Raw genomic sequence first — 55,961 nt, forward strand, 5'->3', positions numbered from 1 at the left:
CCCAGATGGTGGCATGTCACCGTCTCGCCGCTGATGGATGAGAGCGGCGCGGTCGGCCGCATTCTGGTGGTCTCGCGCGATCACACCGCCATGCGCGATGCGCATGAGCATCAGGCCATGCTCAATGGCGAATTGAGCCATCGGCTGAAGAATTTGCTTTCGCTGGTGCAGTCGATCGTCAGCCAGACCTTGCGCCATGCCGCGGGGCTGGAGGATGCCTCGGCCAAGATCGCCTCGCGCATGCTGGCGCTGGCTCAGGCGACCGACGGCCTGACCAGCAGCGCCTGGAAAGAGGGCAGCCTGAGCGAGACCATCGGCGCGGGCCTCTGCTGCGTTTCGGCCTATGGCGAGCGGATCGCGCTGAGCGGCCCGGATCTGCGCATCGGTGCCCAGGTGGCCTTGGCCCTGACGCTGACGGTGCATGAGCTGGCGACCAATGCCGTCAAATATGGTGCGCTGAGCCATGAGGGCGGCCGCATCACCCTGTGCTGGGCGGTGGAAGAGCGGGCCTTGGCATATGGTGGGGTGCAGCAGCATTTTCTGCTGGACTGGCAGGAGCATGGCGGGCCGCTGGTCCACCCTCCGCAGCATCGCGGCTTTGGCAGCCGTATGATCGAGCGGGTCCTGCTGGCGCATATGACCGGGCGGCTGCATGTGGATTATGCGCCCGAGGGGCTGCATTTCAGCGTGGATACGCCGCTGGCCGATCTGGCCGGTCCTTCGGCTTTGCCGCAGGGCTGAGGAGCGTCGCGGCTTCAGGCGGGCGGGGCGATCAGCACGGTGTCGAACATCTCGCAGACCACCTGAAGGTCATCATCCACGACTTGGCCCGTTCCTGCCAGCGTGCGGGTCCAGAAGGCCCGATGTGCTGCGCGCCATGAGGCCAGCGAGCGGTCGCCTTCGCCTTCCAGCCAGGCAAAACGGGCCGAGACATCCCCGAAGCGGCAGAGGGTAACGGTGTGTGTGCGGATGATGGCTTTGGCTTCACCGGCCCAGCTGGTGATGATCACCAGATGACCGGCTTGTGGCAGCGCTTCTTGGGCGATGCGATAGGCGACGAGAGCCGAGGATGTTGCTTGCTTGATCCCTTGCACCACCAGCTGCGCGCATTGGTCGGCCTCGGCCTGATTGTCGCAGAAATGTTCGACAGGTGGGAGGCCGGGTGGGGCATCGGGATGCAACTGCCGATAGTGCTGCCAAAGGGCTGAAACGGAGGGATGCATCATGCGCCCTTGTAGGGAAAAGGCTGCTGCAGCGCAGCATAAGGCGGGGGCAGAAGAGGGGTGGCGCTCGGCAAATCCGGAAGCGGTGGCCATGCGGAACAGCCGAAGCGCCGATACGGACTTTTCCAGCAAAATGGTTTATTTTGCCTTAAGTATACGTGTAAAATCGTATCTTATATCGCAGTGCAGCGTATGACGAGCGGGCTACGGATCAAGTGTGGACGGGGCAAGCCACGGAATCCACATATAAATTGAGCGCCTGAGCCGCGTTACCAAGCTCAGGCGCTCAAAATGATGCTCGGCATGGCCCGTAAGGACATCTTAACCTTTTGGGTCGGGATGTCTTCGGGCAAGCCGCAGCGTCTTGATTTGCTCAACGGTCTTGTTTGAAGGTGGTTCCCGCAACTGCGAAATTTTTGTCGAAAAAATACGACTTGGGAATTTGTTCCATCCGCGCGTGAAAAATTTGTCTTTTCCATCAAGCGGGTCCTGCGCGGGGTGGAAGGAAGGACTCGCAAGGAACATCGTAATGCGATATGTATTTCATCAGCATCAGGCGAAAACCGACACCACAGATCGGCACGCCGGAGAGGATGCTTGAAAAGAGGTTGCTATGGGTATGATCTCGATCTTTGCCGATGGTGCGGCGCTGATGATCGGCAGTCTGCTGGTTTCGGTGCTGCTGTGCTCGCTGGCCTGGATGGCCGCTGACCGGCTTCACCGGCCCTGGGCGGCGCTGGTGATGCTGGCGGTTGTGGTCTGCGGCCTGCTGGTCAGCCCGCTGGAGCAGAGCCTGTTTGTGCGGATGGTCTCGGTCTTTACCGTGGTGGGGGCGCTGCTGCTGTCTTTCGTGGTGCTGGACCGTTCGGTGAAGCAGGAAACGGCGGAGATCACGCGTGCGCGCATGCCCCGCCATCCCCGCGTGAACCGGCGGCATTGAGCAGGCGCCCGGATCATGGGTGACGCCTTCGCGCTGGATCGCTTCGTCGAGGCGCAGGAGGTGACCTATGATCAGGCCCTTGCCGAGATCCGGCAGGGCGCCAAGCGCAGCCATTGGATGTGGTTTATCTTTCCGCAATTGGCCGGTCTGGGGCATAGCGCCATGGCGCTGCGCTATGCCATCACCTCGCTGCAGGAGGCACGGGCCTATCTGGAGCATCCCGTGCTGGGCGCGCGCTATCGCATGTGTGTGGCGGCGCTTCAGGCCTTGGCCCACAAGGATGCCGAAGCAGTGTTCGGCCATGTGGATGCACTCAAGTTGCGCTCGTCGCTGACGCTGTTTGCCAGGGCGGGGGGGGATCCCCGGATCAGCGCCGCGCTGGCCGACTGGTTCGGCCATGAAGATCTGGCCACGCTGGCCCTGCTGGAGCAGGCGCCGGCGCGGCCCTGAATCTTACCACAGCACTCCGGCCTCATCCGGCGTGACCGGCGCTGGCGCGGCATCGCCCAGACCTTGCGTCAGATCGATCTCGATGGTGCGGCACATGGCCTCCAGCGGCAGATCGTGGATCGTGTTGGCGAAGGGGTCGACCAGATCGTCGCCGATGGCCAGCACGGCCAGAAACATCGTGCCCGCCACGGTCGAGCCCAGCGGCGTCGCCACGCCCAGCGCCTCGACCAGACCGAAGGGCAGCAGCAGGCAGAACAGATGGGTGAACAGCTTGGGAAACACCCGGAACTGCGCGGGCAGGGGGGTGTTCTTCAGCCGTTCCATCCCGCCCTGCGCATTGGCCATATCGACCAGAATGCCTTCCATATGGGTCTGCTGAATGGTGTCGATCAGCCCCTGCTGCTTCGCCTCGGCGATCAGCCGACCGGTGCCATCCAGCACGGCATTGGCGACATTGGCGCGGGTCAGCGCGGTCTCGGCCTCGCCGGGGGAGAGATCGGGCAGCAGCGCCTTTTCCAGCGGCAGGCGGCGCAACTGGCAGCGCAAGGCGTTCACATAGGCGATCTGGCGCAGCACGATGGCGCGGCGCAGGCTGGTCGCGCCGCTGTCAGGCAGGAAATTGGCGGCGGCGCGTGCCAGATTGCGGTTGGCGTTGATCATCAGCCCCCACAGTCCGCGCCCTTCCCACCAGCGCTGATAGGCCGATGTGCTGCGAAACCCCAAAATCAGCGCCAGAACGCTGCCGAACAGGGTCAGCGGCAGGCCCGGCGCCTGAAAGGGAAAGTGGTAATAGGTGACGGTGACGATCACATCCCACACGAACAGCAGCAGCAAAGGCCCTTTGATGCCGCCGACGATGGTCTGGTAGCTCGATTTGGAAATCACGATCATGGGTCGGCAAACTGTCCTGCAAAGATCTGGAAAGCAAGGGTGCGTTGCGGATCAGGGATGGCTTGCCGGTTTGACCGCCTGCTGCCCTTTGCTGTCTGCGGGCTTGCCGCCCATCGCATGCGAAAGCGCCAGCGAGGTGCCGGTGGCCGGGCGGATATGGAACCACTGGGGCCGGTCGATGGCGACGAGAAAGGCCAGAATGGCCAGGCCCACGCCCAGCAGCGCCATCGTGCCTTTCAGCCGGAGACTGGCTTCGTTCGAGGCCTGTTGGCGCGGATCAGGGCGGGCGGCCTGAAAGGTGCGAGGGCGGGTCATGGCGAATCTCCTGTGATGATTGCGCGGGGGGCTGCGCGTTCGATCCCAATGTGAAGGTAAGACGTTTCCGCAGAATTCTGGTTTCGTAACAAAGAATTTCTGCGCTGCAGCGTGTCGTTGTGCGGTGCGGTATGGGCGGCGGGCTGTGCCTGCCGCGGCAGATAAGCCGCTCTTTCCGGCTGGGGATGGCGGGCCATCATGCCTTGTTCGGCGCGTTGCTTTGCCGCTATGCCGCCTGATCCATCATGATGAGCGCAGGCTTCGGACCCTCGCGCCGCACACCGTGAGAGAAAGCTGCTATGGCCTCTGCCGAACCCGCCGTCCTGCCCAGAACCCTGTCCTGGCCTCATCTGCTGGCGCTGGGGGTCGGCTCGATCGTGGGCACCGGCATTCTCACGCTGATCGGCGTCGGCGCTGACCGGGCGGGCCCGGCGGTGCTGCTGTCTTTTGCCATTGCCGGGGCGATCTGCGCCTGCGCGGCGCTGGCCTATGCCGAACTCTCCGCGATGATGCCCATGGCGGGCAGCGCCTACAGCTACAGCCACAAGGTGCTGGGGCGGACCGTTGGCTGGATCGTGGGCTGGAGCCTGATCCTGGAATATTCGCTGGTGGTCTCCACCGTGGCGGTGGGCTGGTCGGGCTATGCCGCGCCGCTGCTTCAGGCGGTGGGCTTTCCCAAGGCGCTGACGATCGGGCCGGAACTGGGCGGCATCGTCAATCTGCCCGCCATCTTCATCATCGCCGTGGTGGCCGGTCTGCTGGCCTTCGGCACGAAGGAAAGCGCGCGCATCAACACCATTCTGGTGGTGATCAAGATCCTGACGCTCAGCCTCTTTGTGGCCGTGGCGCTGCCCGCCTTCGATGCGGCGCATCTCACGCCCTTCATGCCCTATGGCTTCAGCAAGCATATGAGCCCCGATGGCATCGAGCGCGGGGTGATGGCCGCCGCCGCCATCATCTTCTTCGCCTTCTACGGTTTTGACGCCATCTCCACCGCGGCTGAGGAAACCCGCAATCCGGGCCGCGATCTGGTGATCGGCATTGTCGGTTCGCTGGTGATCTGCACGCTGGTCTATGTGCTGGTGGCCGCCGCCGCGATTGGCGCCATGCCCTTCACCAGCTTTGCCGAAAGCCCCGAGCCTCTCGCGCTGATCCTGCGCCAGATGGGGCAGGCCTCCATCGCGCGGATCGTGGCCATTGCGGCGGTGATCGCGCTGCCCACCGTGCTGCTGGGCTTCCTCTACGGCCAGAGCCGCATCTTCCTGGCCATGGCGCGCGACGGCTTTCTGCCGACCTCGCTGGCCAGGCTCTCCTCGCGCGGGACGCCGGTGCGGGTGACGACGATGACCGCCGTGATCGTCGCCATTCTGGCGGGCATCCTGCCGATTTCCGAGATCGCCGCGCTGGCCAATGCCGGGACGCTGATCGCCTTTGCCGCCGTGGGCCTCTGCCTGATCGTGCTGAGGCGCCGCGCGCCCGATATGCCGCGCCCGTTCCGCGTTCCGGCAGGCATCGTGGTGGGGGCAGGGGCGGTGGCCGGGTGCCTCTATCTCTTCATCAGTCTGCCGACCAAGACTCTGGTTGCCTGCCTGTGCTGGAACCTGCTGGGCGGGGCGATTCACCTGCTGCGCGGGCGGCAGAAGGCCTGATTTTATCGCAATGCAGCATGGCGGTGGCCGGTTTGAGAAAGGCCTGTAGCTCTGTGCGATAAGTCTCTGATGGATCAGCCATAGGGCCTTGTCGCGCTTGCGAGAGACATGCGGTCATCCACAGCTCATCGCACCATTCGTCGCAGATCGGTTGTGCAGACGCGACGGATCGAGCATAGGGAGGGAATGAACAGTGAACAAGGCCATCTCATTCTCTCGGTCGTGCAGCGTCTGCCTCAGTGGATTCGCCATGATCTGGCCGGCAAGGATGACAATGCCCGCCTGCGCGCGGAAGAAAGCCTCGCAGCCATCATCGCCGATGCTCTGGTGAAGAACGAGGCCGAATAAATCGCGCCTCACACCCCGATTATAGGGTTATTTGCGGAGTGGTACTGACCGTCATCGGTACAATCTGCCTGTGTTATCCCTGCCGACGTTTGGTTTTTTGATCCGGCTTTCATGGACGATGATGGCCGGATTTCCATGTCAGATGGCAGAGGCAAGATGGCGTATATCAACCAGAGCGTCTTCACGCAGGCGGAAGGTGTCGCAGCGCAAGCGGCGCCCCCGCCCGCACCATCCTTCCGAGTCAATCTCCCGCTTTACGGGGACCCGCATCCGGTCACCAGCGCCACCCATGGCGGGGTGGGCGTGCTGGCCGATACGGCGGATTACAGCTTTGCCGCCCATGCCCCGCTGATCCCATTGGCCGCCGACGAGTTCGAGCGGGCGGGGATGGATTACCCCATCGTCTTCATCGGCGCGGCGCGGCAGCCCTATGCTGTCACGGGGCTCGATCCGCAGCGCAATCTGTTTATCCGCAACGGGTTCTACCGCGCGGATGCCTATGTTCCCGCCTATCTGCGCCGCTATCCCTTTGCCTTTGTGCGGGCGCAGGGGATGGCGGGGCCGTTGCTCTATCTTGATCACAGCTCGCGCCGGGTGGCGCCGCTGGGGACTCCGGGCGCCGTGCCGCTGTTCCATGGGGGTGTACCCACCGAGCTGACCCGACAGGCGCTGGGCTTTTGCGACAGCTATCAGGCGGGGCAGGACCGCAGCATTCTGGTGCTTGAGATGCTGGCGGCCTACAATCTGCTGGAGCCCAAAACAGCGGCGCGCACTCCGCCGGGCGCCAGCGCGCCGCAACTGCTACTGGAGTATTTCTCCATCTCCGCAGAGCGGCTCGAAGCGCTTCCCGATGCGGACTTTCTGATGCTGCGTAAGGCGGGCGTGCTGCCTGCGCTGCACGCCCAGGTCGCCTCTCAGGAGCGCTGGGCGGCTTTGGCGGCGGTGGCCCGCGCAACCGCCTGATGCAGCGCTGCCGGGCGTGGCGATCACACCCGGCAGGCCAGACTTCAGTAAGCGGCGGTGAAGCGCGCGCGGCTGTGCTTGTGCTGCTCCAGCTCATCGACCATGGCGATGGCGTAATCGGCGAAGCTGATCTTGCTGTCGCCTTGGGCATCGGCCACCAGCTCATCCTTGCCGGGGCGATAGGCGCCGGTGCGCGGGCCTTCGAAGATCAGCGCGGCGGGGGAGAAGAAGGTCCAGTCGATCTCGCTCTCGCCCTTCAGCGTCTCAAGGAAGGTGATGCCGCCTTGAGCGGGGACTTTCCATTCTTCCGGAAAGCTGGGCGAGTCGATCACGCGGCTGCCATCGGGCAGGAGCAGGCTGGCCGCGCCGCCCGTCACCAGCAGCCGGGGCACGCCCGCCTGCTTGAGAGCGCCCAGCAAGGTTGCCGCTGACACATCGAAATGCAGCGCGCTGATCACGGCGTCACTGCCCGCGATCAGCCCGGCCAGAGCGGCCGGATTGCTGGCGTCGCCTTGCTTTGCCGTCACGCCTTCCGCTGCGGGAATCGCTTCGGGCTTGCGGGCGATGGCGGTAACCTGATGGCCGCGGCTGGCCAGCTCTTTGGTGATTTCGGAACCGGCGCGGCCGCTGGCGCCCAGAACTGCTACCTTCATAAAGACCTCCTGTGGTTTCTTCTGGTAACCAGGTGTGCTATGGAAACGATCCATGCAAGACGGCACTTTTTTCTCACCTGGTTACCCGGACGAAACCGCCAGCCTTTCCGGGGATGCCCTCCGGCGTGGCAATGTTTTCGCGCGTGACTGCCCGACGCGCAAATTGCTCGACCGTATCGGCGACACATGGAGCGTGCTGATCCTGCGTCTGCTGGGCGATGGCCCGCAGCGTTTCAGCGTGTTGAAACGCGCGGTGGACGGCATCTCGCAAAAGATGCTGAGCCAGACCCTGCGCTCGCTGGAAAGGGATGGTCTGGTCACCCGCCATGCCGAGCCCACTGTGCCTGTCAGCGTGACCTATACGCTGACGCCGCTGGGGCGCGAATTGCTCGATGCGCTGGGCTTTCTGATCGATTGGGCCGAAACGCGTATGGGCAGCGTCAGCGCCAATCAGCAGCGCTATGATGCAAGGCGGCTGGAGGAAATTTAGGCGGGCAGCGGATCGGCGGCCCCGCGCGGGCCGACCGTCAGCGACAAGGCCGCGACCAGCGCGCCGCAGGCCATGATTGCGGCCACCAGCGGCAGGGTGAAACCCGCCTGAAACAGCAGCCCGCCGATCACCGGGCCCAGCGCCGCGCCGCCGCGTCCCACGCCGATCACAAAGCCGGTGCCGCCCGCGCGCGTCGCCGTGGGGAAGGAGGAGGCGACCAGCGCGTAAAGCCCCACCACGCCCGCATTGGTGCAGAAGCCGCCGATGGCCGCTGCCCATGCCAGCGCGTGCAGCCCGTCATGCGGCTGGCCGAACCATGTCACCGTCACGACCGAGGCGAGCATGGCGCTCACGATCAGCTTGCGCAGCGGCAGGGCGCTGCTGAGCGCGGCAAAGACCAGCCCGCCGACCAGCCCGCCGACATTGGCCCACACCAGCACGCCGCCCGCTGCCGAAGGGGTGAAACCCATATCCGCCACCACCTTGGGCACCCATTTCAGGATGAAATAGAAGGTGAGGATATGCATGAAATAGGCGATGGTCAGCATCACCGTCAGGCGGCGCAGATCGGGCGCGAAGAGATCGGCCAGCGTGGTTTTGCGCGGGGCTTCGGTCTGGGGCGGCAGGGCTGAAACAGCGCCATGCCCCAGCTTGCGCAGCGAATGGTTGAGGCGCCCCAGCGTGCCCGCATCGCGGCGCAGCAGCACGGCGCTGACCGGTTCGGGCAGGAAGATCGCCACGAAGGGCAGCAGCACCACCGTCATGCCCATGCCCAGCAGGAAGACATCGCGCCAGCCATGCGTGGCCAGCATCGCGCTGGCGATCGAGCCGCCCGCAATGGCGCCCATCGGATAGCCCGCTGCCATCACGGTGACGGCGGCGCTGCGCCAGCGATCATTGGCATATTCGGCCACCAGCGCGTTGGTCACGGCCAGCATGCCGCCGATGCCAAGGCCGGTGGCGACGCGGGTCAGCCCCAGCTCCGGGATCGAGGTCACGAAAGAGGTGGCCCCCATGCCCAGCGCCATCGTCACCAGGCAGCCCAGCACGGTGGTGCGGCGCCCGATCCTGTCGGCCACCTGGCCCAGCAGGATCGAGCCCAGCGCCATGCCGACCAGCTCGAAAGAGAGCACCGGGCCGAGCATGGCACGGTTGACCGACCATTCCTTGGCGATCCCCGGCGAGGCAAAGCTGATCGAAAGCACATCGAAACCGTCGAGAGCATTGAGCGCGACGCAGATCGCAATGGCCAGAATTTGCTGCCAGCGCATGGGCTGCCGGGCCATCATCTGGCGCGGATCGGCGCCATTCTGCTCATTCATCATGCTCTCTCCGGTCTTATGGACTACCCGTTACGTTCGCTCTAGCCGATCAGCATCAGCGCATCCAGTGCCAACAGGCCTTCGCCCTTGGGTCGCAGGATAACCGGGTTGAGATCCAGCTCCAACAGGCGCGGATTGGCGACCAGCACGGCGGCCACCTGACGGATCAACCCGGCCAGCGCCTGAACGTCGAGCGCCGGAGCGCTGCGCCATCCGGCGAGCAGAGGCGCGTTCTTCAGCCCCATCAGCGCGGCGATGATCTGCTCCTCGCCAAGGTCTGGCGTGATGAGGGCAACATCCTTGAGGATTTCCGCCGTCACGCCGCCGAAACCGGCCAGCACCACCGGGCCCCAATCGGGATCGTTCCTGGCGCCGACGATCATTTCCAGCCCGCGTGCGCCCATGGTTTCGATCAGCACGCCGTCCAGCGCGATGCCCGCATCATAGGCGGCGACATTGGCGTGAATGCGGTCCCATGCGGCGCGCACGGCGGCATCGTCGGGCAGGTTCAGGATCACGCCGCCCGCATCGCTCTTGTGGCTGAGCGCGGCGGCCTGCGCCTTCATCGCCACCGGATAGCCGGCAGCCTGAGCCGCTGTGACAGCTTCATCGGCACTGGCGGCAAAACCGCCGCGCGGGAAGGCCAGACCCAAAGGCGCCAGCAGCGCCTTGGAGCGGTATTCAGGGATCACCCCTGCTTCATCGTCAAGCGAAGGAATCGCGAATGGTGCGGGCGTGTGGTCGGTCAGATCGCGGGTGGCGGCCAGACCGATGCGCGTGAGCGCACGCAAAGCGCGCTCGGTGCTGGGGAAATAGGTGGCCCCGGCAGCGCGCAGATCGGCGATATAATGCGCGGGAATATCGGCGCCTTCATCCAGACCAGCGAAGATCACCGGCTTGGTGGCGCCCTCCAGCGCGGGCAGGATGGCGGGCACCTTGATCCGGGCGGTGACGGGATCGCCCTGAATGATTCCCGCGATCACCGCGCCGATCCGGTCATCGCTGAGCAGCGCCTTGAGAATCTCGGTGTAGATCGAAGGCTGCGACAGGCCCTGCGCCGTGATGTCCAGCGGGTTGGACACCGGCACGAAGACGGGCAAAGCGGCGCGCAGGGCCGGGCTGTCCTCATCATGCAGCGGGGCGAGCGGCAGGCCCAGCTCCTCGGCCAGATCGAGGGTCAGCGCCTTGAAGGCGCCGCTCTCGCCCAGCACGGCGACCTCGCGGGCGGCCAGCGCCGGGCTGCGCAGCAGCACTTCGGCAATGTCGCCCAGCTCTTCGAGCGTTTCGGCGAAGATCACACCGGCGCGCTCCACCTTGGCGCGCATCAGCTGGTAATCGCCCGCCATGGCACCGGTGTGGGTGGCGGCGGATTCACGCGCCGCGCTGGACTTGCCGGGGTGCAGCAGCACGATGCGCTTGCCGGCGGCATGCAGCGCCCGGGCGGCGGCAAGGAAAGCCTGCGGATTGCGGAACTGTTCCACGATCATCGCCACGACCTGCGTGTGCGGGTCCTCCACCAGCCAGTCGATGTAGTGTTCCACCCCGCTGGCGGCCTCATTGCCGGTGGAGACCGAATAGGCCACCGGCACCTGGCGGGCCAGCATGGTGGTGCACAGCACCGCCGCCATCGCGCCCGATTGCGAGATCACCGCCAGCGCCTTGCCCGCAGGCGGCGTGACATGGGTTTCCACGAAGGTCAGCGCGGCATTGCCCACATAGTTGACCAGGCCGAGGCAGTTGGGCCCCTCGATCACCATGCCGCTTTCGCGGCCGATGCGGGCGATCTCGGCCTGCTGGGCAAGGCCTTCAGCGCCGCCCTCGGCAAAGCCTGCCGAGAAGATGATCGCCGCGCCGACCTTGCGTGCTGCCAGCCCGCGCACCGTATCCAGCACAAAGGCCTGAGGGATGGCCAGCACGGCCACATCCACGCCCTCGGGCAGGGCATCGACGGAGGGGAGGCAGGGCAGATCGCCGATCTTGTCGCGATTGGGGTTCACCGGGTAGATCTTGCCCGCAAAACCATTGCGCAGCAGATTGCCCAGCACACTGGCGCCCAGCGCGCCCGGCTTGTCGCTGGCGCCTACTACGGCCACGCTGGCCGGGCGCAGAAGGCGGGCGATATGCTCCCGATCGGGATAGTTGGTCATTCCTGCTCTCCCATGGCCGCCTTCCCGAGCATTCTGATGGCACGGTGAAGTCTCGTGTCGCTCCGGCGAGGCGGCGCAAATCATGAAAACCCGCGCGCATCGCAAAGGTCGATGCGCGCGGGGTCCTGGCTTTATTCGCCGCGCGTCTTGTTCAGATCGTAGGCGCCAAGACCGGGCTTGAAGGTCTTGTCGTCGATGAACTGGCGGGTGGCTTCCTTGCGGCCTTCGCTGTCGAAGTAATTGGCCGCTTCCTGAGCGCGGATCAGATAATCCTCGGCATTGTCATAGGTCATTTCGCGCACGCGGCGGATGGCCCATTTGGTGGCGCGCAGGGCATGCGGGTTCTTGCCCAGCAGCACATTGGCCATCTCGGTGACGCGGGCCTTGAGCTGCTCGGCAGGCACGGCCTCATTGACCAGACCCCATTCGGCAGCCTTCTTGCCATCGACATTCTCGCCCATCATGGCGTGATACATGGCGTTGCGGAAACCGGTCAGCTCCACGATCACCTTGCTGGCGCCGCCGCCGGGCAGAATGCCCCAGTTGATTTCCGAAAGGCCGAACTGCGCGTCCTCGGCAGCCACGGCCAGATCGCAGGCGAAAAGCGGACCATAGGCGCCGCCAAAGCACCAGCCATTGACCATGGCGATGGTGGGCTTTTCCAGCCAGCGCAGGCGGTCCCACCAGCCATAGGCCTCGCGCTGGGCGGCGCGGGTGGCGCCGAGGCCCTTTTCCTCGTTTTCGCGGAAATATTCCTTCAGATCCATGCCTGCCGAGAAGGCCGAGCCTTCGCCCGTCAGCACCACCACGCCCACGTCGTCGCGGAATTCAACGCTTTCGAGCACGCGCAGCATCTGGCGGTTGAGCTTGGGGCTCATGCAGTTGCGCTTTTCGGGGCGGTTGTAGGAGACCCAGGCGATGCGGTTTTCAACCACCAGCGAGACGGTCTCTTCTTCGGTGCGTTCAGTCATGGATGCTCTCCGGGATGCTTATGAATGCTATGATTGATATCAATCATCATGCTATAGTCAATAGCGATATTGGACGGCTTACCGCACCACGAACACATCGATCCGCACCTCATGCGGCAGGCGGATGCCGCGCGCGACAAAGGCGTGGCGGGTCAGCCAGTCATGCGGGCCGGGCTTGACGGTAAAGCGCGGCGTGGTGCGGAAATAATAGGCGGAAGGATCGACCTCTTCACCCCGCGCCAGCCTCTCGCTGACCTCCGGGCTGGCGACGCGCACCCCCGGATTGCTGATCTCGATCACCGTGCCGTCCGCAGCTTTCAGAGCATAATGCGCCTCGACATGGGTGAGGCCATCGGGTTCGATGCTCTGCCAGTCGCCGCCGCCGGGCAGCACGGTGCCCTGCAGCATCGGCCCGGTGATGGTGCCGCCGGTGATGCCGATATAGCGGCGCCGCGCGCCATCGACCGAGCCCATCTCCAGCGGCGGATCAAGCGTGATCTGCGCGCTGAAAGCATACTCAAGCTGCGGGGCAGGAGGCGGCACGGGCTCCCCCGCCGCAGCGGAGGAGGCCAGCAGGGCGGCGGCCATGGAAAGGCTGTTGCTCATGCGCTTGACCCTTTAGCTCAGATCGGGACGTGGCCGGGCTGGGTTTCCATGGTGATCCAGCGGGTTTCGGTGAAGCTGTCGATGCCCTGCATGCCGCCGAACTTGCCATAGCCGCTGTCGCCCACGCCGCCGAAGGGCATCTGCGCCTCGTCATGCACGGTGGGGCCGTTGATATGGCAGATGCCCGCCTTGATCTGGCGCGCCACGCGGATGCCCCGTGCGCCGTCGCCAGTGAAGACCGCGCTGGAGAGGCCATAGGCGCTGTCATTGGCGATGCGGATGGCATCCTCTTCGTCCTTGGCTCGGATCATTGCCACGACAGGCCCGAAGCTTTCGTCGCGATAGAGGTTCATCGCCTCGGTCACGCCATCGACCACCGTGGCTTGCATCAGCACGCTCTCGGCGGGGCCTCCGGTGAGCAGGGTCGCGCCCTTGGCGGTGGCATCGCCGATCAACGCGTTGACGTGGTTGACGGTCTTGATGTCCACCACAGCACCGAGCGGCGTGGTGCCCTCACGCGGGTCGCCGGTGGCCATGGAGGCGACTTTCGCGGCGAACTTCTCGGCAAAGGCATCGGCGATGGCCTCGACGACGATGATCCGCTCGGTGGACATGCAGATCTGGCCCTGGTTCATGAATGCGCCGAAAGCGGCGGCCTTCACGGCCTCGTCCAGATCGGCGTCATCCAGCACCAACAGCGGCGCCTTGCCGCCCAGTTCGAGCAGGCAGGGTTTCAACTGCTCGGCGGCGCGTTTGGCGATGATGCGGCCCACGGTGGTGCTGCCGGTGAAGTTGATGCGCTTCACCGCAGGCGCATCGATCAGCGCGCCGACGATCTCTCCGGCGTCGGCAGGCGCGTTGGTGACGACATTGACCACGCCCTCGGGGAAGCCGGCCTCGGCAAAGGCCTCGATGATCAGTGCATGGGTGCGCGGGCAGATCTCGCTGGCCTTCAGGATCACCGCATTGCCACAAGCCAGCGGCGTGGCGATGGCGCGCACGCCCAGAATGATCGGCGCATTCCACGGCGCGATGCCGAGGATCGTGCCCACGGGTTCCTTCAGCGCCATGGCGAGGCAGCCGGGCTTGTCGCTGGGGATCACCTCGCCGCGGATCTGGGTGGTGAGGGCCGCTGCCTCGCGCACCATGCTGGCGGCCAGCGTCAGGTTGAACATCGCCCAGCCTGCGGTGGCGCCGATTTCGCCCATCATCGCCTCGACAAAGGCATCCTTGCGGGCCAGCAGAGCGTCGGCGGCCTTGGCCAGCACGGCGCGGCGGGCGTTAGGGCCCATCTGGCCCCATGCGGGCTGTGCGGCGCCAGCCTTGGCGGCAATGGCGGCGGCATCAGCGGGGGTCATCGCCGTGGCGGTGGAGGCGACAGCCCCTGTCAGCGGATCAAGGCGCGTGAATTCCATCTCGACTCTCCCAGAGTTCATTTAGCTATGATTGATAGCGTAATTTGAGGCCGCGCCTAGCCCCTTTTTGTGGAAGAGGTTTCAGCCTTGCGGTGGGCTGGCTTCTGCGGGCCTGTCGCGCTCCATGCGGGGGCGGTGGCCGGTCATGCGCAGGTAGAAGCGCGAGAAATAGGAGGGGTCGCCAAAGCCCAGTTCCTGCGCCACCTGCTCGACGCTGGCGCTGGTGTAGCGCAGCAAGCGCTGGGCTTCCAAGGCCAGCCTGCGGTTGATCAGATCGAGCGGGCTGCAATCCAGCCGCGCCCGGCACAGGCGGCTGAGCGTGCGCGGGGTGCAACCGATGCTGGCGGTGTAGAACTCCAGCGGGTGATGGTCGCGCAGATGGGTTTCGATCAGATGGCGGAATTGGGTGAGGCGGCGGTCGTCGCGGCCATGCGGGTCGGCCTGTTCGGGTGCGGGGAGGCTGCGCACCAGCGCCTCGGCCAGAGCGTGGATCAGCGCGGGCTGGGTTTGCCAGTCCTGCATCAGCACCAGCATTTCACCTGCCAGCATGGCGATGCGGGCCATGGCGGGCGCGGGCAGGGTGCTATGGCCACCGGTGGTCAGCCAGCGGCGTAGTGGGTCCTCCGGGCCATGAGCGCGGGCGAGGAAATCGGGCGAGAGCGTCATGATATGGCCCACCGTATCGGGGCGGAAGCGGAAGCCATGCACGCTGCCCACCGGCACGGTGACGAAACCGGGGGGCGAGAGTGCGAATTGCTCGCCATCCAGCGTCACATCGGCATGGCCTTCCTTGACGATAAGCACCTGAATTCCGTGATCATGCCGGTGCGGTTTGATCTCCCAGTCATGCAGGCTGGAGCGGATCGCAATCGTTTCGATATGCACGAAACCGGCGCTGCTCTGCGCTTCTCCATCGCTGTAGAGGCCGTAAGTGGGGATGGGGAGGGGCTTTGGTCGCATGTCTCAAAAGTACCATACCATTGTCCAGCTCATCCCTTCTGCCTGCGGCCTTGCGGTGTCAAGTTTTGGGCAAGCGCTGCCTGAAAGTTGAAACTGACAGGGCGGCATTTCGGGAGACAGGATATGAAGACCCAGGTCGCCATCATTGGCGCGGGGCCGGCAGGTTTGCTGCTGGGACACTTGCTCAAGGCCGAGGGCGTCGATTGCGTCGTGCTGGAACGCCAGAGCGGCGATTACGTGCTGGGCCGCATCCGTGCTGGCGTGCTGGAAGAGATCACCGTCAGCCTGATGGAGCGGCTGGGGCTGGATCAGCGGCTGAAGGCTGAAGGTCTGGTGGAAGACGGCTTCAACCTTGCCGATGGCGAGCGGCTGATCCGCATCGATATCGCCAATCTGACCGGCAAGCATGTCACCGTCTATGGCCAGACCGAGATCACCCGCGACCTGATGGAGGCCGCTCCCTCACGCGGGCTGGAGGTGATCTATCAGGCGGGCGATGTGGCGCTGCATGAGATCGACAGCGATGCGCCCTATGTCACCTTCACGGCAGACGGCGTGGAAAAACGCCTCGATGCGCGCTTTATCGTTGGCTGCGACGGCTATCACGGCCCCAGCCGCAAGGCCATTCCGGTAGGCGCGGCGCAGGAGTTCGAGCGGGTCTATCCCTTCGGCTGGCTGGGCATTCTGGCCGATGTGAAGCCCTGCTATCACGAGCTGATCTATGCCAACCACCAGCGCGGTTTCGCTCTGGCCAGCATGCGCAGCCCGACGCGCAGCCGCTATTACGTCGATGTGCCGTTGACCGAAAAGGTCGAGGACTGGTCGGACGAACGCATCTGGGATGAGCTGGCCACCCGCCTCGGCCCTCAGGCCGCTGCGGGGATGACGCGTGGGCCGAGCATCGAGAAGTCGATCGCGCCGCTGCGCTCCTATGTCTTCGGACTGATGCGCCATGGCAGCCTGCTGCTCTGCGGAGACGCCGCGCATATTGTGCCGCCGACCGGGGCCAAGGGTCTCAATCTGGCCGCCAGCGATGTGCATTACGCTGCCGAGGCGCTCACCGCCTTCTTCCGCAAGCAGGATGGCGAGGGCGTGGGCAATTACTCCGCCAAGGCGCTGGCCCGTGTGTGGAACGCCGAGCGTTTCAGTTGGTCGCTCACCAAGCTGATGCACCGCTTCCCCGAGGATGGCCCCTTTGAGCGCGCCATGCAGGTGGCCGAGCTGGATTACATCTCCACCAGCAAGGCGGCGCAGACCTCGATTGCGGAAAATTACGTCGGCCTGCCCGTCTGATCGTCAAACGGGGCCGCGCTGAAACGCGGCCCCCCATCATCACCATTTGAAATCGGCGCGGCCATAGTAATAGCCGCCATCCAGCCCGAACGGGGCATAGGAATTGTACGGCGCCACCGCCGTCGCCGAGATGAACTGCAAGGCCTGCGCCGCCGAAGACAGTCGGTCTGGCCGCTTGTTGAACACATTGTTGCCGCCCACGGTGAAGCGGATCTGCGGCGTCAGATCATAGCTCAGGCTGGCGTCGGTGGTGAAGGCGGGCGACTGGTGCTGGTCCAGCGCCGCCGTGGTGCCCAGATAGGTGGTGGAACTCCAATGGGTTTGCTTCACCCAGGCGTTCAGCTTGCCCACCTCCCAGCGCAGCGCCAGCGATGTGATGTTCTTGGGGTAATAGCTGGTGAACTGGCCCTGCAGCACCCGCAAGGTGCCCGCGCTGGCCGTGCCCAGCACGGCGGGCAGCGGCGAATAATTCTTCACCGTCGTCACATTCTCATTGCTGGCCAGCGTCCAGTGCAGCGTGCCGGCCTTGCCCAGATCGTCGCTGTGTTCCAGCCGCAGGTCGAAGCCCTTGGTGAAGGTATGCGCGCCGTTCAGATTGAAGGCGATGCTGGTGACATTGTAGATGCCCTGATTGATCAGCAGATTGTAGAGCGCTGACCCATTCGTCACATTGGCCGTGGCGGAGACGATGCGGTTGCGGATGTCGATCAGATAGCCGTCCAGCGTCAGCGTGGTATGCGCGAAGGGCTTGATCACAAGGCCCGCGCTGGCGTTGATGCTGTGTTCGGGCTTCAGCTGCTGGATGCCGGTTGCCTTGCCGGTCGCCTGATAGGCGTTGGTGGTGACAGTGTATTGCTGGATATACTGCCCATAGGTGGCGTTCTGCGGATTGCTGTCCACCGAATAGGAGCCTGCCTGCGTCGCATTATGCTCCTGCAGCAGCGTCGGCGCCGAGAAGCCATTGCCGAAGCTGCCGCGAATGGCGAAGGCCGGGCTGAACTCGTAACGCGTGGAAATCTGGCCCGAGGGCGCGCTGCCGAAATCGGTGAAATATTCATAGCGCCCGGCCAGATCGACGGTCCATGCGTCGGTCAGCTGCTGGTTGAGTTCGACATAGGCGGCGATGTTGTTCCGGCTCCATGCGCCCGCTGAATCCGGCGTGTTGCCCGACATGCCCTGAGCACCCAGATTGGGATGCACCCCCGCATTGCCCGTGCCCGAAGGCCAGACCCATGGGCCTGCGTAATAGGAGAGATACTCGCCCGCCGTCTTGGTGAAGCGGTCATAGCGATGCTCGACCCCCGCCGAGACCGTCAGCGCGCGCCCGAACAAGCCGTGGTCGAACTTTTTCGATGCGGCGAGAGTGGTCAGCAACTGGCCATCGGTCTGCGCGCCATCATAGAAATCCCGCTGGCTCCAATAGGCAGGCCCCGCCGAGACATTGATGCTGTTCTTGGTGTAGACCTGCGCGTGGTCGCTGCCATAGCCGCTGCTCAGGTTCCAGTCCCAGCCCGAAGCCGTGCCCTTGAGGCCCGCCACGAACTGGAAGTCGTTTTCCTTATCGTCGAAGGTGGGCAGATAGCCATCGGGGAAGATCTGCGCGCCGCTGGTGTAGGGCGCATTGGCGAAAGGGTCCTGAGGGCTGGGCGTGGTGCTGGCCGCCACCGACTGGTTGGACGCCGTGCGGAAATAGCCGGGCCCCGAGGAATAGCGCCAGGCATAGGTGGCGTTGCTGTAGAAGGTGAGATCGGAATTGAGCGCGATCTCTGTGTTATAGGCGAAGGAATAGGTCTTCGATGAGGGCAGGCCCAGCCATTGGCGATAGCGGCTCTGGCTGGTTTCGCGCGGGTCCAGCGTGCCATCGGCCTGCAGGGGATAGAGCAGGGTGGTCTTGTCATTGATGTTGGCGGCTTTGTAGCCGGGATAGATGTTGGTGCCATCCTGCAGCTGGGCGTTGGCACTAAAGTTGATGAAGCTGCCCGCATCATCCAGCTTGAAGCCCTGATGGAACTGCACATTCTTGGTGGTGCCATAGAGGTCCGACTGGTCGCCCACGCTCTGGCCATATTTGCCGTAATAGACGCTGAAGCCGCCGCCGGTCTGGGCGGTCTTCTTCAGGATGATGTTGATCACCCCGGCAATCGCATCCGAGCCATAGAGCGAGGCCGCGCCATCGCCCAGCACCTCGATCCGCTCGATGGCGTTGGACGGGATCAGATCGAGATCGGTAGGGGACGCCCCGCCCACCAGCAGCGAGGAGGTGTGCCGCCGCACGCCATTGACGAGGATCAGCGTGTCCTTGGCATCGAGCCCGCGCAGCCTTGCCCCGCGCACGCCCGCGCCCTGCTGGCCCTGATAGCCGCCCGCTTGCACCTGATAGGAGGGCAGCACCTCGGCCAGAGCATCGCGCAGGTTCTGCTTGCCCGAACGCGCGAGGTCATCGAGGCTGGCCACGGAAATGGGCACCAGACTCTTTTCCGCCGCCCGCGCCGCGCCATGGCTGCCGGTGACGACGATGGTTTCGCCATTGCCCTCAACGGCGGCGGGATCGCTGGTGGCAGGGGTTGGCGCCGGGGCATCCTCGGCATGGGCCGCGCCCGCGGCAAGGGCGAAAACCCCGGCACCGATCAGGAAAGAGGATTTGAGCCAGATGTGACGGCCCGCCCATGCGCCCGCGAAAGGCCTGGCCGTGAAAGACGATGACGACATGATGATGCGATACCCCAGGCTGTAAATATCCTATCGCATTGCTGGGAATAATAGGTAATTGTCACGAGAGTTTTTGTTGTGGGGTGTCAAGCATGGCTAGGTCGGGGCCAGCGGCGCGCCTCTGCACGGCGTGACAGAGGTGCGGGGGCAGGGTTGAGAAACTCTCATAAGCGGCGTGGCCGGCTGCGCTCCGGGCGTGATTGTCGCGCAATTGCGCGCTTTGCCGGCAGGCTGCTTTAGCGGGCGATAGAAAATATACATTCCTATCTAGATTATAGGATTTAAAGCCCGCGTCCATCGCAAGGGGGCGTCGGGCTGACCTTTGGCCAGCGCAGCGCAGGGCCAGGCCGCCACGTCTCCATCAGCATTCTGAACCATGCACGGGACAGTGCGAAAGGGGTGGCTTTGATCATGAGGTTTGCACAGCGCGTCCTGCGCGGGAAGGTGGAGATCGGCCTGCTGCTGGCGGGGGCCTGTTTCCCGGCCATCGCTCTGGCCGCAACAGAAAATCCGGCCAAGGCCGCAGCCACACCCGCTGCCGAGGATGACGAAGCCCCGGGCGGCCAGGCCATCGTCGTCAACGGCCAGCGCGAGAAGGAGGATCGGCCATCGCCCACCGCTTTGTCGGTGTCGCCCAGTGCGGGGATCGCGGCGGTCTATACGCTCAACCAGAACGACATCGCCGGGCTGGTGGTGACCACGGCCAATGATCTGCTGCGTTCGATCCCGGGGGTGGAGGTCGCCAATCTGGGCAATGGCGGCATTCCCAATGGCGTGACGATCCGTGGCTGGGGCTATGTCAGCGATGGCACCGCTGTGCGCGGCGTGATCGACGGGGCGACCAACAATTTCAACTCCTCGGGCCCCAATGCCAATGGCTCGGACGATCTCAACATCCTGATCCCGGAGATCATCGGCGCGATCAATGTGATCAAGGGGCCTTTCGACACGCGCTATTCCGGCAATTACGCCTATGCGGGCACGGCGATCTTCTCCACGGCAGACAGCGCGCCCAACCGTGTGGCGCTCTCGGCGGCTTCTTTCAGCAAGGAGCGGATCGTCGCCACTCTGGGCAATGGTCAGGAGCCGGGACGCAGCAAATATTACATCGCCGTCGAGGCCTCTTCCGATGGCGGCTATCGCCAGAACAATTCGGAAGACAAGGTCAACATCTTCACCAAGCTGACCACTCATCTGAGCGCGAAAGACACGCTCAAGCTGACGGGCCAGATCTACAATGATGTCTTCGGCCAGCCCGGCTATATCCGCACGGATCTGGTGCAACAGGGGCTGATCAGCGAAAAATCCGCTACTGACAACAACACCAAGGGCTGGCGCCACTCGCAGGGCGCGACGCTGGAATGGCAACACCGCGATGCCGTGATCAACTGGGATCTCAACGCCAACATTCAGCACATCAACCAGTATCGCTCGATCGAGCGCTATTCGATCCCCGACATCAACAACAATCCCTATCCCGAAAACGCCTTCCACGACAAACGCTGGACAGCGGCGCTGGGCTTCAACCCCTGGGTCAATTTCAGGATCGCCGGGATCGATGCGATCTTCCGGGCCGGGGCCGATCTGCGCGGCGATTTCGTCAACACGGTGCGCGCGCCCGCCTTCAACAACCAGTTCGTGGCGCAGCCCACCGCCTATGACGCCTGGACCAGCTTCTTCAACTACACGAATGGCAACATCTGGAACCCGGACCTCTATGGCGAACTGTCGCTGAAACCGGCCTCATGGATCAAGATCACCGGCGGCGTGCGGGATGACTGGTTCAACTACAACGCCAATGACACCGTCTATTCCGGCACCGCGACAGGCGTGACTGCCACCACCGTGCCCGGCCCGCCGACGATCACGCCCGCCTCTTTGGCGACCTATCGCTTCAACGGCTGGTCCGACCAGCCCACGCTGCATGGCGGCATCGCCATCGGATCTTTCGCGGGCTTCACCCTGCTGGGCAATTTCGGTGAGGGGATCACCTCGCAATGGCTCAATCAGGTGACGGCCAAGGGCGGCGTCAACTATCCCACGCTCTCTCTCAACCCCACACTGGCGCCGACCAAGCTGAACACCAAGGAGGTCGTGCTCAAATATGACAATGACAGGCTGGGGCTGAATGTTGAAGGCGGCTATTACAGCACGCTCAATCAGGGTGAGATCGGCAGCGATCCGGCCACCGGCAATCCGGTCAATCTGGGCAAATCGGTGCGCAAGGGCTGGGACATCGATGCGCGCCTGCGGCTCTATGACCGCAACGGCACCAGCCTGAAGATCGGCGGCAATTACAATCAGGTTTCCGCCAAATTGCGCGGCAGCGGCTGGTTTGTGGCTGGCACGCCGCCCTGGACGGCGGGCTGGAACCTCGATGCGGCAACGCCCGTCGGGCCCGAGGGGCAGAAGGTGCGCCTCAGCATCCAGCACAGTTTCGTGGGGGGCAGCTATCTCACCAATGGCCCGGCGACCATCGTCACCAGCAGCTCGCCGCTGACGGGCAACACCTATGGCACCGGCGTGCTGCGCAATGGCGAACTCGACCGCCTCTCCTTCAAGCTGCAGTATGAGCGGCCCCGGCTGCGCAACCTGCGCGTGTATTTTTCGGGCGTGGTCTACACCGGCGACCGCTTCGCCGAGATGACCACCACCTCTGTCGGCTTCTGGACCACCGCCAACACGCTGAAAGGCGCGACCTATCGCGTCGGCAATGCTCAGGCGCCCTTCCGCGCCGAGGGCGGCGTGTCGATCGATTTCTGACGGGAAAGGATAAAGCTATGGCAAGCATCGCATTGCTGGGCGCCGCCGGGCGCATCGGCTCGGCCATCCGCGAAGAAGCGCTGGCACGCGGCCATCAGGTGACGGCTCTGGTGCGCAGCGCGGGGCGTGTCGACCCCGCGCCGGACCTTACCGAACTGGTGGTGGACGCCTATGATGCGGCGTCTGTGGCGCGGGGTGTGGCAGGGCATGATGCCGTGATCAGCGCCTTCAGCCCCGATCCCAACGAGCCCTTCGAAAGCAAGCCCGAACGCCTGCGTCAGGCCCATGCCGCCATTCTGGACGGCGTGCGCAAGGGAGGCGTCAAGCGTCTGATCCTTGTCGGCGGCGTCGGCAGCCTCTGGGCGGAACCGGGCGTGCTGGTGGTGGAGAGCGAGGAGTATGGCACCGCCAATCGCGGGCCGACGCTGGCCAACATCGCGATCCTCGATGGGCTGAAGACGCATGGCCATGATCTGGACTGGACCTATGTGTCCCCGCCCCGCCGCATCGAGGCGGGAGAGCGCACAGGCGTCTTCCGGCTCGGGCAGGACGATCTGCTGCGCGATGCCGAAGGGATCAGCCGCATTTCCCGCGCGGATTTCGCCATCGCTTTGCTCGATGAGCTGGAGGCCAATGCCTTCATCCAGCGCCGTTTTACCGTGGCCTATTGAGGGCCATTTTCCCAGGGAGACCGATGATGGCCATCCGCCATATTCACCGCGCCACGCTCCAGACATGGCTCAGCACCGGCACGCCGGGGCAGAGCCGCGAATTCGCCCTGCTCGATCTGCGTGACGAAAAGAGCTTCGCCAAGGGCCAGCCGCTCTTCGCCACCAACCTGCCTTTCGCGCGCCTGCATGATGAGGTGGAGCGCCTTGTGCCGCGCAAGACCGTCACCACCGTGCTGGTGGATGAGGGCAATGGCGATGCCGAAAAAGCCGCGCCGATCCTTGAAGGCCTTGGCTACAGCGATATCGCCATCCTTTCAGGCGGCATCCCCGGCTGGCTGGCGGACAGCCCCAACGGCCTGCCCACCTTCGACATCGCGGGCAACATCTTCACCGTTTCGGTGGCCGATCAGCAGGGCACGCCGTCGCTCTCGGTGAAAGACCTCAAGGCTCTGCAGGACAAGGGCGAGGATCTGATCGTGCTGGATACCCGCACACCGCCGGAATTCGCCATCTCGCATATTCCGGGCTCCCAGAACCTGCCTGCCGGCGAGTTGCTGCTGCGCTTTGCCGATTTTGTGCCCTCGGCTCAGACGCTGGTGGTGGTGACCTGCGCGTGGCTGGCCCGCGCCATCATCGGGGCGCAGACTTTGATCGCCGCGAAAGTGCCCAACCGCGTAGCCTATCTGGTGGAGGGCACGCAGGCCTGGGCTCGCGAAGGCTGGCCGCTGGAAAGCGGCGAGGAACCGCAATTCGGCGCCTGCAGCGATGCCGCCGCTCAGGCCGGGGCGCATTATGCGGCCAATCTGGCGCTGCAGGCCGGGGTGGAGTGGATCGACCGCGATGGCGCCGCCGCGTGGCTGGCCGAGCCCAATCGCACCACCTATCTCTTCGATGTGCGCTTGCTGCCGGAGTATGAGGCGGCCCATCTGGAGGGCACCACCTCCTCCCCCGCCGGGCAATTGCTGGCGGTGTCGCATCGCACGGTGGCGGTGCGCGGCGCGCGTATCGTGCTGATCGACGACAGCGAAGGCCATGTGCGGGCGATCACCGCCGCCTATTGGCTCAAGCAGCGCGGCTGGGATGCGCGGGTCTATCGCGGCACGCTGCAGGACCGCATTCCCGGCGTTCGGCAAGAGGCGCGAGAAAGCGTGTCAGCCTGACCGGCAAGCCCCCCGCGCGCAGCTGACGCGCGGGGGGCTTTCGCCTTGTCAATCCGCTTCCAGATGGGCCAGCGGGCTGTCGGGGAACAGCGCCTCGATAAAGCCGAAGCGGGTCATGTCCCTGATCCGCTGCGGGTAGAGAATGCCGTCGAGATGGTCGAATTCATGCTGGAAGAGGCGGGCATGGAAACCATGCGCCTCGCGCTCCAGCGTGGTGCCATCCTCCAGCGTGCCGCCGTAACGGATATGGGTGAAACGCGGCACCGTGCCGCGCATCCCCGGCACCGAAAGGCAGCCCTCCCAGCCATCCTCGGTTTCCTCGGTCAGGATCTCCAGCCAGGGGTTGATCAGCGTGGTGGCGGGCACGGGCTCGGCCTCGGGATAGCGCGGGCTGGCTTCGAAGCCGAAGATCATCAGGCGCAGATCCACCCCGATCTGCGGCGCGGCCAGTCCCACCCCATGGGCCGCATGCATCGTCTCGACCATATCCGCGATGATGGCCTGAAGCTGGGGGTCATGCAGATCCTCCACCGGCCTGGCGACGCGCAGCAGTCGTGGATCGCCCATCTTCAGGATCTCGCGGATCATGGCCCTGTCCTTCCTCTTCGCATGCCATCATGCCACGTCCTGCAAGGGGGCGCGAGCGCCCATCTTTCGGCGACCTGCTAGGCAAGGATACGTAGGGGTGAAAGAGCTTGAAACTTATCCGGAAATAGGATGATCTGCGCGGCGGGATAGGTCGGTCGCCGGGGCGGCCTTGCCGTTCCATGCCCTGGAGAGTCCTTGATGCGAATCCCCCCTGCGCGTCCCTCGATCCCTGCCGCCTTGCTGACCATGCTGTTGACCTCCACGCTGTTGGCCTCCACCGCCGCGCCCGCCCGGGCCGGAGACCAGCCGCTCTATCAACCGGCGCCGGATTGGGTGGTGGCCACACCTCAGGCCGATGGCGCGGGCAGCGGGGCAGGCCAGCCCACCTTGCGCACCTTTGACGAACAGAAGCGCATCAGCCATGGCGAGGTCTGGACCTATGCCGTCACCGCCACGCGCATCGATACGCCCGAGGGCTTGCAGCGCGTGGGCACCTCCACGCTGAAATGGGCGCCCGAACATGGCGATCTGATCATCCATGGGGTGACCATCCTGCGCGGCGGCCAGCGGATCGATGTGCTGGCCAAGGGCGCGCGCTACACCGTGCTGCGGCGCGAGGAAAAGCTGGAATCGCTCCAGCTTGACGGCACGCTGACGGCAACGCTCTCGATCGAGGGGCTTCAGGTTGGCGATATCATCGAGACCCGCTTTTCGGTGACCGCGAAGGATGCCGCGCTTCAGGGCCATATCAGCACCTCGGCGCAATTGCTGGCGCAGCCGGTGCAGCTTGGCTTCGGGCGGGTGCGCGTGCTGTGGAGCGATGCCGAAACAATCCGCTGGAAGACCTATCTCGACGGCGTCACCCCGGCCGAAAGCACGCGCCCGGGCTGGCATGAGTGGCTGGTCACCCTGCCCGTGGCCAAGCAGCCCGATGCCGCGGCTCAGGCTCCGGGCCGCTTCAACTGGCTGGCCGTCGCACAATTCTCCGATTTTGCCGATTGGGGCGAGGTCAGCAAGGTGATGGCGCCGCTTTACCGGGTGGATGTGCCCTCGGCGGCGATCACCAAGGGGGGCGATCTGGATCAGGAGATCGCCCGCATCGCGGCGGCCAGTGCCGATCCGCGCCGCCGCACCGCTCTGGCGCTGCAACTGGTGCAGGACAAGATTCGCTACTTCGCCGTCTCGATGAGTGGCGGCAATCTCGTGCCTCAACCGCCCGAGAAGACCTGGACCCTGCGTTATGGCGACTGCAAGGCCAAGACGCTGCTGCTGCTGGCGGTGCTTCACCGGCTGGGCATCGAGGCCGAACCCGCCATGGCCAGCCTGAGCAATGGCGACCGCGTGCAGGGCAGCCTGCCTTCCATGGCGGCCTTCGATCATGTGATGGTGCTGGCACATGTCGGCGGCAAGGTGCTGTGGCTGGATGGCACCGGGCTGGGCACGCGTGAGGCCGATCTCGACGATGTGCCCGCCTATGGCTGGGTGCTGCCGGTGCGGGCCGATGGCAAGGCCGAACTGCTGGCCGCGCCGCTGCATCCGCCCGCCCGGCCCAATGCCGAGGTGCATTACGATGTCGATCTGCGCGCCGGTGTGGGGCTGATGGCGCCCTTCCGTGTCACCTTGACGCTGCGCGGCGGGGGTATCGGGCAGGTCAACTCGCTGCTCGGCAATCTCGATGCCGAGGGCAAGGCCAATGTGCTGCGCGTCTTGCTGAGCAATGCCGCAGCCGGGGGGCGCCGCATTTTCGTCGCACCGCAACTCAGCTACGATCCGCAGAGCGGCGAGGGCACGATCACCGCCAGCGGCGTGGTGCTCTCCGACTGGACGCGGGCCGACAGCCGCTACAGCTTCGATCCCAAGCTGGTGCAGGCCTCGGCCTATCCTGACCGCAGCCGCGCCATCTGGCAGAGCATTCCCGTCGCGCTGGGCCAGCCGCAGCATGGCGTGACGGTGGAGAGTTTCCAGCTGCCGCGCGGCGGGCAGGGCATCGCGATGCAGGGCGAGGGGGATCAGCAGCGCGCGCTTCCTCTGGGCGGCAGCAGCCATGTCCATGCCGAGCTGAAGGATGGCACCTGGCGCCTGACGCTGGAAAATCTGCGCAGCGGGGGAGAGATGCCCGCCGCCGATATTCCCGCCATGCGCCGCGCCGACGCCGATTTTATCGCGCGCATGCCGCATCTGCGCACCGATGCGGGCTATCCCGCGCCCTGGCAGAATGTCGAGGCCGCCAAACGCGACCATCTCGTCGACACCACCCTGGCCAATCTGGCGCAATGGATCGCCGAAAAGCCCGATGATGCCGAGCGTTATCGCCTGCGCGCCGCCTTCTATGCCGAGATTTTCGAACGCGAGAAGGCCATCGCCGATCTGGACAAGGCGCTGGAGCTGAAGGGTGACAAGCAGCTCCATATCCAGCGCGCCTCGCTCTATGAGGCGCTGGGGGACAAGACCCGCGCCACCGCCGATCTCAAGGCGGCCTATGATCTCGACCCTGCCGATACGGCTGTGCTCAACCGCCTGTCCAATGTTCAGGCCTGGGCCGGGGGCGTGGATGAGGCGCTGACGCGGCTCGACGGGCTGATCGCCAATGGCGGCCAGAAACAGCCTTTCTATCAGGCCCGCAAGGGTGAGGTGCTGGCCCGGCGCGGCGATGTGGCAGGGGCGGTGGCCCAGATGGATGCGGCGCTGGCCAAGCGTGAGGGCAATGCCGTGCTGCTCAACGATCGCTGCTGGGTGAAGGGGCTGCTGAACACCGATCTCGACAATGCGCTGGGCGATTGCAGCAAGTCGATCCAGATCGGCGGGAACAGCACGGCGCCCGCATTGGGCAGCCGGGGGCTGGTGCAGCTGCGGCTGCATCATGCGAAGGAGGCGATTGCCGATTTCAATCAGGCGCTGGATCTGCGCCCGGGTCATGCCGTCGACTATTTCCTGCGCGCGCTGGCTGAGCGCGAGGCCGGGGATGGCGATGCGGCAAAGCGCGATCTGGCGGCGGCCCGGCTGCTGTTTCCCGCGCTTGAGCAATGGTACGCCAGCTTCGGCCTGCACTGGTAGGCGGGGGCTGGCCCGGGATATGCGGGGGTGATGGAACTTCCGGGCCCGGCATGTCCTCCTGAAAGAGGAGCTGCTGCGAAAAGGTGAGGCCATGCTGAGCGAAACCCCCGGAACCGGCGATCTGCCTCAGGATGTGATTGCCCTCTCCATCACGGGGCGGCTGGAGAAGGCGGATATCGAGAAGGCGATGGCCCTGCTCGATGCCGCTTTCGCGCGGGGTGGCAAGGTGCATCTCTTTGTGGAGGTGCGTGACTTCACCGGCATGCCGGCGGACGCATGGCTGAGCGATCTGCGCCATGGCCTGCGCTATCTCACCAAATTGCATCAGTTCGGGCGGGTGGCGATTGTCAGCGATCAGAGCTGGGTGCGTGCGGCCTCACGCATCGAAAGCGCGCTGCTGCCCTTTGTGACTTATCACGTCTACCGCCCCGAGCAGCGCGACCATGCGCTGGCCTGGGCGCGCGGTGAGGTCAGCGATCCCCAGCCGCCCGCCTTGCAGGTGGTTGAGGATGGGCAGGGGATCATCACCATCGAGATCAACGGGCGGATCACCCCGCAGACGGTGGATGCGCTGGCCGAGCAGATCGCGCGCTTCAGCGGTGAGGGGCGTTCGCTGCGCCTCCTGGCAAGGGTCCGCCACTATGAGGGGTTCGATCCGGCCCTGCTGATCGATCCCAAATATGTCGAACTCAAGTTGTCGCTGCTGCGGCGTGTAGCGCGTTATGCGCTGGTGGGCGGGCCGGACTGGATGGCGCGGATCGCCGCTCTGGCCGATCCGTTGCTGACCATGGATTTGCGGCACTTCCCCATCGAGGAGGAAGATGCCGCGCGCAGCTGGCTGCTGGAGATGAATGGCAAGGTCTGATCGGGATCAGACCCGTGATCAGACCCGGGGCGGCTGGTAAAGCCTTTCGCGCAGGGGTTCCTCGCTGGGCTCGACCTCCAGCACCACCTCGCGAAAGCCGCGCGAGCCCATTTCCACCGCCAGCACCCGTGCCTTGAAGCCCACGCCCGATCCATAGATCGCCTCGCGCAGCCAGCTGTCATGGGCGATATAGCCGATCACGCGGCCATGCAGATCGACCGCGGCAATGGCGGCATTGTCATGCGGATTGCCCGCCTCCAGCTCCAGCGAGACGGGCAGGCCGGGGCGCAGGCCCTGAACGGCCGAGGCATGGTCCTGCTCGCCGATCAGGCCGATCATATAGGCGTCGGGATTGCCCACGCTCTGCACCATGCCGAAGGTTTCCGAATCGCCGGGCAGCAGAGGCTCGTCCCCCAGCAGCATCGTGGGTTCAGCGGCGTGCAGCGGCGCGACCGGCTCGGGCAGATAGGGTTCGGGCTCGGCGACAGGCTCGGGGGCGGGCTGTTCGGGGGCAGGCGGGGCCATCACCACCGGCTCGGGCGCCATCGGGGCCGGGATCACCGGCTGGGCCTCAACCGGCGTGACGATGACGGGCTCAATGGCCACAGGCTCAATGGCAACCGGCTCGATCGCGACAGTTGCGGGGGCCATCGGTTCCGGCGCAACCGTTGCGGGGGTGAACGGCTCCGGCGCGGAAACGTACGGCGTTTCGGCGCTTTTGCCCCAGCCCGAGAACAGGCGCTTCAGAAAACCAAACATGCTTCGTCCCTTCGCATCGCCGCCCTCGCTCCTGTGCGGAGCGGCGCTGTCACCTGCGGATATGCGCGTAAAGTGGCCCTTTGCAAGCCAAACCCGAGCTTGACAGGCTGAGTGGCGGCTTCCTGCGGACTCGCGAGAGGCCAGCGCATACGAAAAAGCGTGTCCGGCGTGAGGACACGCCAGGACACGCAGGCTTTCGCTTGATCGGGGGTCGCATGGATGCCTGGCATCCGAAGGAAAAGACGCCGGGGCAGGGCGATTGTTCCCTCCACGCTGCGGTTTCTCACGCCTGTTGCAGCACCTGCCGCAGCGAGGCCTCGATCTGGCCGCCGCACCAGGCGTCGCCATAGGTCTCGCGGCTCTCGCGGCTGAGCCGGGCAAGGGTGGGATAGGCCTGCATCCGCCGGGTCAGGGCGGCGATGCTGGGCGCGGTCTGGCGCAGCAAAGCAGCCAGATCGGGGAAGCGATCGCCCATCGTGGCCCAGAGCGTGGCGGTGACGATATCGGCGACGCCCGGTTCATGCGTGCCCAGCAGGAAGCCATCAGTGGCGGTGAGGCCATGGCTTGCGCCGGTGGCGTCCCAGATGGTCATCCAGCGTTGCAGGCGGGGGAGGAAGGCCTGCCATGAAGCCGCATCCCACATCTGGCTGCCGCCATCGCGGGTCATTTCGTCCAGCACATCATTGGCATCATTGACGACTTTGGCCGTCAGCGCGCGGGCCTGAGGCGTGGCGGGCAGCAGATCCAGCGTCTCGCCCAGATAGAGCGCGATGGCGGGCATCTGCGCCAGAACGAAGTCATGCCCATGATCGATCAGCACTGGCGGACCCATAAAGGGGATCGGCTGCTCCTTTGGCGCGGTTTCCAGCAGTTGGCCGATGGTGTCGGCGTCCTGTTCGCGCCATGTCTTGCCCGCGAAGGTCAGGATTGCGCGGATAAACTGCCCGCGAAAGGGCACGGGCCAGTAGTAGAGATCATAGTCAGCCATGGGATGTCCCTCATGATGCTGGCGCCAGACTCGGCGTTTCCACAGGGGCGGTTTCCGGCGCGCGCAACAGCACCGGGGCGACGCCCAGCGCCACCACGGCGATCAGGGCTCCGGGCGCGGCGGCCCAATGGGTGGCGCCCAGCAGGGCATGGGCGGCATAGGGCGCCGCGCCGCCAAACAGGGCGGTGGCGCTGGTGGCGCCCAGAGCAAGGCCGCTCAGCCTGCTGGTGGTGGAGAATTGCTCGGCGGTGGCCACGGCGCCCACGGCGCTCACCCCGCCCGCCAGAGCGGCCAGCACGCAGGCGCCCGCCGCTGCGGTGACGGCATCGCCGCCCGCCATCAGCGCGAACATGGCGGCCGGCAGCACCACGCTGCCCGCGCAGAGCGCCAGCAGCACCGGCTTGCGGCCAAGTCTGTCCGACAGGGCGCCGACCAGCGGCGTCACCGCGATCACCACCACGGCGGCGAGGGTGGAGAGGCCCAGCGCGGTGCTTTCCTCGCGCCAACCCACGCTCTGCAGATAGGCCGGGACATAGGTGATGCCCACGTAATAGGTGATCGAGCCGAGGGCGGAAATGGCGAAGCCCCGCGCGATGCCGGAGCGCTCATGGCGCAGGGCGTGGCGCAGGGGGGAGGCATCGCTCTTGTGGCGCTGCGCCTCGAACAGGGGCGGTTCGGGCAGGGAAGATCGCGCCAGCCAGACCGTGCCCGCCAGAGCGCTGCCGATCAGAAAGGGAATGCGCCAGCCCCATGCGTCGAGGCTGGCCTGATCCATCGCGCCTGCCGTCAAGGCGCATACCGCCACGGCCAGCAATCCGCCCACCTCGCTGGCCGCCGCCGCCAGCGAGCCGATCAGGCCTCGGCGATGTTCGGGCGCGCCCTCCAGAAGATAGGTGACGACGCCGGTGTATTCGCCGCCCACGCTGAAGCCCATCAGGCAGCGCAGGCCCAGCAGCAGCCCGCCCGCGATGGGCCCGGCCTGAGCGCGCGTGGGCAGGCAGGCGGTCAGCAGCATGGCCAGAGTCATCAGCGCCATGGAGAGCAGCAGGGTTTGGCGCCGCCCGTGCCGGTCTCCGAAATGGCCGAAGACCATCGCGCCCAAGGGTCGCATCAGATAGGCGATGGCAAAACCAGCCAGAGTCTCGCCCAGAGCCTGAGCGCCGGGGCCGAAGAAGCTGCGTGAGAGGATCGTGGCGAAATAGAGATAGAGCGTGAAATCATACCACTCCACCACGGTGGAGAGCGCCGCCACCGCCATAGCTTTCCGAGATAAGGCCTGCGGCTGTGCGCTCACGCCAGATCCCGTGCCAGCCGCAGGCCCATGAATTGCCAGCGCTGATGGGGGTAGAAGAAGTTGCGGTAGGAGGCGCGCAGATGGCCGCGCGGCGTGGCACAACTGCCGCCGCGCAGCACGAATTGCCCGCTCATGAACTTGCCATTGTACTCGCCGACAGCCCCGGGTGCGGCGCGAAAGCCGGGATAGGGACGATAGGCGCTGCCCGTCCATTCCCAGACATTGCCGAAGAAGGCCGGGCTTTTGTCCGCGATGGGGCGCAGCGCGCCGGGGGCATCCAGCTGGTGGCCCTTCATGGAATCATAGGCCCTGGCAGAGGCCTCCCATTCCATTTCGGTGGGCAGGCGCGCTCCGGCCCAGCTGGCAAAGGCATCGGCTTCATAAAGGCTGATATGGCAGACGGGCGCTGCCGGATCGAGCGCCTTTCGCCCCGCCAAGGTGAACTGGGTCCAGCCCTCATCATCCTGCCGCCAATAAAGCGGGGCGGTGATGCCTTCCGCTTTGCGCCATGCCCAGCCATCGGAGAGCCAGAGCCGCGCGTCATCATAGCCGCCGCTTTCGATAAAGCTGATCCACTCGCCATTGGTCACCGTGCGGTCGGCCAGAGCATGCGGGGCGAGGAAGGTGGTGTGGCCGGGCTCCTCGCAGTCGAAGGCGAAAAGGCCCTGGCGGGGCGTATGGCCGATCTCGGCCAGACCGGTACGCCCGGCGATCCAGCCATGCGGGGGCGGGGTGGTGGAGGCAGGAGTGGGAGGCTGCTCTGGCCATAGCGCCGGTTCGAGCGGGTTGGTCGAGAAGGCGTGGAGGATATCGGTCAGCAGCAGTTCCTGATGCTGCTGCTCATGCTGGCAGCCCAGCCTCACCAGCTCCAGCGCGGAGGGAGAGAGGTGGGGCAAGGCGCGCAGCAGGGCGTGATCCACCGCCTCGCGATAGGTCAGGATGTCGGCCAGAGAAGGGCGCGAAAGCATGCCACGTGCCGAGCGGAGCAGGCGTTGCCCCTCGGCCTCGTAATAGCTGTTGAACAGGAAGGGCCAGTCGGCATCGTGCAGATGATAGGCAGGCACATGGTCGCGCAGCACGAAGGTCTCGAAGAACCATGTGGTATGCGCCAGATGCCATTTTGCGGGCGAGGCATCCGCCATCGACTGCACCGTGGCATCGGCATCCGACAAAGGCGCAACCAGCGCCTCGGTCAGGGCGCGGACCTGCGTGTAATGCTCCGAAAGCGCGGGGTGATCCTGCGTGGCGCGGCCCGGAGGCAAGGTGGTGGCCATGAGGTCAGCCCCGTGCGCGCAGGAGGTGAAGGCTGAACCAGCGCCGTGGATCGGTCCAGACGGTATCGACATCGAAGCCCGCGCTGGCCGACAAAGCGGCGAATTCGCTCACACTGTATTTGTGGGAATTTTCGATATGCACCGCCTCACCGGCTGCGAAATGGAACAGGTTGTCCCCCACCGTCACGCTCTGCGCTTCCTGGCTGACCAGCGAGATTTCGATATGGCCGGGGTCTTCCATGTAACGCGCGCGATGGTGGAAGCGGGAGGTGTCGAAATCGGCGCCCAGCTCGCGGTTGGCGCGCGCCAGCACATTGAGGCTGAATTGCGCGGTGACGCCCTGCGCATCGTCATAGGCGCGTTCCAGCGTGGGGATGTCCTTTTTCAGGTCCACGCCGATCAGCATCATTGCATCAGGCGACAATCTCTGCCGCCAATGAGCGAGGAAATCGCGCGCCTCGGGCCGCTCGAAATTGCCGATGGTCGATCCGGGGAAGAAGCAGAGGTCGCGCGCCTGCGAGGCCGGCAGGTCCAGTTCGCCCAGATAATTGCCGCAGACCGCCGTGACGGGCAGGCCCGGATAGCGCTGCTCGATGGCCTCTGCCGTGGCGGCCAGCGGCACGGGCGAAATGTCGAGGCAGACATAGGCCGCAGGCGGCAGGCCCTGCGCATGCAGCGCATCAAGCACAAACTCCGCCTTGCCGCCCGATCCCGCGCCCAGTTCGATAAAGCGCACGCCCGCGCCGATGCGCCGTGCCATCTGCGCGGCATGAGCGCGCAGCAGCGCCGTTTCGGTGCGGGTGGGGTAATATTCGGGCAACAGGCAGATGTCGTCGAACAGCTTCGATCCTGCCTCATCATAAAGGAAGCGGCAGGGGATCGCCTTGTCTGGCTTGGAAAGCCCTTCGATCAGGGCTTCGAGAAAGGGCGATGGCGGGTCGGGCTGGATCTGGAAAGCGGGTAAGGGGGAAAGGGCTTCGATCAGATCGGGCATGCCTGGCGCCTTCTGCTTGGGGCGCCGAAGCATCCCGGTGGCTGCGGTGGACCGCTTGCATAATGCTTTACGAACGGGGAGCCGATTAAGTTCCGTTCAGCTTTCACATGTTGACCGCGTTTTCCGAGCCGCCGGGCTGGACGCCCGGCTTGAAAAGGCTCTGACGCAATCAGGCCCGGCTCCACCGAATGGGGAACCGGGCCTGACGCGGGGGGCTCGTGAATGCGGTTAATGCGGTTAATGCGCGGCGCTGGTGTCCACCTTGCCGCGCGGACGCGGTGCCAGCCAGATGATCAGCGCCGAGCCAAAGAACAGGAAGGACGAGGCCAGGAAGATATGCGTCGTGGCCACAGCCGTGCTTTGCGTGGCGATCTGCTGCTCGATCATGCCCCGGATCTGGCCGAGCGAGAAGCCCGCCGTATCCAGCGCGTCACGCGTCGGCCCGCTGTTCATCTGGGAGACCAGCTCGTTGCGCGAAATGCGCGAGTCACTGTCCCATGCCGTGGTGACGATGGAGGTGGCCACCGCGCCCGAAAGCGTGCGCAAGAAGCTCATCACACCGGCGGCAGAGGCGGTTTCCTCCGGGCTCACCGCGCCAAGGGCAATGGTGGTCACCGGCACGAAGAACAGCGGCAGGCCGATGCCCTGAAGCAGCTGCGGGAAGGCAAAGGTCCAGAAATCGCCGCTGCTGTTCCAATGGGCGCGCATCAGCGTGGTGACGCCCAGCCAGGTGATGCCCAGGAACACCAGCAGGCGCGGATCGACCCGCGTCACCCAGCGCGCCACCAGCGGAGACACCACCACTGCCGACATGCCCGAGAAGGCCGTGACATAACCGGCATAGGTGGCGGTATAGCCCTGCGAAGACTGCAGCCACTGCGGAATGATCACCGCCGAGGTGAAATAGGTGCCGAAACAGGCCGCCATGGCCAGTGTCGCCACGGTGAAACCGCGATGGCGCAGCACCTTGAGGTCCACCACCGGATGCTTTTCGGTAAACTCCCAGGCACAGAAGACCAGAAAACCGATCGCCGCCAGAATGCCCAGGCTCAGGATGAGGTTGTTGTTGAACCAGTCACGGTCATGCCCAAGATCCAGCATGATCTGCAGGCAGGCGACCCAGCCCACCAGCAGCGCCAGACCGACCTTGTCGATGCGGGCCGCAACCGTGGGCGTTTCCGCCGCGCGCAGATAGCGCATGGAGATGAACAGGCAGACCGCCGCCACCGGCAGGTTGATGAAGAAGATCCAGTGCCATGACCAGTTGTCGGAAATGGTGCCGCCAAGGATCGGGCCCAGAATCGGCGCCGTCACCGTGGTCATCGCCCACATGCCCATCGCCGCGCCGTGCTTCTCCTTGGGGAAGATGCGCAGCAGCAGGGTCTGCGTCAGCGGCATCAGCGGGCCGCCGCAGAAGCCCTGACCCAGACGGCAGATCACCAGCATGGGCAGGGTGGTGGACATGCCGCACAGCGCGGAGAACACCGCAAAGCCGGCCATGCCCATGATGAAGGTCTTCACCGCGCCATAGCGCTGCGAGAGGAAGCCTGTCAGCGGCACGCAGACCGCTTCGGCCACCGAATAGGAGGTGATGATCCAGGTGCCCTGGCTGGAGGAAATCGCGAGACCGCCCGCGATATGCTCCACCGAGACGTTGGCGATGGTGGTGTCGAGCACCACCATGAAGTTGCTCAGCGCCAGCGCGAAGGCCGCGATCAGCAGGGATGAGCCCTGGAGTAGCTGATCGGGCGGCAGCGCCGGCTTCGACGAAGCCGGTCCAGCCATGGTCAGTTCCCGCTTGCGATGTTGATGTCAGCGTCCATCGACAGGCCGACGCGCAGGGGATGATCCGCCAGCTCCTTGGGATCGAGCATCACGCGCACGGGCAGGCGCTGCACGATCTTGATCCAGTTGCCGGTGGCGTTCTGCGCCGGGATCAGCGCGAAGGCCGAACCGGTGCCGCCCGAGAAACCGGCGACCTTGCCATGGAACACCACGCCGCTGCCGTAGAGGTCGGAGGTCAGCTCGACCGCCTGGCCGGGCTTGACCTTCTCCAGCTGGCTTTCCTTGTAATTGGCATCGACATAGAGCGCGCCCACCGGCACCACACGCATCAGCGTGTTGCCCGCGGCCACGCGCTGGCCGACCTGCACCGCGCGGCCCGAGACCACGCCATCGATGGGCGCGCGGATCACGGTGCGCTCCAGATCCAGCTTGGCCTGATCGACCTTGGCCTGCGCCGCCAGCACATCGGGGTTGTTGGTCAGCGTGGTGCCGCTGATCAGCGCATCGGTGGCCGAGAAGTTGCCCTGTGCCACGCCCTTGTCCGACCCGGCCTGCGCCACGGAGGCGCGGGCCTGCTCAAGGCTGGCCCTGGCAGCGGCGAAGGCGTTGGTGGCGATGGTCAGCTCGTCGCCCGAAACGGCACCCTTGGGGGCCAGTGTGCGGCGGCGATCCAGATCGATCTTCGCCTTGTCATAGGCGGCCTGTGCCGAGGACAGCTGGGCCTGAGCGCTGACGATCATGGCCTGACGGGCCTTGATCTGCGTGGCCAGCGCCTGTCCGGCAAAGGTGGTCTGCCCATACTGGCGCTTGGCCTTGGCCAGATCTGCTTCAGCCTGATTCAGGGCGATCTGCGCGTCACGCGGGTCGATGCGCACCAGCACATCGCCCTTATGGACGACCTGCGTGTCCTGCACATTCACCTCGGCGACCTGCCCGGCCACCATCGGGGTGATGGTGGCGGTGTCGGCGCCGACATAGGCGTTGTCCGTGGTGACATGGCGGCTGCCGATCAGCACATACCAGCCACCCGCGACCAGCCCGGCCACCACCACAGCGGCGGCAATGCCGGTGAGCAGCTTCTTGCGCTTTTGCGTGCGGGCCGCATCGTCCTGAGACTGCGAAACGGAGTTGAGATCGGCTTCAGCCATGGGTTGCATCCTTGGGGGCATTTGCGGCTGCAGCCGCTGAATGGGGGGTGTTGTTGGCGACGGAGGCACTCAGCCCGCCGCCCAGAGCGCGCACCAGCGCGACATCCAGTGTGAAGGCACGCGCCTGAAGGTCGGCATGGGTGCGCCGCGCGGTCAGCACGGCTTCCTGCGCCGAAAGCACATTGAGATAGGTGGAGAGACCGCCTTCATAGCGCATGCGGGCCACCTCATAGGCCGCCTCGGACTGGGTGAGGGCCTGTTGGCTCTGCTCCAGCCGCTGCGTCAGCATGGCCTGGCTGGCCGCCGCATCCGCCACATCGTGGAAGGCGGTGGCGACGGTCTTGTCATAGGTGGCGACCGCCTCGTCGAAGGTCGAGCGGGCCGAGCGATACTTGCCCTTGATCTCGCCGCCATGGAAGATCGGCAGGGAGATCGAGGGGCCGATGCCGCCCAGCAGGGTGCTGCCCTGCACGAGGTTTTCCAGCCCGATGGCGGGGTGAGCCGCCAGCGCGGTGATCGAGACGGCGGGGTAGAAACCGGCGCGGGCCACGCGGATCTGCTCGTCATCGGCCTTCACACGAGCGAGAGCCGCCGCGACATCGGGGCGATGGGCGATGAGATCGGTGGTGATCCCGGCAGGCAGGCCGCGCGCGGTGATCTGCACGGTCGGGCGGGCGATGGCCAGGCCGCGATCGGGGCCCTTGCCCAGCAGTGCGGCCAGCGCATTGCGGGTGAGGGTGATGTTTTCGTCGATCTGCAGCAGCTGTTCGCGCGCGGCGGGCACGGCGGCCTGTGCCTGCTTCAGTTCCGCCTGCGTATCGAGCCCGTTGGTCACGCGGTCGGACGTCAGCTGCGCCTGCGTTTCCTTCAGCTTGATCGAGGCTTCCTGCACATCGCGCTCGGCATAGAGCCGGGCGAGATCGGCATAGGAGCTGGCGATCGCCGTGGAGAGCGTGAGGCGTGCCTGGGCCACATCCAGCTCGGCGGCGGTGCCGTTCAGCTTGGCGGCGCGCAGCGCGGCGCGGTTCTTGCCCCACAGATCAAGGTCGAAGCTGAGCTGCAGCGCATCGGCGCCCACGCCGCTCCAGCCATCGGCCAGCAAGCCGCCGGGGAAGTCCTTGGCGTAGGTTTCCTGGCCGATGATATGGCCGTCCAGCTTGGGCAACAGAGCGGCGCCCTGCTGCTGCACCGTGCCCTGTGCCTGATGCAGGCGGGCGACGGCGGTGGCGACATCGGGGGCGCCTTGCAGGCCCTCGGCAATCAGCGCGTCAAGCTGGGGATCGCCATAGGCGTGCCACCAGTCCTGAGCGGGCCATTGCGCGTCAGCCGTTGCGGCAGCGCCCAGCGTTTGCTGCGCTGCAAAATCGGAGATGGGGGCGGGCGCCGGCTTGGGAGGCAGCGGCGGCACGCTCACGCAGCCAGCCAAAAGGACCGGCAGCAGGGCGGAGAGGATTGTGGTGCTGCGAAGTGGGGGGTGCTTCATAAGTTTTACCGTACTGTGGGGTACGCCTCATATCTGCCTCAGGAATGGGCTTGTCAACCCATAATGATACTATATAGTACGGCATAACGAATGTATGGATACGAGTATGAGCAAAAGAGAAGAGCGCCGGGGAGAGCGGCGCGCCACCATTCTGGAAACCGCCGGCGCGTGCTTTCTGGAACATGGCTATGCCGGCACCACCATGTCAGCCGTGGCGGCCCGTCTGGGCGGTTCCAAAGGCACGCTGTGGAGCTATTTTTCCTCGAAAGAAGAGCTGTTTGCGGCCTGTATCGAAGAAAAGACCGAGATCTTCCGCGCCGAATTGGTGCAAGTGCTCAATCCCGGTGCGCCGCTGCGCCCGGCGATCGAGGGTTTCTGCCGCCGTTTCATGGCCAAGATCCGCGAGCCGCAATCGGTTGCCCTCTATCAGCTGCTCTGCGGTGAAGGCACGCGGGCGGGCGAGGCGAGTCGCATTTTCTATGAGCGCGGCCCCGGCGTGGTGCAGGCGCTGCTGGTGGCCTTTCTGAGCGGCCATGAGGCAGGCGGGCGGCTGAGCGGCGGCACGCCGCTGGAAATGGCGCAGGTGCTGATTTCGCTCTGCACCGGCATCTCGCATCAGCGCGCCTTGCTGGGGCTGACCTGCCCGCAGGGCGCCACGCAGCCGCCGCCGCCTGAAAAGATCGCCGATCTGTTCTTCCGCCTCTATGCGGTGAATGAGGCCGAGGTGAAGCGCGTCGCCTGAAGCTGATGGCGCGTTTGGACACGGCGATCGATGAAACACTGCCCGATCGTCGGGAGACGTCATGGGAGCGCGAGGGGGTAACCCCCTCGCACCTTCTCTTTTAAGGCTTAATCGAACCCCACCGGCCAGCCCGCGCGGCGATAGGCCGAATCCCAGAACATCCATTCAAAGCGCGTCGCATTGCGGAAGGCTGTGGCCATGCCTTCGCGGATCGCGGGCGAGGCCTGCGCCGCGGCCTCATCCACCAGGGCGCGCACGCGATCCGTCGCCTCGCCGAAGGAGGGGGCGGCATAGGTGTCGATCCAGGCGGCATAGGGATTGGGCGAGACGGCCTGCGGCTTGATCGCGCAGCCCACCTCCCAATAGACCCAGAAGCAGGGCAGGATGCCCGCGATCAGCTCTTCATAGCTGCGCGTGACGGCGAGGCCTGCCAGATAGCCGGTGTAGCCAAGGCAGGCGGGTGAGGGTTCTGCCGTCTGCACCATGGCAGGGGTGACGCCGAATTGCGCGAAAAAGCCCTGATGCAGGATGTCTTCCACCTGTACGGCCACCTTGGCACCGTCGGAGAATTCAAGGCGCCCGGCAGCGGAGGGCGCGCGGGCGGCGGCGATGGCCAGCACGCGGGCATATTCGGCCAGATAGAGGCTGTCCTGCAGGATATAGTGGCGGAAGCTGTCGGGATCGAGCGTGCCATCGGCCAGTTCGCTCAGGAACGGCTGGGCGAGGATGGCCTGCCGCAGCGGGGCCAGTTCGTTCCAGATCGTGTCGCAGAAACTCATCAGCCGTGCCTTTCCCGTTCAACCTGCCGGGGCGCATGCCCGAGCGTTTTCGCCGTGTCGATGATGCGCTGTGTCGATGGCGAAAAAAAAGCCCGGCAGAAGCCGGGCCTTGGAAAGTTTGGGAGAGGATGCCTGAAAGGCACGTCCTTTATTGCGATGCAGCGCGAATGTTGCAAGTGCGAAAAGTGAAACAGTCGATGCGCAAATTGGAAAGATGGATCGGCGGGGCCAGCGCTGAGAGCCTCTGGCGTTGTGGCGGCAGGGGCGTTAGAGGCGCCCGCCATGACCAAAGCGCCGATCGCCCGAGACCTCGCCCAATTGGGCAAATTCGTAGCCCTGCATCACGGCTGGGCCGCCGCCAAAGCCTTCAAATCCTCCACCCTCAGTCCTGCCGATGGGGAAGCGGTGGCCAAGGCAGGCTTCGATCTGCAGCGCATCTTTCCCGCCACGCCCGATGAGGCGCCGCTGATCAGCGCGGCGCTGGCCGTGCGGCTGGAAGATGCACTTTCCGCACCGGCTTATGTGGTGGCCGGAACGCTGGCGGTGGAGGGCGTGCCCGTGCTGGGGAACCGCCTTGCCTTCGATCCGGCGGCGGCCTTCGCCGGCGAGACGCCTGCTTTCAACGGCCATGTCTGGCTGATGGTGGGCGATATCATCATCGATATCGCGCTGTTTCGTCTGGCCTATTCGGCGCAGGGGCCTGCTACTCTCTCACGCCATGTGGATCTGGCCTTCGGCCCCGGCAAGGCGCTGTTCGTCGACCGCTGGAAGCATGCCGCGCGTCTGGGCCTGAATTACGAGCCGCATTATGTACTGAGCAGCGATGAAGTGACCCGCCTGATGGGCGGCGCTTTCCATGCCATCAAGGCGGCTCAGGGCTAAAAGCACTCCAGCGAAAAAATTTCGAACCGGGACCGCAACTTTTCATCCACGCCCGTCGAACAGCAGGATGGGGACTGGCGCGACACCGCAGCCGGCCCCATCGCTTGATGGGAGCATCGTGATGAAAAATTTCGCTCGTGGTTTCGCTCTGGCTCTGGGTGGTTCGCTGGCGCTGATGGCGGCCATGCCCGCCGCTGCCGCGCTGCAGGTGGGCGAAAAGGCCCCCGATTTCACGCTGAAGGCCGCGCTGGGCGGCAAGGAAATGCCCTTCTCGCTCAAGCAGGCGCTCAAGAAGGGCCCTGTGGTGCTCTATTTCTTCCCGGCCGCCTTCACCCCGGGCTGCACCATCGAGGCCCATTCCTTCGCCGAGGCGACCGACAGCTTCACCAAGCTGCATGCCACGGTGATCGGTGTGACGTCGGGCAACATCGACCGCGTCGCCGAATTCTCCAAGGTGGAATGCCGCAACAAGTTCGCCGTGGCCGCCGACCCTGACGCCAAGATCGCGGCGGAATACAAGAACCAGATCAAGTTCGGCGACAAGACCCTGTCTGACCGCACCTCTTACGTGATCGCGCCCGATGGCAAGATCCTGCTGGCCTACACTGACCGTAATCCGGAAGAGCATATCACCAAGTCGCTGGAGGCCGTGAAGGCCTGGCGCGCGAAGCACTCGTAATGCCGGCTGTGCCGGCTGGGCATTCCTAAGACTCGCGGTTGGTGAAGAAGGCAGGTCCTTATGCTCGTAGCTCTGTTGTCCGCATTTCTGGGCGGATTGATCCTCAATCTGATGCCCTGCGTGTTTCCGGTGATCTCGCTCAAGATCATGGGGCTGGTGCGCCATGGTGACGAGAATCCGGGGCAATTGAAGGCCGAAGGGCTTGCCTTTTTCGCCGGCGTGATGGTCGCCATGCTGGCGCTCTCGGGCGCGCTGATCGCGGCGCGCAGCGGAGGCGCGGCGGTGGGCTGGGGCTTTCAGCTCCAGTCCCCGCTGGTGATTGCCGTGCTGGCTTTGGTGATGCTGGGAGCGGGCCTCAATCTGGCGGGCCTGTTCGAGTTCGGTCTGGCGATCCAGAAGATCGGGCAGGGGAGTGGCAAGCGCTCCGGTCCGCTGGGCGCCGCGCTGACGGGCGTGCTGGCGATTGTGGTCGCCACGCCCTGTTCCGGGCCGTTTATGGCGGGGGCGCTGGGCTATGCTCTGGTGCAGCCGCCGCTGGTGGCTCTGGGGATTTTCGCCGCGCTGGGGCTGGGCTTTGCCGCGCCTTTCACGCTGATTTCTTTCGTTCCCGCGCTGGCCAAACGCCTGCCCAGGCCCGGCGCATGGATGGGCACGGTCAAGGCGGTGATGGCCTTCCCGATGTTTGGCGCGGCGGCATGGCTGACATGGGTTCTGGCCCAGCAGGCAGGCAATGACGGCTTGCTGGTGCTGCTCTCCAGCTTTGTGGCGCTGGGCTTTGCGGCCTGGCTCTATGGCATGGGGCAGAAGCGCCGCATGATGGGGCAGGGCTTTGGCGGCTTTTACGGCGGGGCAGGCGTGGTGGCGGCGCTGATTGCCGTGGCCATTCTGCGCCCCGCAGGCGGCATCCCCGTCCATGCCGAGGCGAGCCCCACGCTGGCCGATGCCGCGCCCACGGCATGGTCGCCGGAAAAGGTTGCGGCCTTGCGCAAGCAGGGCAAGCCGATCCTGATCGATTTTTCCGCCAGCTGGTGCATCACCTGTCAGGTCAATGAGAAGACCACCCTGTCCACGGCGGAGGTGAAGACCGCGCTGGCCCGCACCGGCACGGCCTATATGGTCGCCGATTCCACCAAATTCGACGCCAAGATTCAGGACGCCATGGCCGCCTATGGCCGTGACAGCCTGCCGCTGACCGTGCTGTACCCCGCCGATGGCAAGGAGCCGGTGATCCTGCCTCAGGTGCTGAGCAAGAGCCTGCTGGTGGATGCTTTGGACAAGGCCTCCGGGAAAGCGTGAAATGGCGCTTGCATCCGCCTTGCCTCTTGCCGCAGATGCCCGGATTGGCTGTGGAGCCGGGCGACGGGTCAGGGTGAGCAATGTGTCGGCACGCGATGGCATAGGTGACAACGGCGACCGTAAAGGCAGGGCGATGGGGCGGGCCGAGCCCGTCCTGTGGCCCGCGCTGATGCGCAAGGCGCAGGACGGCGATGGGCAGGCCTATCGCCTGCTGCTGGGCAGCATGATGCCCGCGATCCAGTCACTGGTGCGCCGCCGTGTGTTCGATGAGGCGCTGGCCGAGGATGTGGTGCAGGATACGATGATGACGCTCCATCGCGTGCGCCACACCTATGATCCGGCGCGGCCGATGATGCCGTGGATCGCGGCGATTGCCGCCACCCGCGCTGTGGATGCGCTGCGCCGTCAGGGCCGCGTGCAGCGCCGGGAAATCTGGGATGAAACCGTGCTGGCGATGGAACTGGACCCCGATGCGAGCGCGCGCATGGAAGATTTCGCCGTGCAGGGTGAGGTGAGTCATTTGCTCTCAAGTCTGCCCGCCCGGCAGCGTCAGGCGGTCGAGATGGTGAAGTTGCAGGAGATGAGTCTGGATCATGTCGCGCAGGCCACCAGCCAGTCGGTGCCGGCCTTGAAAGCCTTGTTGCATCGTGCCTTCGCCAAATTGCGCCAGAATGGAGTGGGCGACAATGGCTGACTTTGGGGCTGATTCCGCCGCCAACCATGATCTGATCGACCAGCTGAGCACCTCGCTGACGCCGGTGCGGCGGCCTCGCCCAGCGGCGACGCGGGCGCTGGGCTGGGCGGCGCTGGCGCTGCCTTGCGGTTTTCTGACAACGCGGCTGATCCCGCATTACCATCCCGACTGGCATGCGCCGGAGATGGGCTGGGCGATGATCGAGATCCCGCTGGCGCTCGGCATCGGCGTAACGGCATTGATGCTGGCGTTTCAGGCCAGCATTGCCGGGCGTGGAACACGCGGGCGTGGCTGGCTGACGGCTCTGGTGCTGGCGTGGCTGGCGATCAGTGTCGCCAATATCGCGGTGTCGCCTTATCACCCTGTCCGGATCGGGGCGGGGATGTATTGCTATACCTTCATGATGCTGGCCAGCGCGCCGATCATGCCGATGGTCATCTGGGCGCTGCGCCGCACCCGGGCCTTGCGCCCCGGCCGCGTGCTGGCGCTGGCGGGGACGGGCATTGCCTTTATGGTCGCCGGGCTGCTGGGCTTCTGCCATCCCGGAGGGCTGCATCCGGTGGATTTCGCCATGCATCTGGCGGCGGGGCTGACCATCGTGGGCCTGACCACATTGCTGGGGCGCCGCCTGATTGCCGTCTGAAAGGAAGGCCTGAATTCAGGGCTTGGCTTCAACGCATTCCGGCGGCACACTCCCGCTCTTGAGCACGACACAAGAGGGGGAGGCCTATCCGTCTCAATGCAGGCCATTCATGGGGCGATCTGCTGACAGGCCTTGCCGTGGCCGGGCTGATGCTGCCCGAGGGCGTGGCCTATGCTGGACTTGCAGGCCTGCCGCCGGGCCGGGCGCTGGCCGCGGGCATTGCCGGAGGGCTGGCCTACGCCCTGGTCGGTCGCAGCCGCTTTGCGGTGGTCTCGCCCACATCATCGTCCGCGGCCATTCTGGCGGCGGCCATCGGCGGGCTGGCCACCAATGAGCTGGCCGCTGGCGTCGATCGCGGCGCTTTGGCGACCATGCTGGTGGCGCTGGTCGGGGTGATCTTTCTGGGGCTGTCGGTGTTCCGGCTGGGCAGTCTTTCGGCCTTTATCTCGCGCCCCGTGCTGCATGGCTTTGCCTTCGGGCTGGCGATCACCATCATTCTCAAACAGCTGCCGCCTCTTTTGGGTGTGAGCAGCCCGGGCGGCCCGATTTGGACGATGGTGCCAGGGTTGATCCGGGCCTTGCCTTCCACCAATCTGCCCAGCGCAGCCATCGGCCTGATGGCTTTGGGGGCCATTCTGGCGTTGCGCCGCCTGCCGCAGATCCCCGGGGCGCTGCTGGTGATTGTTGGCGGCATCGTGCTGGGCTCCACCGCCGCGCCCGAGTTATGGCATATCGCGCTGGCAGGCCCCGTAACGCTGACCATGCCGAGCATCGCCCTTCCGCCGCTCAGCCTGCTGCCGCGCCTGTTCCAGCTGGCCGCACCGATTGCGCTGATCCTCTTTGCCGAGAGCTGGGGGACGATGCGCTCGCTGGCCCTGAAGCATGGCGATCCGATGGATGCCGACCGGGAACTGGGCGCGCTGGGCGTGGCCAATCTGGCCGCCGCCGTGGCGCAGGGCATGCCGGTGGGGGCGGGTTTTTCCGCAGGCTCGGCCAATGAGGCGGCGGGGGCGACCAGCCGTATCGCCGCTGCGGCCGGGTCGGTGGCGGTGCTGCTGCTGGCGTTGTTTGCCTCCGGCTGGATCGCGCGCATTCCCGAGGCGGTGCTGGCCGCTGTGGTGATTGCGGCGCTGACTCATGCGCTGTCTCCGGCGCCCTTGCGGCGGCTGTTTCAGATCAAGCGGGATGGCTGGATCGCGCTGGCTGCCGCGCTGGGGGTGCTGCTGCTGGGCGTGCTGAACGGTATGCTGGCGGCGATTGCGCTCTCGGTGGGGCACTTGCTCTATGCGCTGGCGCATCCCTCGATCAGCGCGCTGGGGCGGGTGGGGCAGAGCCATGATTTTGTCGATATCGCCCGGCATGAGGATGCCAAAGTGCCTGTCGATGTTGCCATTTTCCGCCCCAATGCCCCGCTGATCTTCGCCAATGCCGAGGGCACCTTGCGCGCCATCGACACCATGGCCCGCGCCAGCAAGGCCCCGCTGGTGGTGCTGAGCCTTGAGGAAAGCAACGATCTCGACAGCACCGCCATCGATGCGCTCTCTGAATTCGCGCAGGGCCTAAGCGCCATCGGCAAAAGGCTGGTGCTGGCCCGCGCGCATGACCGGGTGCGCGATGTGCTGGTCGCTGCCGGCCTTGGCGATCTGGCCAGTCATTCCGCCTACAGCGTGGCAGACGCTGTGCAGCAAGCTCAAGCCTGATGGAGATGTGAACGCATGGCCCTGTCTCACCCGATCGAACCTGTTCTCCACTCTGTGCCGATCAAGGATCTGCGCCCCACACAGATGACGGTGGGCATGCATGAGGTGAAGCGCAAGCGTGACGCCTGGGAAAAGCTGAAGGCCAAGGCCGAAAGCAAGGGCGGGGCTTTTCTCGGCACGCATATGATCCCCACGGTGGTGGGGCCCGATGGCGCGCACTGGCTGGTCGATCACCATCATCTGGCCCTCGCCCTGCATGAGGCGGGGGAGGAGAAGGTGCTGGTCTCGGTGATCGCCAAATTGCAGCACCTGCCCAAGAAGCGCTTCTTCGCCTTTATGGACAGCCACAACTGGCTCCACCCCTATGATGAGGAAGGCGAGCGCCGCGACTGGAAGGATCTGCCCCGCCATGTCGGCAAGCTGGTGGATGATCCCTATCGCTCGCTGGCCGGAGAGGTGAGGCGCGGCGGCGGCTATGCCAAGAGCCCCACGCCCTACACCGAATTCCTCTGGGCCGATTATTACCGCAGCCGGATCAAGCGCGGCCAGATCGAGGACAAGTTCGACAAGGCGCTGGTCAAGGGCATCGAACTGGCCCGCATTCCCGAAGCCTCCTATCTGCCGGGCTATGCCGGGCCTGACCATGGCGGCGAGGACGATTGATCCTGAGAGGCGGGCGCCGCAACGCCCGCCCCGCCGATCTCAGCTGTAATAGGCACCGTTGTAGCGGATAAAGCCCACCGGGTGATGGGTGAAATGCAGCACCGGCAGCTTGTCGGGGCCTTCATTGTCCTGCGTGGGATAGGCATCGGCCAGAGCGATATATTCGCCCTGAATCTCGATCGGGGTCTGTTCGCGCAGGTCCGGGATTTCGGCGTCGAGCCCTTCATTGTCGCCGAAGCGCACCGCCACGAAGAGGGTCTGGCCGGTGATCGCGGGTTCGTCGAACTGCGCGCCCTCCAGCTTGAGGACGGCCTCGACCTTCACCGTGAAATGCTGGTGATTGGCGCCATGGTGATTGCCCGGCCCGGCAAAGACCGTTTCCACCGTGCCCTGAATATGGACATGGGGCGCGCCTTGCGAATGGGCGAAGCGGTGATGGGGCAGAATGGCGGTCGCGCGGTTGGCGGGGAAGAAATCAGTCATCGGGCACCTCTGACGGCGGAGCGTGGGAGGTGCAGTCGATCAAAACACCGCGAAACTTTTGTGACGTGTCAGGCCTTTGGGCGACAGGGCGCGTCAGCTCTGCGGCCAAAGAAAAAGGGGGCTCCCAAAGGAAGCCCCCTCGATCCGGATCACAGCCGACCGATGCTTACATCTTGGCCGACAGCGTCACGCCGATGATGCGCGGATCGTTGTAGGCGCCGGCGCGATACCAGTTGGTGTCCAGCACGCCGATCAGGTTGCGCTCATTGGTCAGGTTACGCACGAAGACCGAGGCCGAGTAGTTCTTCCACTCGTAACCGGCACGCAGGCCGCCCTCGAAGGTGCCGTTCGTGGTGTATTCCACCGTGGTGTAAGGCGTGAGCGAGATCTTGCCCTGCACCGTCCAGTCGGTGGAGACGAAGGCCTTGCCCGGGCCGATCGGCAGATCGTAACGCAGGCCAAGGTTCAGGTTGTAGCTGGGCGCGTCAGGCAGCGGGTTGCCGTTGATCTGCGCGAAGACGCCGCCTGCCGTGGTCACCTTGGGGTTCAGCAGGGTGACGGCCGGAACGCCGCCCACCGCGCCGACCTGCGCATAGACGTTGGGATCGTTCACTTCGGTGTGCAGCAGCGAGAGGCCGGCGTTGAAGGTCAGGTTCTGCACGCGCACGTCGAACTCGGCTTCGGCGCCGTAACCCTGCGCCTGATTGGCGTTGAAGAGCACGCCGCTGCCGTTGCTGTCCTGCCCGTTGAGCTGGATGTTCTTCACCTTGTAGTAGAAACCGGTGAGGTTGAAGTGGCCGTGGTTGTTGAACAGCACGCTCTTCAGACCGGCCTCATACGAGGTGTTGGTTTCCGACTTGGCGGTGGTGAAGGCCGAGCTGAACACTGCCGAGCGGCCCTGAATGGTGGGGCCACGGAAACCGCGCGCCACGCGGGCGTAGAAGCTGGTGTGATCGTCCAGGCGATAGAGCGTGGCGATGTCCCAGCTGGGCTGCGTGTCCGACATGCGGACATAGGTCGGCGCCGTGGTGGGGAAGGTGGAGGCGCCCGTCACCGTGCGCGGCGGGGTGGTCAGGGCGGTGCTCTTGGTGTCGTTGGTGACGCGCACGCCGCCCGTCACGCTCCAGGCCGGGGTGAGGTTGTAGGTCGCCTGACCGAACAGGCCCCAGCTGGTGTTGATGTTGTGCAGCTGCACCCAGTTGTTGGGGTTGGGGGCGGTGCCCAGCGCGTTGTTCTGCAGGAAGAAGGCACGCTGATAGAACTGCGTGTTGTCACGCGAGTCGAAGTAGATGCCGCCGACCTGCCACTTCAGCTTGCCATTGTCGGGCCCGGCCAGACGCACTTCCTGAGTCAGCTGGGTCAGACCGGCCACGCGGCCCATCGATTCGCCGCAACCGGCATAGGGGTTGGCGGCAGAGGCCGTGCAGAGCGGGGTGGTGGCGCCATAGGCCGCAGCCGCGCCGCCGTCGGTGTCGCCACGGCTGTAGCCCTGCACATGCTCCAGCGCGGAGATCGAGGTCAGCGTCACGCCGCCGAACTTGTGGTCGATCTTCAGCTGTTCGCCATGCGTGTCATAGGCCTGCGGGTTGTTGTTGCCCTCGGCATAGTTGACCGCGCGCAGGTTCAGGCCCGGCGTGGGGTTGGTGCTGCCCTGCGTGACCGACTGGCGGTAGAACACCGTCGCGCTGCCGTCATAGTGGCGATAGTGGCCTTCCAGCTTCACGCTGGTGTCTGCATCGGGCTGCCACAGCAGCTGGAGGCGACCGTCGCGCTCGTTGAAGCCGCCCATCACGTTCTTGCCGGGCACGGTGCCATCGTCGCTGGCGCCCTGATAGTTGTTGCTGATCCAGTTGTCGCGGTGCTGGTACAGGCCCGACACGCGGAACATCAGGGTCTTGTCAGCATTCAGCGGGCCGCCGACGCCGGCTTCCACGTTGACGCTGTTGTAGGTGCCCCACGAAGCGGTGGCATGGGCCTTCCACTCGGGGGTGGGAGCGGCGTTGGCGATCTTGATGATGCCCGCCGTGGTGTTGCGGCCGAAGAGCGAACCTTGCGGGCCCTTCAGAACTTCGATGTCGCCCACGTCATAGATCGGGTTGGACTTGAGCACGACATGCTCTTCCACCACATCGTCCTGGATCAGCGAGACGGGCTGCGAGGCGCCGAGGTAGAAGTCGATGTTGCCGAGGCCACGGATGAAGAAGACCGGGAAGATGCGGCCCGTGGTCGATTCCGAATAGAGGCTGGGCACGCGGCCCGACAGCTTGATCAGCGTGTCACCGCCGCCCGAGGCGTAGTCGCTCATCTGCTCATTGTTCACCACCGAGAGGGTGATGGGCACTGTCAGGTTGCTTTCCTTGCGGTGCTGCGCGGTCACCACGATGTCGCCCGGAGCGTCTGCGCCAGCATCGGCAGCGGGGGCTGCGCTCTGGGCGAAAGCGGTGGGCGCGCAGGCGAGCGCAAGCATGCTGGCAGCCGCGAGGGCTGCGGAGCGCGTGAAGGTCATCGGTGGTAGTCCCCTGTAAAAAATCTGTCTTTCGCGGGCAGTTGCTGTCCGGAGCCCCCGGCCGCAAAACTCGATGCCAGCGATTACGGGGGATATATGACAGTTTTTGGACAAGCTTACACAGATTGGGGCAGGGGAGGCCCATTTCTTGGCACAGTGTTGCCCACAAGCATCTTTTTGTTGCGGTGAACGGACTTATCGCTTGCCGGCAGACTGCCGGTTCAGATCTGGTGCAAGCGGTTACTGTGTAAAGCGCTCCGCAACTTGCACAGGGAGAATGCCTCCATTGCGGATGTTTTCATGCGTGATTGCCTCGATAGCGGATCGATCCTGACATTTTGTTCAGAAGCGCTCAAGTCGTGATCACTATGTCCTGCCTTATGTGAAGGAGAACAGGATGGATGATCAAACTTTGGCCCGGCATATCGAGCGTCTCGAAGCCGTGATGGCGGATCTGGATGCCGAAGGCTTGCGGATGCCCGCGATTCACGTCTCGGCGGCGGTGGATGCCTTGTGGAAGATTGCCAATGCCGATCCGGCGCATGCCCAGCCATTTGCGCGCATCGCGTGAGCGCGGATGGGCAAGGGGGCGCCGCGATGGACTCGCGACTCCCCCTGCGGCTTGGCGTTAAGGATCAGTCCCGCCCGACGATGGACATTTCACGCTCGCCATAGCGCGCGCCCTGAACATCGGACATCACCGCGGCGATGGATGCCAGATCCTCTGCCGAGAGGGTCAGATCGGCAGCGGCGATGTTGGCTTCCAGATGCTCGATCTTGCGGGCGCCGGGGATGGGGATCACATCCTCGCCCTGTGCCAGCACCCAGGCCAGCGCCAGTTGGGCCGCTGTCACACCGCGCTCTTCGCCCATGGCCTGCAGCCGGTCGACCAGCGCCAGATTGGCTTCCAGATTGTCGCCGGTGAAGCGCGGCTGGCTGGAGCGGAAATCATTCTCGCCAAAATCCTGAGCGCCCCGGATCTTGCCTGAAAGGAAACCACGCCCCAGCGGGCTGTACGGCACAAAACCGATGCCCAAGTCGCGGCAGGTCGGCAGGATCTCGTGCTCCACATCGCGGGTCCAGAGTGAATATTCGCTCTGCAGCGCGGCGATGGGGTGGACGGCATGGGCGCGGCGCAACTGCCCCGCCGAAACCTCCGACAGGCCGATCTCGCGCACCTTGCCCTCGCGCACCAGCTCGGCCATCGCGGCGACGGTCTCCTCGATCGGCGTGGCGGGATCGGGGCGGTGCAGGTAATAAAGGTCGATCACATCGACGCCCAGCCGCTTGAGCGAGGCTTCGGCCACGCTTTTGGCCTGAGCCGGGCTGCCGTTCACGCCGGTGACGCGCTGGAAGCCAACACCCTGATCGCCGATGGAAAAACCGAATTTGGTGGCGATGGTGAGTTTATCGCGGAAGGGGCGCAGGGCGCGGCCCACGATTTCCTCATTCTCGTAAGGGCCATAGACTTCGGCAGTGTCGAAAAAGGTGACGCCCAGTTCCACCGCGCGGTGAAGCGTGGCGATGGAGGCCTTTTCCTCATGCCCGCCATAGACCGCCGTGAACCCCATGCAGCCAAGGCCCACTGCCGAGACCGAAAGCTGACCCAATTTGCGCTGTTGCATAATCTTGCTCCAGTTGAAGAACTGGCTTGCGTTCTAACCCTCTGGCCTGCGCTGCCCAGCCGCACTATCAAGCACATGCTGTTCGATTGGATTGCACACTGGAAAGCGCCCGATGACTCGAGAACATTTGCCCCATCTCAGCCTGTTCGCCGAAGTGGCGCGGCGGGGCGGCTTTCGTGCCGCGGCACGGGCCTTGGGCATGTCGCCCTCGGCGGTCAGCCACAGTGTGGCGCTGCTGGAAGAGCGGCTGGGGGTGCGTCTGCTCAACCGCACCAAGCGCAGTCTGGCGCTGACCGAAGCGGGCGAGCGCCTCTTTGCCCGCCTCGATCCGGCGATGGAGGACATTGCGCAAGGCCTGCGCGACGCGTTGGAAACCAGCGATGAGCCTTCGGGACGGGTGCGGATCACCACGCCGCAATCGGCCTGCACCATGCTGCTGAAACCCCATCTGGGGGATTTTTCGCGCGCCTTTCCTGCCGTCTCGCTGGAAATTCTGGTCGAGGATCGCTTCGTCGACATCGTGGCGGACCGCTTCGATGTCGGCCTGCGGCTGGGCGAGGCGCTGCGGCCCGATATGATCGCGGTGATGATCAGCCCGCCGATGCGCTTCACCATCGTCGCCTCGCCAGCCTATCTGGAGCGTCATGGCCGCCCGGCCAGTCTGGACGATCTTGCGCATCACCGCTGCATTCGCCGCCGCTTCAGCAGCGGCTTGCTCTATGTCTGGGAGGTGGAGCGCGACGGCACCGAAATCACCCTGCCGCATGCCAGCGAAACCATCACCACCAATGACGACGATCTGATGCTGGAGGCTGCGCTCAACGGCAGCGGCATCGCCTTCCATTATGAGCGCCGCATCGCCCAGCATATCGCCGAGGGCCGCCTGATCGAACTCTTCCCGGAGAATTGTGGGACCTTCCCCGGCTTCTACCTCTATCATTCCAGCCGCCGGGGCATGCGCCCGGCGGTGCGCGCCTTTATCGATTTCTTCGTGGCGGCCAATCGCGGCCTGCGCTGAGGATCAGGCGGTTTCCACCTCGCGGCTTTGCCGCCGCGCCTCGATCAGCTGGCGCACCTGCTCCACGCCTTCGGGGGTGGCGGGGTTGTAGACCATCATGTTGAGGTCCGATCGCCCCTCGACGGCGAAGGTGGAAAACTCCAGTTCGATCAGCCCCACGTCGGGATGGCGGATGCGCTTCAAGCCGTCGCCATGGCCGACGATATCATTGCCGCGCCACAAGTCGGCAAAAAGAGCGCTGCCTTGCGACAATTCCTCCACCAGCTGGCGGATTTCCTCGCCCGCCCCGGCCCGCGCGGCATCGGCGCGAAAGGCGGCGACCACGAAACGCGCGACGCTCAGCCAGTCTTCCTGAGCGTCGCGGATGCGCGTGTCGGAAAACATCAGGCGCAGGATGTTGCGCTGCTTGCGCGGCAAGGTGGCGTAATCGGTGAGCAGCGAGGCGGCGGCCTCGTTCCACGCCATCACATCCCAGGTGGCGGTGCGGATGATCGCCGGGCTGAGCGCCATGGCATCCAGCACGCGTTGCAGGCGCGGGGTGATGCCCTCCACCTCGCGATAGCGCGGCTCGGGCGGGTGGCCGAGGGCCAGCATGAACATATGCTCGCGCTCGGGCTCGGTCAGCATCATGCCCGAGGCGATGCGGTTGAGCACATCGGCGGAAGGGGCTCCGCCGCGCCCCTGCTCCAGCCAGGTGTACCAGGTGGCGCTGATGTTGGCGCGCTGCGCCACCTCTTCGCGGCGCAGGCCGGGGGTGCGGCGGCGACCGGTGGCAAAGCCGAAGCTGGCCGGATCGAGCCGCGCCCGCCGGTCGCGCAGGAACCCGCCCAGCGCATTGCCGGTTTCGCCATCGGGCGTTGTTGTATCGGAAGCCATGCCGCGATCCTGTTGAGGATTATACCACGATAAAGTCACTACTTTAACAGGAAGCCATTTAGGCCGAAACCGCCCTCCGGACAAGACAGGAGCCCCCCATGCGTATCTTTCTGACTGGAGCGACCGGCTTTATCGGATCGCGGATCGTCCCCGAACTGCTCGCCGCCGGGCATCAGGTGCTGGGCCTCACCCGCTCCGACAGCGGCGCGCAGGCGCTGGAACAGGCCGGGGCGCAGGTGCATCGCGGCACGCTGGAAGACCCCGCGACTCTGCGCAGCGGTGCCGAGCAGGCCGATGCCGTGATCCACACCGCCTTCGACCATGATTTCTCCAACTTCCTCGCCAATTGCGAGAAGGACCGCGTGGCCATCACCGCCATGGGCGAGGTGCTGAAAGGCTCGAACCGCCCGCTGCTGATCACCTCGGGCACCGGGCTGGGCAGCCATGCCGATGGCTCGCCTGCCACCGAGGATGTCTATGACAACACCCATCCCAACCCGCGCGCCGCTTCGGAGCAGGCCGGGCAGGCGCTGCTTCAGGCCGGGGTGCATGTCGATGTGATGCGTCTGCCTCAGGTGCATAATCCCGAAAGGCAGGGGCTGATCTCGCCGCTGGTGGCGATTTCGAAGGAGAAGGGCCGCGTGGCCTATGTGGGCGAGGGGGCCAACCGCTGGCCTGCGGGCCATGTCGGCGATGTGGCGCTGCTCTATCGTCTGGCCATCGACCATGCTCTGAATGGCGGCGCGCCGGGCTCGCGCTGGAACGCCGTGGGCGAGGAAGGCATTTCCGCCCGCGCCATCGCGCAGGTGCTGGGCGAGGGGCTGGGCCTGCCGGTGGTGTCGCTCACGCCTGAAGAAGCGCCCGAGCATTTCGGCTGGATGGCGATGTTCGCCGCGCTCGATATGCCCGCCTCCAGCGCGATCACCCGCGCCACGCTGGGCTGGAATCCCAAGGGGCCCGGCCTCATCGAGGATCTGAAGGCCATGGACTATCAGGCTGCTTTCGCCGGATAGTCCCAAGCCGGGCGGTGGGTGATCCTGCCGCCCGGTCTTTCAGCGACCGATCAGCCCCAGCGCGTGGCGGATAAAGGCGTCATGATCCAGCACCCAGCGGTCGGCAGGGGGCAGGTTGGGGTTGGTGAAGGTCCAGCCCTCCTTGCCATAGACGCGTTGGAAATTGCCCTTGGTGTTGAAGGCCAGCGAGACCGCGCGCTGCTGGGCAGGCGTGGTGTCCTCATTGCCCCATACGCCCGTGCCGCCCGGCGCCATGCGGTTGCCGGTGGGTCGCAGCGCGAAGACATAGGGCTCGTTGCGGAAGCTCTCCACCGTGGTGTTGAGGAAGACCGAGAGATAGACCTTGTCCAGCGCGGACAGCGGATTGGCAGGCATGCGCCAGCCGGGCGTGGCCAGCAGCGGCCAGGGATAGTTGCCGGGCTGGCCATAGATGATCTCGCTGCGCAGATCGACCAGCGCATCGCGCGGGCTCTGCAGCGGGGCGATGCGTTTGAGATGCAGGTTTTCCGCCCATGTAAATCCGAAGGCCGAGGCATCCACCAGCGGCATCGCCGAGGGCGGCGTGTCCTTCGGCTGGTTGGAGACCGTTACGTTCTCATAGATGCGCAGATAGGCCTTGTCCTTCAGCTGATGGCCGCTGGCCACATCCTTCCATGCCCGGTCGCCATGCCAGTAGGAATTGCGCAGGTGAGAGACCAGAATGCCGTTGATGTAGGTGGAGTGCTCCTGATCGACATTGGTGCCGACATTGCCCGCGATGTCGCTGTCCTCGACATAGAGCATGGTCTGGCCGCTCGGCACGAAAAGCGCGTTCTTGCCGCCATAGAGGCGCGAGCGGCGCACCACGGCGGTGAACAGCCCCGGCGCCGTGCCCCCGGCCACCTCCAGATGCAGCGCGCCCTGCGGCTGGATCGAGCCGGGAAAATCGAGGGCAATGTCGCGCATCTCGAAATGGATGCGCTGCTTGCCGATCTCGAAGAGGCGCAGGTCGATGCCCGCCCATTCTCCGGAATCGCGGAAGGTCACCTGCCGCCCGGGGATCGAGGAGCGGATGATATATTGCGTGCCCTGAAGGTTGCCGATGATCTGCGGCATCCATGGCACGAAAGGATAGACGCAGGGCTTCCCTTCATGGTCCAGCGCCTCATAGACAAACTCGAAGCCGCCCTCGACACGGCCATAGAGTGAGGCCGCATCGCGCCCGGCATAGACCTCCTTGCGCGCCGCGCGTGAGGCTTCGCATTTCACCTGAAGCACCACCGCCGGGCGCTTGAGCCCCGCCATCGGCATATAGAAGGGGTAGAGCCGGTCGGCATGCTGCGCCGGGGACAGCGGCTGGGGCGCCGGGGCGGCCTGGGCGAGGGAGGCTGACGCCCCCAGCAGCAAGGCGCAGATCCGCAGCAGGGGCTTGAGGGCGGTGAAAGCGGGCACGACAATTCCCTTTGAAGCGTATCGACCGACCCTAACCTTGTGAAAGTAAACGCGGCGTTGCGCAATTGCGCTCGCACAATCGCCAAAGGGGGCTATGGTGTTCCTGTGCCGGGCGGAGATCCTGCCTGTTACGGGGGAGTTGGTGATGCGTGCGATCCTTTCGGCCTGTCTGCTGCCTGTCACCCTGATTGCCGCGCCACTTTCCGCGCAGAGCGCAGCGCCTGCCGCGGCTTTGCCCGATGCGTCGAAGGGTGATCTCACCGCCAGCATCGATCTGGGGGCCGAGTTTTCCGCGATGCAGGGCTATGTCTTCACCCAGACGCTCTACACCATCGCGCCGGGCACGGGCAGGGCGCTGCATTCGCATAAGGATTTCCCGGAGATCGTGCGTATCCTCGCGGGCACGCTGACCCAGAACCGCGCGGGCGAGCCGCCCAGAGCCTATGGCCCCGGTTCGACCATCGTGACCTCGGGCGGGGTCAGCCATGAATGGGCCAATCTGGGCAAGGAGCCGGTGGTGTTCATCGCCACCGCGATCCGCCGGGCGCCTCTCAAATGATCATCGGCAAGCCATAAGTCTTGCGTTCAAGGCATCACTTGTATCAGCCGCGACACCTTTCGCGCGAGAAGATTACAAGAGATAAAGTTGTAATTGCTAATCATTCGCGTTAATCCACGCTTGTGGGCATCATTCTTTCCGATCCGAACCCTTGCGCCTGCATGCTGCTGCCTGATGGGCGGCAGGGATGCGGCGTGGGCG

At 65.1% G+C, this 55,961-nt stretch carries 51 protein-coding genes (1 of these 51 cut by a window edge); 25 read left to right on the forward strand and 26 right to left on the reverse strand.

The window, feature by feature from the left end; all coding sequences use genetic code 11:
* A protein-coding gene (locus HGK27_RS04800; RefSeq protein WP_206239154.1) for a PAS domain-containing protein crosses the window boundary here: on the forward strand, nucleotides 1–741 show its final stretch. The gene continues 1,071 nt to the left of window position 1, outside the view; the window shows 741 of its 1,812 coding nt (coding positions 1,072–1,812); its start codon lies beyond the left edge, outside the window; the stop codon is at nucleotides 739–741.
* Between the two features lie 14 nt (nucleotides 742–755).
* On the opposite strand, the gene HGK27_RS04805 is transcribed toward HGK27_RS04800, so the two are convergent.
* Nucleotides 756–1,226 (reverse strand): ASCH domain-containing protein, encoded by a 471-nt coding sequence (locus HGK27_RS04805; protein ID WP_206239156.1) that lies wholly within the window; start codon nucleotides 1,224–1,226, stop codon nucleotides 756–758.
* A 610-nt stretch (nucleotides 1,227–1,836) separates the two neighbouring features.
* Between HGK27_RS04805 and HGK27_RS04810 the strand changes: the two genes are divergently transcribed.
* Both HGK27_RS04810 and HGK27_RS04815 read left to right on the forward strand, forming a co-directional pair.
* Nucleotides 1,837–2,163 (forward strand): hypothetical protein, encoded by a 327-nt coding sequence (locus HGK27_RS04810; protein WP_206239158.1) that lies wholly within the window; start codon nucleotides 1,837–1,839, stop codon nucleotides 2,161–2,163.
* Nucleotides 2,164–2,178: 15 nt separating this feature from the next.
* Nucleotides 2,179–2,613: a DUF1810 domain-containing protein gene (locus HGK27_RS04815; RefSeq protein ID WP_206239159.1), complete on the forward strand. Its 435-nt coding sequence runs from the start codon at nucleotides 2,179–2,181 to the stop codon at nucleotides 2,611–2,613.
* Nucleotides 2,614–2,616: 3 nt separating this feature from the next.
* On the opposite strand, the gene HGK27_RS04820 is transcribed toward HGK27_RS04815, so the two are convergent.
* Together HGK27_RS04820 and HGK27_RS04825 are read right to left on the reverse strand one after the other, a co-directional pair.
* On the reverse strand, nucleotides 2,617–3,504 hold the full coding sequence (locus HGK27_RS04820) for a bestrophin family protein (protein ID WP_206239161.1): 888 nt from the start codon (nucleotides 3,502–3,504) through the stop codon (nucleotides 2,617–2,619).
* 51 nt (nucleotides 3,505–3,555) lie between these two features.
* Nucleotides 3,556–3,819: a hypothetical protein gene (locus HGK27_RS04825; protein ID WP_206243372.1), complete on the reverse strand. Its 264-nt coding sequence runs from the start codon at nucleotides 3,817–3,819 to the stop codon at nucleotides 3,556–3,558.
* Nucleotides 3,820–4,118: 299 nt separating this feature from the next.
* Between HGK27_RS04825 and HGK27_RS04830 the strand changes: the two genes are divergently transcribed.
* The 3 genes from HGK27_RS04830 (at nucleotide 4,119) to HGK27_RS04840 (ending at nucleotide 6,779) form a co-directional block, all read left to right on the forward strand.
* Nucleotides 4,119–5,468 carry an amino acid permease gene (locus HGK27_RS04830; RefSeq protein WP_206239163.1) on the forward strand — a complete coding sequence of 450 codons (1,350 nt, stop codon included), beginning with the start codon at nucleotides 4,119–4,121 and terminating at the stop codon, nucleotides 5,466–5,468.
* Nucleotides 5,469–5,654: 186 nt separating this feature from the next.
* Complete coding sequence (locus HGK27_RS04835; RefSeq protein WP_206239165.1) at nucleotides 5,655–5,816, forward strand: hypothetical protein; 162 nt, start codon at nucleotides 5,655–5,657, stop codon at nucleotides 5,814–5,816.
* Between the two features lie 156 nt (nucleotides 5,817–5,972).
* The gene (locus HGK27_RS04840; protein ID WP_206239167.1) at nucleotides 5,973–6,779 is read left to right on the forward strand and encodes a SapC family protein; all 807 of its coding nucleotides are present in this window, start codon (nucleotides 5,973–5,975) and stop codon (nucleotides 6,777–6,779) included.
* Between the two features lie 44 nt (nucleotides 6,780–6,823).
* On the opposite strand, the gene HGK27_RS04845 is transcribed toward HGK27_RS04840, so the two are convergent.
* Nucleotides 6,824–7,432 (reverse strand): NAD(P)-dependent oxidoreductase, encoded by a 609-nt coding sequence (locus HGK27_RS04845; protein ID WP_206239169.1) that lies wholly within the window; start codon nucleotides 7,430–7,432, stop codon nucleotides 6,824–6,826.
* 52 nt (nucleotides 7,433–7,484) lie between these two features.
* Between HGK27_RS04845 and HGK27_RS04850 the strand changes: the two genes are divergently transcribed.
* Nucleotides 7,485–7,922 carry a winged helix-turn-helix transcriptional regulator gene (locus tag HGK27_RS04850; protein ID WP_206239171.1) on the forward strand — a complete coding sequence of 146 codons (438 nt, stop codon included), beginning with the start codon at nucleotides 7,485–7,487 and terminating at the stop codon, nucleotides 7,920–7,922.
* Here HGK27_RS04850 and HGK27_RS04855 read toward each other — a convergent pair.
* The 6 genes from HGK27_RS04855 to HGK27_RS04880 all read right to left on the reverse strand — a co-directional run bounded on the left by HGK27_RS04855 (nucleotide 7,919) and on the right by HGK27_RS04880 (nucleotide 15,343).
* The gene (locus HGK27_RS04855; RefSeq protein WP_407674589.1) at nucleotides 7,919–9,247 is read right to left on the reverse strand and encodes an MFS transporter; all 1,329 of its coding nucleotides are present in this window, start codon (nucleotides 9,245–9,247) and stop codon (nucleotides 7,919–7,921) included. The genes HGK27_RS04850 and HGK27_RS04855 overlap by 4 nt on opposite strands.
* 38 nt (nucleotides 9,248–9,285) lie before the next feature.
* Entirely contained in the window at nucleotides 9,286–11,391 is a 2,106-nt protein-coding gene (locus HGK27_RS04860) for an acetate--CoA ligase family protein (protein WP_206239173.1), read from the reverse strand.
* 131 nt (nucleotides 11,392–11,522) lie between these two features.
* Nucleotides 11,523–12,362, reverse strand: coding sequence for a p-hydroxycinnamoyl CoA hydratase/lyase (locus HGK27_RS04865; RefSeq protein WP_206239175.1), 840 nt, complete (start codon nucleotides 12,360–12,362; stop codon nucleotides 11,523–11,525).
* A gap of 78 nt (nucleotides 12,363–12,440) precedes the next feature.
* Complete coding sequence (locus HGK27_RS04870) at nucleotides 12,441–12,968, reverse strand: DUF3237 domain-containing protein (protein ID WP_206239177.1); 528 nt, start codon at nucleotides 12,966–12,968, stop codon at nucleotides 12,441–12,443.
* 17 nt (nucleotides 12,969–12,985) lie between these two features.
* Nucleotides 12,986–14,383: an aldehyde dehydrogenase gene (locus HGK27_RS04875; protein ID WP_206239179.1), complete on the reverse strand. Its 1,398-nt coding sequence runs from the start codon at nucleotides 14,381–14,383 to the stop codon at nucleotides 12,986–12,988.
* A gap of 81 nt (nucleotides 14,384–14,464) precedes the next feature.
* Entirely contained in the window at nucleotides 14,465–15,343 is an 879-nt protein-coding gene (locus HGK27_RS04880) for a helix-turn-helix domain-containing protein (protein ID WP_206239181.1), read from the reverse strand.
* Between the two features lie 123 nt (nucleotides 15,344–15,466).
* Between HGK27_RS04880 and pobA the strand changes: the two genes are divergently transcribed.
* Nucleotides 15,467–16,636 (forward strand): 4-hydroxybenzoate 3-monooxygenase, encoded by a 1,170-nt coding sequence (pobA, locus tag HGK27_RS04885; protein ID WP_206239184.1) that lies wholly within the window; start codon nucleotides 15,467–15,469, stop codon nucleotides 16,634–16,636.
* 39 nt (nucleotides 16,637–16,675) lie between these two features.
* Here the strand turns inward: pobA and HGK27_RS04890 are convergent, their stop codons facing one another.
* Nucleotides 16,676–19,345, reverse strand: a complete 2,670-nt coding sequence (locus HGK27_RS04890) for a TonB-dependent receptor plug domain-containing protein (protein ID WP_206239186.1) — start codon at nucleotides 19,343–19,345, stop codon at nucleotides 16,676–16,678.
* 411 nt (nucleotides 19,346–19,756) lie between these two features.
* Here HGK27_RS04890 and HGK27_RS04895 point away from each other — a divergent pair, with 411 nt between their 5' ends.
* The 3 genes from HGK27_RS04895 to HGK27_RS04905 are packed head-to-tail and all read left to right on the forward strand — an operon-like array spanning nucleotide 19,757 to nucleotide 23,939.
* Nucleotides 19,757–22,108, forward strand: coding sequence for a TonB-dependent receptor (locus tag HGK27_RS04895; protein ID WP_206239188.1), 2,352 nt, complete (start codon nucleotides 19,757–19,759; stop codon nucleotides 22,106–22,108).
* A 17-nt stretch (nucleotides 22,109–22,125) separates the two neighbouring features.
* Nucleotides 22,126–22,779 (forward strand): NAD(P)-dependent oxidoreductase, encoded by a 654-nt coding sequence (locus HGK27_RS04900; protein WP_206239189.1) that lies wholly within the window; start codon nucleotides 22,126–22,128, stop codon nucleotides 22,777–22,779.
* 23 nt (nucleotides 22,780–22,802) lie between these two features.
* Nucleotides 22,803–23,939 (forward strand): rhodanese-like domain-containing protein, encoded by a 1,137-nt coding sequence (locus HGK27_RS04905; RefSeq protein WP_206239191.1) that lies wholly within the window; start codon nucleotides 22,803–22,805, stop codon nucleotides 23,937–23,939.
* A gap of 48 nt (nucleotides 23,940–23,987) precedes the next feature.
* Here HGK27_RS04905 and def read toward each other — a convergent pair whose 3' ends face one another.
* Complete coding sequence (def, locus tag HGK27_RS04910) at nucleotides 23,988–24,527, reverse strand: peptide deformylase (RefSeq protein WP_206239193.1); 540 nt, start codon at nucleotides 24,525–24,527, stop codon at nucleotides 23,988–23,990.
* 198 nt (nucleotides 24,528–24,725) lie between these two features.
* Here def and HGK27_RS04915 point away from each other — a divergent pair, with 198 nt between their 5' ends.
* A complete protein-coding gene (locus HGK27_RS04915; RefSeq protein ID WP_206239195.1) occupies nucleotides 24,726–27,581 on the forward strand; it encodes a DUF3857 domain-containing protein in 2,856 nt (951 codons plus the stop codon).
* A gap of 91 nt (nucleotides 27,582–27,672) precedes the next feature.
* On the forward strand, nucleotides 27,673–28,446 hold the full coding sequence (locus HGK27_RS04920) for a SpoIIAA family protein (RefSeq protein WP_206239197.1): 774 nt from the start codon (nucleotides 27,673–27,675) through the stop codon (nucleotides 28,444–28,446).
* An 18-nt stretch (nucleotides 28,447–28,464) separates the two neighbouring features.
* Here HGK27_RS04920 and HGK27_RS04925 read toward each other — a convergent pair whose 3' ends face one another.
* From HGK27_RS04925 to HGK27_RS04960, 8 genes are all read right to left on the reverse strand, one after another.
* Nucleotides 28,465–29,205, reverse strand: coding sequence for a hypothetical protein (locus HGK27_RS04925; RefSeq protein ID WP_206239199.1), 741 nt, complete (start codon nucleotides 29,203–29,205; stop codon nucleotides 28,465–28,467).
* Between the two features lie 283 nt (nucleotides 29,206–29,488).
* Complete coding sequence (locus HGK27_RS04930; protein ID WP_206239201.1) at nucleotides 29,489–30,193, reverse strand: glutathione S-transferase; 705 nt, start codon at nucleotides 30,191–30,193, stop codon at nucleotides 29,489–29,491.
* 10 nt (nucleotides 30,194–30,203) lie between these two features.
* Complete coding sequence (locus HGK27_RS04935) at nucleotides 30,204–31,451, reverse strand: MFS transporter (RefSeq protein WP_206242822.1); 1,248 nt, start codon at nucleotides 31,449–31,451, stop codon at nucleotides 30,204–30,206.
* A 32-nt stretch (nucleotides 31,452–31,483) separates the two neighbouring features.
* Nucleotides 31,484–32,761: an ergothioneine biosynthesis protein EgtB gene (egtB, locus tag HGK27_RS04940; RefSeq protein ID WP_206239202.1), complete on the reverse strand. Its 1,278-nt coding sequence runs from the start codon at nucleotides 32,759–32,761 to the stop codon at nucleotides 31,484–31,486.
* Between the two features lie 4 nt (nucleotides 32,762–32,765).
* Complete coding sequence (egtD, locus tag HGK27_RS04945; protein WP_206239204.1) at nucleotides 32,766–33,755, reverse strand: L-histidine N(alpha)-methyltransferase; 990 nt, start codon at nucleotides 33,753–33,755, stop codon at nucleotides 32,766–32,768.
* A gap of 237 nt (nucleotides 33,756–33,992) precedes the next feature.
* Nucleotides 33,993–35,540: a DHA2 family efflux MFS transporter permease subunit gene (locus HGK27_RS04950; RefSeq protein ID WP_206239206.1), complete on the reverse strand. Its 1,548-nt coding sequence runs from the start codon at nucleotides 35,538–35,540 to the stop codon at nucleotides 33,993–33,995.
* Between the two features lie 2 nt (nucleotides 35,541–35,542).
* On the reverse strand, nucleotides 35,543–36,688 hold the full coding sequence (locus HGK27_RS04955) for an HlyD family efflux transporter periplasmic adaptor subunit (protein WP_206239208.1): 1,146 nt from the start codon (nucleotides 36,686–36,688) through the stop codon (nucleotides 35,543–35,545).
* Entirely contained in the window at nucleotides 36,681–38,171 is a 1,491-nt protein-coding gene (locus HGK27_RS04960; RefSeq protein WP_206239210.1) for an efflux transporter outer membrane subunit, read from the reverse strand. Before HGK27_RS04960 ends, HGK27_RS04955 begins: the two co-directional genes overlap by 8 nt.
* Nucleotides 38,172–38,277: 106 nt before the next feature.
* Here HGK27_RS04960 and HGK27_RS04965 point away from each other — a divergent pair, with 106 nt between their 5' ends.
* The gene (locus HGK27_RS04965; protein WP_206239212.1) at nucleotides 38,278–38,913 is read left to right on the forward strand and encodes a TetR/AcrR family transcriptional regulator; all 636 of its coding nucleotides are present in this window, start codon (nucleotides 38,278–38,280) and stop codon (nucleotides 38,911–38,913) included.
* Between the two features lie 107 nt (nucleotides 38,914–39,020).
* Here HGK27_RS04965 and tenA read toward each other — a convergent pair whose 3' ends face one another.
* Nucleotides 39,021–39,692 (reverse strand): thiaminase II, encoded by a 672-nt coding sequence (tenA, locus tag HGK27_RS04970; RefSeq protein WP_206239214.1) that lies wholly within the window; start codon nucleotides 39,690–39,692, stop codon nucleotides 39,021–39,023.
* A 282-nt stretch (nucleotides 39,693–39,974) separates the two neighbouring features.
* Between tenA and HGK27_RS04975 the strand changes: the two genes are divergently transcribed.
* From HGK27_RS04975 to HGK27_RS05005, 7 genes are all read left to right on the forward strand, one after another.
* On the forward strand, nucleotides 39,975–40,574 hold the full coding sequence (locus tag HGK27_RS04975; RefSeq protein ID WP_206239215.1) for a hypothetical protein: 600 nt from the start codon (nucleotides 39,975–39,977) through the stop codon (nucleotides 40,572–40,574).
* Nucleotides 40,575–40,695: 121 nt separating this feature from the next.
* Complete coding sequence (locus HGK27_RS04980) at nucleotides 40,696–41,253, forward strand: peroxiredoxin (RefSeq protein WP_206239217.1); 558 nt, start codon at nucleotides 40,696–40,698, stop codon at nucleotides 41,251–41,253.
* A 60-nt stretch (nucleotides 41,254–41,313) separates the two neighbouring features.
* Entirely contained in the window at nucleotides 41,314–42,549 is a 1,236-nt protein-coding gene (locus HGK27_RS04985) for a protein-disulfide reductase DsbD family protein (RefSeq protein WP_206239219.1), read from the forward strand.
* A gap of 82 nt (nucleotides 42,550–42,631) precedes the next feature.
* Nucleotides 42,632–43,243: an RNA polymerase sigma factor gene (locus HGK27_RS04990; protein WP_206239221.1), complete on the forward strand. Its 612-nt coding sequence runs from the start codon at nucleotides 42,632–42,634 to the stop codon at nucleotides 43,241–43,243.
* Nucleotides 43,236–43,886 (forward strand): NrsF family protein, encoded by a 651-nt coding sequence (locus HGK27_RS04995; protein ID WP_206239223.1) that lies wholly within the window; start codon nucleotides 43,236–43,238, stop codon nucleotides 43,884–43,886. The genes HGK27_RS04990 and HGK27_RS04995 overlap by 8 nt, the downstream gene beginning before the upstream one ends.
* Before the next feature lie 122 nt (nucleotides 43,887–44,008).
* A complete protein-coding gene (locus HGK27_RS05000; RefSeq protein ID WP_274617174.1) occupies nucleotides 44,009–45,586 on the forward strand; it encodes a SulP family inorganic anion transporter in 1,578 nt (525 codons plus the stop codon).
* A gap of 15 nt (nucleotides 45,587–45,601) precedes the next feature.
* Nucleotides 45,602–46,249 (forward strand): ParB-like protein, encoded by a 648-nt coding sequence (locus tag HGK27_RS05005; RefSeq protein ID WP_206239225.1) that lies wholly within the window; start codon nucleotides 45,602–45,604, stop codon nucleotides 46,247–46,249.
* Nucleotides 46,250–46,288: 39 nt separating this feature from the next.
* Here the strand turns inward: HGK27_RS05005 and HGK27_RS05010 are convergent, their stop codons facing one another.
* Both HGK27_RS05010 and HGK27_RS05015 read right to left on the reverse strand, forming a co-directional pair.
* Nucleotides 46,289–46,732 (reverse strand): hypothetical protein, encoded by a 444-nt coding sequence (locus HGK27_RS05010; RefSeq protein ID WP_206239227.1) that lies wholly within the window; start codon nucleotides 46,730–46,732, stop codon nucleotides 46,289–46,291.
* A 166-nt stretch (nucleotides 46,733–46,898) separates the two neighbouring features.
* Complete coding sequence (locus HGK27_RS05015) at nucleotides 46,899–49,238, reverse strand: TonB-dependent receptor (RefSeq protein WP_206239230.1); 2,340 nt, start codon at nucleotides 49,236–49,238, stop codon at nucleotides 46,899–46,901.
* 397 nt (nucleotides 49,239–49,635) lie between these two features.
* Between HGK27_RS05015 and HGK27_RS05020 the strand changes: the two genes are divergently transcribed.
* Nucleotides 49,636–49,809 carry a hypothetical protein gene (locus tag HGK27_RS05020; protein WP_206239232.1) on the forward strand — a complete coding sequence of 58 codons (174 nt, stop codon included), beginning with the start codon at nucleotides 49,636–49,638 and terminating at the stop codon, nucleotides 49,807–49,809.
* Between the two features lie 64 nt (nucleotides 49,810–49,873).
* On the opposite strand, the gene HGK27_RS05025 is transcribed toward HGK27_RS05020, so the two are convergent.
* The gene (locus HGK27_RS05025) at nucleotides 49,874–50,863 is read right to left on the reverse strand and encodes an aldo/keto reductase (protein WP_206239233.1); all 990 of its coding nucleotides are present in this window, start codon (nucleotides 50,861–50,863) and stop codon (nucleotides 49,874–49,876) included.
* A 112-nt stretch (nucleotides 50,864–50,975) separates the two neighbouring features.
* Here HGK27_RS05025 and HGK27_RS05030 point away from each other — a divergent pair, with 112 nt between their 5' ends.
* The gene (locus HGK27_RS05030) at nucleotides 50,976–51,881 is read left to right on the forward strand and encodes a LysR family transcriptional regulator (RefSeq protein WP_206239235.1); all 906 of its coding nucleotides are present in this window, start codon (nucleotides 50,976–50,978) and stop codon (nucleotides 51,879–51,881) included.
* 3 nt (nucleotides 51,882–51,884) lie between these two features.
* On the opposite strand, the gene HGK27_RS05035 is transcribed toward HGK27_RS05030, so the two are convergent.
* On the reverse strand, nucleotides 51,885–52,757 hold the full coding sequence (locus HGK27_RS05035) for a helix-turn-helix transcriptional regulator (protein ID WP_206239237.1): 873 nt from the start codon (nucleotides 52,755–52,757) through the stop codon (nucleotides 51,885–51,887).
* A gap of 98 nt (nucleotides 52,758–52,855) precedes the next feature.
* On the opposite strand from HGK27_RS05035, the gene HGK27_RS05040 reads away from it, so the two are divergent.
* The gene (locus HGK27_RS05040) at nucleotides 52,856–53,770 is read left to right on the forward strand and encodes an SDR family oxidoreductase (protein ID WP_206239239.1); all 915 of its coding nucleotides are present in this window, start codon (nucleotides 52,856–52,858) and stop codon (nucleotides 53,768–53,770) included.
* A 39-nt stretch (nucleotides 53,771–53,809) separates the two neighbouring features.
* Here HGK27_RS05040 and HGK27_RS05045 read toward each other — a convergent pair whose 3' ends face one another.
* Nucleotides 53,810–55,201 carry a hypothetical protein gene (locus HGK27_RS05045; RefSeq protein WP_206239241.1) on the reverse strand — a complete coding sequence of 464 codons (1,392 nt, stop codon included), beginning with the start codon at nucleotides 55,199–55,201 and terminating at the stop codon, nucleotides 53,810–53,812.
* A 145-nt stretch (nucleotides 55,202–55,346) separates the two neighbouring features.
* Between HGK27_RS05045 and HGK27_RS05050 the strand changes: the two genes are divergently transcribed.
* Nucleotides 55,347–55,760 carry a cupin domain-containing protein gene (locus HGK27_RS05050; protein ID WP_206239242.1) on the forward strand — a complete coding sequence of 138 codons (414 nt, stop codon included), beginning with the start codon at nucleotides 55,347–55,349 and terminating at the stop codon, nucleotides 55,758–55,760.
* Nucleotides 55,761–55,961: the final 201 nt, after the last annotated feature.

Source organism: Novosphingobium terrae (genome assembly GCF_017163935.1).
In the GTDB taxonomy this organism is placed as follows: domain Bacteria; phylum Pseudomonadota; class Alphaproteobacteria; order Sphingomonadales; family Sphingomonadaceae; genus Novosphingobium; species Novosphingobium terrae.

Coding starts and splice junctions, on each gene's coding strand:
- egtB (WP_206239202.1), bottom strand. CDS start 32,761: ATGGCCACCACCTTGCCTCCGGGCCGCGCCACGCAGGATCACCCCGCG.
- HGK27_RS04935 (WP_206242822.1), bottom strand. CDS start 31,451: ATGGCGGTGGCGGCGCTCTCCACCGTGGTGGAGTGGTATGATTTCACG.
- pobA (WP_206239184.1), top strand. CDS start 15,467: ATGAAGACCCAGGTCGCCATCATTGGCGCGGGGCCGGCAGGTTTGCTG.
- HGK27_RS04955 (WP_206239208.1), bottom strand. CDS start 36,688: ATGGCTGAAGCCGATCTCAACTCCGTTTCGCAGTCTCAGGACGATGCG.
- HGK27_RS05015 (WP_206239230.1), bottom strand. CDS start 49,238: ATGACCTTCACGCGCTCCGCAGCCCTCGCGGCTGCCAGCATGCTTGCG.
- HGK27_RS04815 (WP_206239159.1), top strand. CDS start 2,179: ATGGGTGACGCCTTCGCGCTGGATCGCTTCGTCGAGGCGCAGGAGGTG.
- def (WP_206239193.1), bottom strand. CDS start 24,527: ATGATCCGCGAGATCCTGAAGATGGGCGATCCACGACTGCTGCGCGTC.
- HGK27_RS05040 (WP_206239239.1), top strand. CDS start 52,856: ATGCGTATCTTTCTGACTGGAGCGACCGGCTTTATCGGATCGCGGATC.
- HGK27_RS05020 (WP_206239232.1), top strand. CDS start 49,636: ATGGATGATCAAACTTTGGCCCGGCATATCGAGCGTCTCGAAGCCGTG.
- HGK27_RS04875 (WP_206239179.1), bottom strand. CDS start 14,383: ATGGAATTCACGCGCCTTGATCCGCTGACAGGGGCTGTCGCCTCCACC.
- HGK27_RS04895 (WP_206239188.1), top strand. CDS start 19,757: ATGAGGTTTGCACAGCGCGTCCTGCGCGGGAAGGTGGAGATCGGCCTG.
- HGK27_RS04900 (WP_206239189.1), top strand. CDS start 22,126: ATGGCAAGCATCGCATTGCTGGGCGCCGCCGGGCGCATCGGCTCGGCC.
- HGK27_RS04830 (WP_206239163.1), top strand. CDS start 4,119: ATGGCCTCTGCCGAACCCGCCGTCCTGCCCAGAACCCTGTCCTGGCCT.
- HGK27_RS04860 (WP_206239173.1), bottom strand. CDS start 11,391: ATGACCAACTATCCCGATCGGGAGCATATCGCCCGCCTTCTGCGCCCG.
- HGK27_RS05005 (WP_206239225.1), top strand. CDS start 45,602: ATGGCCCTGTCTCACCCGATCGAACCTGTTCTCCACTCTGTGCCGATC.
- HGK27_RS04845 (WP_206239169.1), bottom strand. CDS start 7,432: ATGAAGGTAGCAGTTCTGGGCGCCAGCGGCCGCGCCGGTTCCGAAATC.
- HGK27_RS04960 (WP_206239210.1), bottom strand. CDS start 38,171: ATGAAGCACCCCCCACTTCGCAGCACCACAATCCTCTCCGCCCTGCTG.
- HGK27_RS04925 (WP_206239199.1), bottom strand. CDS start 29,205: ATGTTTGGTTTTCTGAAGCGCCTGTTCTCGGGCTGGGGCAAAAGCGCC.
- HGK27_RS05010 (WP_206239227.1), bottom strand. CDS start 46,732: ATGACTGATTTCTTCCCCGCCAACCGCGCGACCGCCATTCTGCCCCAT.
- HGK27_RS04905 (WP_206239191.1), top strand. CDS start 22,803: ATGATGGCCATCCGCCATATTCACCGCGCCACGCTCCAGACATGGCTC.
- HGK27_RS04855 (WP_407674589.1), bottom strand. CDS start 9,247: ATGATGAATGAGCAGAATGGCGCCGATCCGCGCCAGATGATGGCCCGG.
- HGK27_RS04995 (WP_206239223.1), top strand. CDS start 43,236: ATGGCTGACTTTGGGGCTGATTCCGCCGCCAACCATGATCTGATCGAC.
- HGK27_RS04915 (WP_206239195.1), top strand. CDS start 24,726: ATGCGAATCCCCCCTGCGCGTCCCTCGATCCCTGCCGCCTTGCTGACC.
- HGK27_RS04810 (WP_206239158.1), top strand. CDS start 1,837: ATGGGTATGATCTCGATCTTTGCCGATGGTGCGGCGCTGATGATCGGC.
- HGK27_RS04975 (WP_206239215.1), top strand. CDS start 39,975: ATGACCAAAGCGCCGATCGCCCGAGACCTCGCCCAATTGGGCAAATTC.
- HGK27_RS04805 (WP_206239156.1), bottom strand. CDS start 1,226: ATGATGCATCCCTCCGTTTCAGCCCTTTGGCAGCACTATCGGCAGTTG.
- HGK27_RS05030 (WP_206239235.1), top strand. CDS start 50,976: ATGACTCGAGAACATTTGCCCCATCTCAGCCTGTTCGCCGAAGTGGCG.
- HGK27_RS04985 (WP_206239219.1), top strand. CDS start 41,314: ATGCTCGTAGCTCTGTTGTCCGCATTTCTGGGCGGATTGATCCTCAAT.
- HGK27_RS04930 (WP_206239201.1), bottom strand. CDS start 30,193: ATGGCTGACTATGATCTCTACTACTGGCCCGTGCCCTTTCGCGGGCAG.
- HGK27_RS05035 (WP_206239237.1), bottom strand. CDS start 52,757: ATGGCTTCCGATACAACAACGCCCGATGGCGAAACCGGCAATGCGCTG.
- HGK27_RS04835 (WP_206239165.1), top strand. CDS start 5,655: ATGAACAGTGAACAAGGCCATCTCATTCTCTCGGTCGTGCAGCGTCTG.
- HGK27_RS04840 (WP_206239167.1), top strand. CDS start 5,973: ATGGCGTATATCAACCAGAGCGTCTTCACGCAGGCGGAAGGTGTCGCA.
- HGK27_RS04880 (WP_206239181.1), bottom strand. CDS start 15,343: ATGCGACCAAAGCCCCTCCCCATCCCCACTTACGGCCTCTACAGCGAT.
- egtD (WP_206239204.1), bottom strand. CDS start 33,755: ATGCCCGATCTGATCGAAGCCCTTTCCCCCTTACCCGCTTTCCAGATC.
- HGK27_RS04950 (WP_206239206.1), bottom strand. CDS start 35,540: ATGGCTGGACCGGCTTCGTCGAAGCCGGCGCTGCCGCCCGATCAGCTA.
- HGK27_RS04870 (WP_206239177.1), bottom strand. CDS start 12,968: ATGAGCAACAGCCTTTCCATGGCCGCCGCCCTGCTGGCCTCCTCCGCT.
- HGK27_RS04820 (WP_206239161.1), bottom strand. CDS start 3,504: ATGATCGTGATTTCCAAATCGAGCTACCAGACCATCGTCGGCGGCATC.
- HGK27_RS04865 (WP_206239175.1), bottom strand. CDS start 12,362: ATGACTGAACGCACCGAAGAAGAGACCGTCTCGCTGGTGGTTGAAAAC.
- HGK27_RS04965 (WP_206239212.1), top strand. CDS start 38,278: ATGAGCAAAAGAGAAGAGCGCCGGGGAGAGCGGCGCGCCACCATTCTG.
- HGK27_RS04980 (WP_206239217.1), top strand. CDS start 40,696: ATGAAAAATTTCGCTCGTGGTTTCGCTCTGGCTCTGGGTGGTTCGCTG.
- HGK27_RS04850 (WP_206239171.1), top strand. CDS start 7,485: ATGCAAGACGGCACTTTTTTCTCACCTGGTTACCCGGACGAAACCGCC.
- HGK27_RS04920 (WP_206239197.1), top strand. CDS start 27,673: ATGCTGAGCGAAACCCCCGGAACCGGCGATCTGCCTCAGGATGTGATT.
- HGK27_RS05050 (WP_206239242.1), top strand. CDS start 55,347: ATGCGTGCGATCCTTTCGGCCTGTCTGCTGCCTGTCACCCTGATTGCC.
- HGK27_RS04825 (WP_206243372.1), bottom strand. CDS start 3,819: ATGACCCGCCCTCGCACCTTTCAGGCCGCCCGCCCTGATCCGCGCCAA.
- HGK27_RS04890 (WP_206239186.1), bottom strand. CDS start 19,345: ATGTCGTCATCGTCTTTCACGGCCAGGCCTTTCGCGGGCGCATGGGCG.
- HGK27_RS05025 (WP_206239233.1), bottom strand. CDS start 50,863: ATGCAACAGCGCAAATTGGGTCAGCTTTCGGTCTCGGCAGTGGGCCTT.
- tenA (WP_206239214.1), bottom strand. CDS start 39,692: ATGAGTTTCTGCGACACGATCTGGAACGAACTGGCCCCGCTGCGGCAG.